The sequence below is a fragment of the Rhodococcus sp. FH8 genome, from assembly GCF_019266085.1.
In the GTDB taxonomy this organism is placed as follows: domain Bacteria; phylum Actinomycetota; class Actinomycetes; order Mycobacteriales; family Mycobacteriaceae; genus Rhodococcus_F; species Rhodococcus_F qingshengii.
In genome coordinates this window covers 516,489-573,021 of record NZ_LPNQ01000057.1, presented here as the reverse complement: position 1 = coordinate 573,021, position 56,533 = coordinate 516,489, and the positions used below count along the sequence as shown (strand labels likewise).

The window sequence follows — 56,533 nt, the reverse complement described above, 5'->3', positions numbered from 1 at the left end:
ACGCTCCGAGGGTTGCTGCCGCGAGCGCTGTACCGAACAGGCTGCGAGTACGGTCTGATCGACCGCCGCAGATGTCACTCCGATACAACACTTTCCCCTCCCCGGCCGCTGCGAACCCTCTCATCGGCATGTGCGTTTTCATACGATCACAGGTGATCTCGATATCGGAGTTTTGCCACCCACCGTTACGTAATCGTATGAATGTCTGGACCGTCGAGAGTTGGTACGCGACCGACGGAATTCTGTTACGAAACCGATGGAATCAGGCTCCTAGAGTGAGTCACGTCGGTGTTCACCGCTTGGGCGGAACGAGCTGATCCGCGTATCGAGGAGTGTGAGAGCAAATGCCTGAACTATTGCTGACCAACAAGACTCGGCGTCTGCGAGTGCTGCTCGCTGTTCTGACGATCGGGGTGGTGTGCGCGATGACAGGGTGTTCGAGTGATGACAACAGCGCTCCAGGAGACGAACCGACGACTACATCGGTGGTTGCGGCGTCTACGACCCCACCGCCGCTGACCGCAGCGACCACTACGGAGACAGTCGAAGGCTCGAACTCGGTGGGCGGCGGTACGGACGCATCCACCCCCGGAGTCCCGGCGGGCGGAGCAGCGCCGGCCTGGACCCCGGTCTCGACCAGCGCGGTTGCCCCTGCGGCCCCTGGTCCGGCCACCGAGTCGACCAAGTGCACCGATCAGATCAACTATGTGGGTGACCCTCGTTCGAATGCGGAGATCAACAGCATCGGAGAGCAGATGGGTTCATGCCCGGCGCCGCTCCCGCCCGATGCCGTCGAGCCCTCCGAGAAGTGCACCGACCAGATCAACTACGGCGCTGACCCTCGTTCCAACGCCGAGATCAACATCATCGGGGAACAAACCGGGATCTGCCCCGAGCCGATACGCCCCTAGCGACTTCAAAACCTGAGCAGTAGTCGGGAATTCGACCAAGAGCCGAAGCAGGGGGAGATCGGAATGACAAGCAGGGCAGGTGGACGTTCGATCGACAGTGTTGCCGACGATGCGTCCCGAGGGGATCGGGACGCGATTGCAGAACTCCTTCAACGCATCGTGCCTCTGGTGACGCGGCGCTGTCGTGCCGAACTGCGACCGCTCGACGCTGATCGTATTGCCGTCGGTATCTGCCGATCCGTCCTGTCCGACATTCGGCGACGTAGACGTGCCGGAGAAGCGTTCCTCGCGCATCTGTACGACGCGATCAGTCGCGAAATCGATTCGCTACCCGCCTCCAGTCGACTCACTCTGCCCTTCGGTGATCTGTCGGCCGCAGAACGCAACGTCTTGGTAGCTCGCATCGTTGTCGGCTTCGACGTGCGCGAGACGGCGCTGTCACTGAGAACGACAACGAGCGCCGTCGAACTCGCCCAACACCGCGCGCTGGCCAAGATCAGACGCGACAGCCTGAGCGGCGCCTGAATCAACGCTCGAAAGTCAACAGCTGCAACCCTTCGCAACTCCCGGCAACCTCACGCAACTCTTTCCCTTCGCCCGTGACCTGCACGACACTGCATGGCGACGAGTGATCGAGAACGAGGAGTGTGACTGTGGTTCAACGGACGGCGCAGAAGCCGACAACCCCAGGATCGAAAAAGACCGGCGCCAAGCCTCATTCGGGGCTGGACCGGGATGCATTGCTGAAGGCGTACGAGAAGATGTCGCGCATCCGTGCGTTCGAGGATCGACTGCACGAAGAGAATGCAACCGGTGACATCCCCGGCTTCATTCACCTCTACTCGGGCCAGGAAGCCATCGCGGTGGGAGTGTGCGAGAACCTGAGCGACGCCGATTACATCGGATCCACTCACCGCGGTCACGGGCACTGCATCGCCAAGGGCTGCGATCTGAACGGCATGATGGCCGAGATCTTCGGCAAGGACGACGGCCTGTGTCGCGGTAAGGGCGGCTCGATGCACATCGCCGACCTGTCGGTGGGAATGCTCGGCGCCAACGCGATTGTCGGCGGAGCCCCGTCGTTGGCGATCGGCGCTGCACTGAGTGGTAAGACGCTTCGAAACGGTGTCATCGCAGCGTCGTTCACGGGTGACGGTGGATCCAACCAGGGAACCGTCTTCGAGGCGATGAACATGGCTGTGGTGCTGGACCTTCCGATCGTCTTCGTGATCGAGAACAACGGATTCGGTGAGGCCACCGGAACCGACTACGCAGTTGGTGCACCCGACATTGCCGCGCGCGCCGCATCCTTCGGCATGCCTGCCGTCAAGGTGGACGGCACCGACTTCTTCGCGGTCTACGACGCAATGGCGGAAGCATCCGAGCGCGCCAGGATCGGCGGCGGCCCCACCACGATCGAGGCGGCGGCATTCCGTTGGCACGGCCACTTCGAGGGTGACGCGCAGCTGTACCGCACGGCGGAACAGGTTGCGCAACTACGGGAAACCAAGGATCCGCTCAAGAATTTCCGTAGCAGCGTGGATGTGAAGAAGGTCAGCACCGCTGATCTGGACGCGGTGGACGAGCAGTCGCGAGTGCTGGTGGACGAGGCGGTAGCGAAGGCGCGTGCCGCGGCGTATCCACCCGTCGAGAATCTGCTGACCGATGTCTACGTGTCGTACTGAGGAGCCCGAGATGACAAGCGTGGAAGCCGAGAACGTGTCGAAGAAGACCTACCGCGAGGCCGTCAAAGAGGCCATCGCCCAAGAAATGCAACGCGACCCGAGCGTCGTTCTCATCGGTGAGGACGTACGGGGTGGGCATGCCGGTACCAATCCCGATCTGGAGACGAAGAAGATCGAGGCATTTGGCGGTGTCCTGGGTGTCACCAAGGGATTGTGGACGGAGTTCGGATCGGAGCGTGTAATCGATACCCCGATCACCGAATCCGCGATCATCGGAATGGCTGCCGGAGCCGCACTGACCGGACTGAGGCCGGTCGCCGAGCTGATGTTCATGGACTTCTTCGGAGTCTCCTACGACGCGCTCTACAACCAGGCTGCCAAGTTCCGCTACATGTTCGGTGGCAAGGCCAGAACCCCGCTGGTGGTGCGAGGCATGATCGGCGCAGGGTTCTCTGCCGCTGCGCAGCACTCTCAGTCTCCGTACAACGTGTTCGCGGCGGTGCCTGGTCTGAAGGTAGTCGCTCCGTCCAATGCCTACGACGCCAAAGGCCTTCTCATCCAAGCCATCCGGGACGACGATCCCGTCGTCTTCTGTGAGCACAAGGTTCTCTACGACCTCAAGGACGAAGTGCCGGACGAGCCGTACGCGATTCCGTTCGGCGTCGCCAACTACACCAGGCAGGGCGACGACGTCACGATCATCGCGTTGTCCGCAATGGTGAACCGCGCCAACGACGTAGCAGACAAGCTGGCCGCCGAGGGTATTTCGGTCGAGGTTGTCGATCCTCGTACCGTCTCACCATTGGACGAGGACGGCATCCTCGAATCCGTCGCATCGACTGGAAGGGTCGTGATCGTCGACGAATCCGCCGCCCGCTGCGGTTTCGGGCACGACGTAGCCGCGCTGATCGCCACCAAGGGATTCAACTACCTGAAAGCGCCGATCGAACTGATCACGCCGCCGCACACGCCGGTTCCGTTCTCCCCGACCCTCGAAACTGCCTGGCTGCCTGACGCGGCGCGCATCGAAGAGTCGGTTCGCAAGCTGGTGAGAGCCTGATCATGGCTGACATCAAAGCTATCGACATCCCCAAATGGGGGCTCTCCATGGAGGAGGGGTTGGTCAACGCGTGGCTCATCGAGGAAGGTGACTCGTTCACCAAGGGCCAGTTGATCTGTGAGATCGAGACCAGCAAGATCACCAACGAGCTGGAGGCGCCGTTCGACGGTGTTCTCCGCAAGATCGTCGGCACACCGGGGCAGACTCTGCCCGTCGGCGCCGTGATCGGTGTGTCCGCCGATGCGTCCGCGACGGATGCGGAGATCGAGCAGTTCCTCGCCGCCCGCGGCGCAACCGCGCCGGCGGAAGAGCCGGCACCGTCACCAGCTGCTGCGCCGGCGGCTCCCGTGACACCTGCGGCTACACCGGCTGCGAAGGTGGTTGTTGCAGCGAAACCTGCACCAACCGGTTCCACCGTCGTACCGAGTGTTCTGCAGGGCACGACGCAGAGCGACGTGTTTGCGAGTCCTCGCGCACTCCGACGTGCCGAATCGCTCGGAATCGATCTCGCCGCCGTAGTGGGTACCGGTCCCCTCGGGCGGATCAGTGTCCGCGACATCGACGACGCGATTCGTGACGCCGGTGGCACTGTTGCGCCGGTAGTGCCGGCCGCGAGATCCGGCCTCCCGCTGCGATCGACCGCCGACGACAGTGCCGTGCCTGCCACCCCGGTCGCACGCAGAACTGCCCGATCACTGGGCGTCAACCTGCATGACTGTCGTCCGACGGGTTCGCGGGGGCGCGTCTGCGTCGCCGACGTGCACGACGCCGCTCGTTCAGCGCAGCTCCTGCCCGAGGCGGCGGCTGAGACCGAATCTGTTGCGGCCGAACCCGAGTACGACACAATTCCTTTCACCCCCATGCGATCGGCAATCGCCGGTAGGTTGCAGGCGTCCAAGCAGCAGGCACCCCATTTCCGGCTCACCGCAGACCTCGAGCTCGATGCGCTCCTCGCTCTGCGCAAGGAGATCAATTCGACCGTCCCGGCGGTCAAGCTGTCGGTCAACGACTTCATCGTGAAGGCTTGCGCCGCTGCACTGATGAAGGTGCCGGACGTGAACGTCCAGTTCGATGCCGCGAACGAATCGGTTCTTCGATACGCGTCGGCGGATGTCTCGGTGGCAGTTGCACTTCCGACCGGGCTGATCACGCCCATCGTGCGTAGCGCAAATACCAAGTCGTTGGCGGACATCTCGGGTGAGGTGCTCTCGTTGGCCACCAAGGCGAAGACCGGCAAACTTCGTCCCGAAGAATTCCAGGGCGGAACCTTCACGGTGTCCAACCTCGGCATGTTCGGGATCAAGGCATTCGACGCGATCATCAATCCGCCCCAGGGAGCGATCCTTGCCGTAGGTGCGGGGGAGAAGCGCGCGGTGGTGGTCGGTGACAGTGTTTCTGCCCGGACCGTGATGACCGTGACCCTCTCGTGCGATCACCGGGTTATCGACGGAGCCCTGGGTGCGACCTTCCTTCGGGAGCTCCAGCGCTTTGTCGCTTCTCCCGCGCTGATGTTGGTGTAAGGGGCTGTGGTGGAAAACAATACGTCGAATAAGTACGACGTTCTTGTCATCGGTGGCGGCCCCGGTGGTTACGTGGCGGCGATCCGGGCTGCCCAGTTGGGGTTGAACGTCGCGCTGGTAGAACGTGATCGCCTCGGAGGTATCTGCCTCAACTGGGGTTGTATCCCCACCAAGGCGATGCTGCACGGCGCGGACGTCGCGCATACCTTGAGTGAACTCGACACATACGGATTCAGTTCGGCGTCTGTCCAGTTCGACATCTCGAAGTTGGTGTCGTTCAGCCGAGGGGTTTCGGAGAGGTTGTCCGGCGGTGTTGCCTATCTGATGAAGAAGAACGGCGTCGACGTCATCTCAGGCGCCGCGAAGTTGGTGGACAAAGGCGTCGTATCCGTGGGAGGACAGACGTATCGAGCCGACCACGTGATCATTGCAACCGGTGCCCGGCCGCGTTCGATTCCCGGCGTTGCCCCCGACGGTGATCGGGTGTGGACCTACTTCGACGCGCTCGTCCCGAAGGAACTGCCGAAGTCGCTGCTCGTGATCGGGTCCGGCGCGATCGGAGTCGAATTCGCCAGCCTGTACCGCGATCTCGGAACCGAGGTGACCATCGTCGAGATGGCACCACACATCATGCCGGTCGAGGACGAAGAGATCTCGGCCTTCGTTCGCAAGCAGTTCGAGAAGCATGGCATCACGATTCACACCGGAGCCTCGGTGTCGGCGGTGACCGTCGGCGACGACGCCGTCCAGGTGAATGTGCAGACGAGCGACGGTGTCGAGTCGTTGACCGTGGACCGGGTGTTGGTGGCGGCCGGAATCACCGGCAACGTCGAGGATCTGGGGTTGGAGGCTCTGGGCGTCGAGATCGAGCGCGGTGCGATCGTCACCGACCAGTGGTGCCGTACCAGCGCTTTCGGGATCTATGCGATCGGTGACGTCGCGGGCGCTCCATGTCTGGCGCACAAGGCAAGTCACGAAGCTGTCTTGTGCGTCGAAAAGTTGGCAGGCGTGCCCGACGTTCATCCGCTCGATCGCGACTACGTTCCGGGATGCACGTATGCCCGCCCACAGGTGGCGAGCCTGGGTCTGACGGAGAAGCAGTGCGCCGGTACTGGTCGCGCGCTGCGGGTCGGACACTTCGACCTGCAGGCGAACGGCAAGGCACTGGCGATCGGCGAGGCCGAAGGCTTCGTCAAGACGATCTTCGACGCCGATACCGGGGAACTTCTCGGCGCGCACATGGTCGGTCCGGATGTGACCGAGCAGATTCAGGGTTTCGGTATCGCTCGATCCCTCGAAGCCACCGGCGAGGATCTCGCCGAGGTCGTGTTTGCTCATCCGACGCTCTCGGAGGCAATGCACGAGTCTGTGCTCTCGGCGCTGGGGAGACCCCTCAACGCGTGAGCACCGTTCGCGTGCGTGAACGCCGTCCTTTCGTTCACGCACGCGAACAACTCTGCAACCGGGTGCAACGCTCGCTTTCGATGACCCCGTCACATAGGACTGGAGTGTGATCGGCGAAACGAATCGACTCGAACCGGCCCTGGCCAGTGGTGAAGACCCGGCGCAGTACGCACGTGTTCTCGAATCCGTGTACGAAGCAACGATGTCGGGACGCAAGCCGCCTGCGCGTCCGCGCTCCGTCATCGCGAATTCGTGGTCGCGTTTGCGTGCGCTCGGACTCGATCCGGACCGGTGCTCGATCACCGAGACGGGCCGCGAATCCGAGATCGAAGAAGGCAGACGCGCAGCCGGCATGGCGGAGATCTTCGACGAGGCGGTGCACGGTCTGGCACCACTCGTCGGCCCGGACGACGCGAATCTGATCGTGGTGGCGGACCGCTACGGACGTATCCTCTGGCGACACGGGTCCAGTCGAATGTTGGATCGGGCCGGACGGCTCGGGATGATCGAGGGTGCGTCGTGGACCGAGGAAGCTGTTGGTACCAACGGGATCGGCACTTCCTTGGCATCAGGTTCGGCAGTGCAGGTGTTCTCGGCCGAGCACTACTCGCGCTCGCAGCATCCGTGGACCTGCTCCGGGGCGACGGTTCGAGATCCGCGTAGTCGCCGGGCCATCGCCGTCGTGAACGTCGCCGGCGCAGCAGACACGGTCCACCCGTCGACTCTCGCTCTGGTGGACAGTGTGGCCAGGCTGGCGGAATCCGCACTGCGGGAGAAGCATCGAATCGGATTGGATCAGCTCCGGATGATCTCGGCATCGACGCTGGCTCGTGCGAGTCAGCCGACAGTGGTCGTGGACCGCAGTGGCTGGGTCGCGGCGGTGGACTCGATGGCGCCGATCTACAGAATCGCACTGCCGAAAGTGATGAGCAGCGGCGAGCATTGGCTCCCGTCGCTCGGACTATGTATGTGCGAGCCGCTTCCGGGTGGTTGGCTCGTCCGCCCTCAAATGGATCCGGCGTCCGGAACGGTTTGTGCCGAAGTCGAATTGGATGTGCAAGATCCGAATGCGATGGAATTGCGGTACTCCTCGGCAATGGGGAGCTGGAGCATCGACCTCAGCCCGCGCCATTCGCAGATCCTCGTGGCTCTGACACAGGCGCCCGAGGGGCTCACGGCCGCGCAGCTCGCCTCACAGTTGTTCGGCGATCCGCGCAAGACGGTGACGGTCCGGGCCGAGATGTCGAGGTTGCGTAAGCGATTGGCCGGAATCCTGTTGGCTCAGCCCTATCGCTTCGACCCGGCGGTGAGGGTAAAAACCGTCCCTGCTGTGCGCCTTTATTAACCGCGGGGGGTTAATAAAGGCGCACAGCAGAGCGGCGCGAACGCCGCACCTGCGCGTACTCGTAGCCGTTCTGCCAGGTCACGGTGGCCACCAGCACCCAGATGATCCACGTGGCGCTCATGTGCGTGCCGACGATGCCCATGACGATGGGGACGGCGGTGCACGGGAGCGCCCAGCCGAGCAGCCACCGTCGGTCCGATCGCGCGAACAGCCCTGCCACCAGGCTGATTCCGAAATAGACTGCGATGCTTCCGCACAACAACCACCGCAGGTTCGCGGGCGTGTGCTCCGCACCGTGTTCGGTTGCCGCTCCGAGCCCCGCGACCAGAACCGCGATAGCGCCGGTGGTGAAACAGTGCAGCGCCATGTCGATGCGAGCGGGAAACTTCTCGGGCTGCAGGTGCGGAACACCGGCGTGGCCGTAGAGAAGCGAGAGTGCCCACATGCCCGAGAGCAGGACAAACGATCCGACTGCGAGGCTGACCACCGTCGAGTCCCAGGTGAGCTTCGAGGCCGCAGAAATCACGAGGATCACACCCTCGCCCAGCACGATGATGACGTACAGGCCCAAGCGCTCGGCAAGGTGAGCCCGATCGGAGTGCAGGGCTTCGAGTTCGGGCATCCGGTCGTCCTTGAACCCCCGAACCTTGATGATGCGGTCGAGCTTTTCCTGCGCGTCTTCCATGATCGCGCTGCCGGAGACGACGAACATGATCAGCAGGTCGATGGTCACACCGGCGGTCCAGAGCCAGAACCGAGTTTCGCCCTCGAACCAGAACGAGACGATCCACGGGATCACACCGAGAGACATCTGGGCGATCGGCCAGTCCACGACTATCTGGCCGTTGTGCCACACCCGACTCGCCAGCAGACGTACGGCCACGTATGCGACAGCGAAGGCCAGCGCATGGTTGTCGTGGATGCCGGCCACGGCCGCCATCATGACGGCCAGTCCGAACATGGCGATCAGCATGCTCGGAATTCGGACCCGGTCGCCGGCAACGTTGCCGTACATCGTGAACGTCGCCCACGCGGTCCAGAACGCGAGATAGAGCAACGCGTAGAGCGCGACATCCGACCACGACGGCGAACCGTGGAGCAGGTGAGCCAACTGACCGATACCGGCAACCACGACGAGGTCGAAGAACAATTCGATCCACGACGCGTGTCGCTCGAGCACCGCCTTCTGCTTCGAGTCTGGTTCATTTCCGAGTTCCGACATACAGCTCAGTATCGGCTATCGGCATCAACAGTGCTGGTAGGCGGCGAAGTTGTCCGTTTTTTCGAAGTAGTGTTTATGCTGTCCGCGCTCACGCGCGCGCCGTCAGGGAGGGGCATGCGAAGGCGCAAGTCGACGCCGTCGACCACATGACAAAGAAGTACGCCCAAGAGTTGGCAGACAAGGGCTGACATCGTGAATGTCCCACAGGGCAACCGGGCGTTGTGTTTTCGAGAAGCCATGGCGCACGTGTGCTCACCGAGACTGCCGGACGCTCCCATCTGGATCATGTGCACCGTGGACGGTGGTGATCACAAGATCGTGACAGGATCGGTGGACGAGGTCGAGCATCGCGAGTCGAATCCACTGACCTACCACCGGCGTGTATTCGGTACGCACGCACCGATGTCAGTGCTCTAGGAAGGAGAGCCATGTATGTACTGGTGGACGACGGCCGCGTCAGCATCCACGATGTGGACAACCTGAAGGACTTTCACGTCGAGGTGAGTGCCGACATCTCCGAAGCCGAACTGGACGAACTCTTGCGCCTTCAGGATTACGGATACGTCAGCGGTGGTAGTGCATTCATCTCGGTAGCCCGCGTTCGCGAGAGCACCACGGACGTCGAAGGTGTTGCCGCGATGGTCGACTACGCCCAGAGCAAAGGCTGGGTGGACGAGGACGGCGAAGCACTGCAGGCTCACGTCGTTCGCCAGAGGTAGCGGAACGGCTCAGACCATGTCGTTCTTCTGCAGCCATCGCAGCGTCGGCCAACCGCAGAACACAGGGAGCCAGCAGGTCAGCACTCGGTAGAGCAGGACCGACGGGACCGCGATGCTTGCCGGCAGTCCGAATGCGGACAGACCACCGATGAGGGCGGCCTCGACGGCTCCGACGCCACCCGGTGTCGGAGCCGCCGAGGCGAGCGTCCCACCGATCATCGTAACGATGGTGACGGTGATGAACGTCGTTCCGCCGCCGAATGCTTCGACGCTCGCCCACAGAGCCAGGGCGGCACCGAGAGTTGTTGCGGCGCTGCCGCCCACGATGATGAGGAAGCGGGTCGGGTTTCGCGCGAGTTGGCTCAGTTCACCCAACACCTCGGTGATCTGAGGACGCAGATCGTCGCGCAGCCACCCACGGAGTTTCGGAATGAACATGAATGCACCGAGAACTCCGAGCGCTACGCCGCCCGCCAGGTACAGAACAGTGGATCCCGGGATGAAGTGCGAGAGGTTCGTATCACGTCCGGCGACGATCGAGAAGAAGATCAGCAAGCCGACGTGGGTGACCACCTGAACCGTCTGTTGCAGCGCGACTGCGGCCGTTGCGCGGACGGTACCGAGCCCGCCCTTCTGCAGGAACCGCACGCTCAGCGCGAGCCCGCCGACTCCGGCCGGAGTTGTCGTCGCCGCAAAGGTGTTGGCCACCTGCATGATCAAGAGGTTGCGGTAACTGACCATCGACGACGCACAGGCCCACAGGGCCGCTGCCGCGCCGACGTACGTCAGTGCGGAGACGCCGAGGCCGAGCAGTGCCCACCACCAGTTGGCCGTCTTCAGTTCGGTGATGAACGCGGGGACCTGGCTGATGAAGGGGTAGGCGACGTAGACCAGACCGATGAGCAGAACGAGCTGGATCAGCTGGTTGCGACTGAATCGGGTGACCTGTGCGGGAGCGACCTTTTCGATCCCGTTCTTGGCACCGACCTCGTCTCGGATCTCGGTCATCAGTTTCGCGGAATCCGTGACCGTCCGCCGAATTCGGTTGGGTAATGCAGCGGTGGTCAATCGGCCGGAGGCGGCGAGAATCGTGTCTGCGCCTTGCGCTCGAATCGCGGCGTCCACCGCTGCATCGACCCCGAACAATGATGCGGTGGCGAAGAGAAGTTGTGCGTTGTCGGACTGCATCTGAACTTCGGTGGCGCCGAATTCGGAGTACGCGTACCCGCCGAAGAGGATGGTTCCGCCTTCGACACGAATTTCGGAAGCGCGCAGGTCGCCGTGCGCCATCTGGTGCACGTGAGCGGTATGCAGTGTTTGCCACAGCGCGTCGATCAGTTTGGTGGATTCTTCCTCGCCCGCCTGGTTCTCGACGGCGACGGCAAGGGGGATGCCACGAGGACTCGGGCGCGCGTACATCTCCCACCCGCGATCGAGTACCGAGATTGCGACGGCCTTGGAACTGGCCAGACCGATGTCGGCGAACGCGATACCCATGAGCGCTCGGTGTTCGACGGCGCGACGAAGTGATCCGTAGGGCGGCGGAGTTTCACGGTTCCGGAACGAGATCCAACGGAACGTCTGTCGAATTGCTCCGCTGCTTCGCTGGTTCTGTCCGTACAACTCGACGACGAGTTCGTCGAAAGGTTCGTCGTCCGGTGCTTGGTCGATGGCTGCGGACATGACAAGAGGCCCGATTCCCGAGGGACTCACGACGCGAAATGCGGTGACGCGGTAACCGCGCCGCGCGAGTACGCGTACTGCCGAGTCCAATGGCACTTCGAGGGCAGGGGTGCCGACGGCGAGAACGATCACCGCGCCGATCAGGTAACCGACGGCGAGACCCAGCATCGATCGTGCGGGAACGATCGAGCTGACGATCAGATGGATGGGAGCGAAGAGCAGAAGCAGCGTCCACCAGGCTCGTCGCCACTTCTTCGGAAGCCACGGGCCCGAGACGGTGAGCACCGCCGCGAGCATCGCGATCCATCGCGGATCGTCGAGGAATTGAGACAGGAAGGTGGCGTCGAGTCGGTCCGGCACGTCGAGGTGCCATTTCGGTGCCGCCAGGCCTGTTCCGGTGAAGGACAGCGCGACACCGGCGCACAGGCCGGCGGCGGCGTATCCGGCCAGCAACTTCCACCGGCGCCCGACGATCAGGCCGATCAGGATGGCGAACGGTAGCGCCAGAATTGCGATGCCGTAGAGCAGGTACACAGTGTCGGACAGGCTCGGCGAGAGAACACCGACGATGTTGGACACCGACGTTTCGAGGGCGTCCCACTGACTTCGAGTGATCAGAGATCCCGCGATCACGCCGCCGAGCAGCACAGCAGCGATCGCAACCCGCATGATGTCGCTCGTACGGCGGTGCAGTGGTGGCAGGAGGCTTCCCGTTACCGGGATCTCCCGTCCGTCTACTCGCATCTCGCCAGAACTCTCTTCTCTCGGGGTTACCGACCGTCTCAGTTACCTCGATCAAGGTACCGCGTGAGGGTTCGGCGACTGGGAAGCCGGACCTGTCGTTACCTCCTCGATGCCAAGCAACATTCTCTTCGGACCCGCGGGAGCGGGCTTCGGCGCGTAAAATTCACTTTCCGGACGTTCGTTCATTTCGACGACAGGGAGTGCGTATTCATGAGCCCCGACGCCAGCGGTGTGGACGGTCGGGTTCCTGACCTGCCGACCCCGTCGACCAGAATTTCCGTCACCGAGGATTACGCGGCCGAGATCGACGAGCTGTCGAGTCTCAAGCACAAGCTCGGCGTGCTGGAGCCTTCGGAGTTCGCGGATGCCTGGAAGCAGGGTTACCCCTACGAGAAGAAGATGTCGCGCCGCGAGTACGAGCGGAAGAAGCGGCGTCTGCAGATCGAGCTGCTCAAGCTGCAGTTGTGGGTCAAGGAAACCGGTCAGAAGGTGCTCATCATCTTCGAAGGTCGCGATGCTGCCGGTAAGGGCGGGTCGATCAAGAGATTCACCGAGCATCTCAATCCCCGTGGAGCCCGCGTGGTCGCGCTCGAGAAGCCCACCGACATCGAGCGGACGCAGTGGTATTTCCAACGCTATGTCGCACACCTACCCAGCGGCGGCGAGATAGTGATGATGGACCGGTCCTGGTACAACCGCGCCGGCGTCGAACGAGTGATGGGTTACTGCACGCCGACGCAGTATCTCGAGTTCATGAGAGAGACCCCGGACTTCGAGCGGATGCTCGTCAACTCCGGGATTCATCTGCACAAGCTGTGGTTCTCGGTCAGCCGCGAAGAGCAGTTGGCGCGGTTCGCGGCCCGCCGAACGGACCCGGTGCGTCAGTGGAAGCTCTCACCGACCGATCTGGCTTCGCTCGACAAGTGGGACGACTACACCCAGGCCAAGGAAGCCATGTTCTTCTACACCGATACCGGGGATGCGCCCTGGACGGTGATCAAGAGCAACGACAAGAAGCGCGCTCGCCTCGAGGCGATGCGTCACGTGCTCGCCAGCTTCGACTATCCCAACAAGGATCACCGGGCTGTCGGTACTCCGGATCCCTTGATCGTCGGGCCGGCGTCGGCGGTATTCGAAGAGGGCGAGCACGTGAACGTGGAGTTGCCTCAGCTCTAGCGCAGGTGATCGCTCAGATCGAACTGGCCTCTGCCCACAGATTGATGCCGCTGTCCTTGGCGTGCTGATCTATGGAGGCCAGTTCGGCTGCGCTGAATTCGAGATTGTCGAGCGCGCCGACGTTGGCTTCGAGTTGGGCGACACTGGACGCACCGATCAGTACCGAGGTGACCCGCGAATCGCGGAGTGCCCAGCTCAGTGCCAGCTGAGCCAGCGACTGGCCGCGGTCTGCCGCGATGTCGTTGAGCGCGCGGATGTGGGTGAGAGCGTCGTCGGTCAACCACGACGGATCCAGTGACTTACCTTGAGCTGCACGGGAATCCTCGGGGACGCCGTTCAGATAGCGATCGGTGAGCATGCCTTGAGCGAGTGGTGAGAACGCGATGACGCCGACGCCGAGATCATCGACAGCCGACAGCAGGTCCTGCTCTATCCAGCGGTTCAGCATCGAATAGCTCGGCTGGTGGATCAAGAGCGGAACCCCCGCAGCGGCGAGCAGTGCGGCGATTTCACGGGTGCGCTCCGGCGAGTACGAACTGATACCCGCGTACAGGGCCTTGCCCTGCTGGACAGCGCTGATCAGGGCGCCTGCGGTCTCGTCGATCGGAGTTTCGGCGTCAGGGCGATGGCTGTAGAAGATGTCGACATAGTCGACGCCGAGTCGTCCGAGCGACTGATCGAGGGACGACAGCAAATACTTGCGGGAACCACCGAATCCGTAGGGGCCGGGCCACATGTCCCAGCCGGCTTTGGACGAGATGACCAATTCCTCGCGGTACGAAGAGAAATCCTCACGCAGGATCCTGCCGAAGTTCGTCTCGGCGCTTCCGTACGGGGGACCGTAGTTGTTCGCAAGATCGAAGTGGGTGATTCCGAGATCGAATGCCCGCCGCAGAACTGCGCGCTGGTTCTCGATCGGTACGTCGTCGCCGAAGTTGTGCCAGAGGCCCAGCGAGATGGCCGGGAGTTTGAGACCGCTCCGACCGGTTCGGCGGTACGGCATGGCTTCGTAGCGGTCCTGCGCGGCGACGTACTGATCGGACATGGTGCCTGCCTTCACATCGTTGTGTTTGCGGTTGAGCGTTCACTCCCGACCATTATCGCCGACGGCGCTCAGGTGTGCCGGCCGCTGGAGGTGTGTCAGTCAAAATGCTTGCGGTTTAAAGCAATTCGATCGATCTTTTGGACCGATGTTCAGGTTCGAGTCACAGTGCCGGGCGACGGTGACGTCGACCACGTCTGGGCTCGCAGCTAAGGGAACGGTAAGGAATCGCGGTTACCATGGTCACAGTCGATCGGCGATACCGATCGCCGATTCGCTTCGAACATGTTGCCCAGCAGCCGGATCCGGGGTCCGGCGAGGAGATCTATGTCGACGCAGTCCGTAGTGCACGCACAATCATCCGCAGACGAGAGCGTCGTGGGGGATTCGTCTCCGCCGGGTGGTGGAAGCCGGCGATATCTCGAGCAACTGATCAGATACGACGTGCCGGCGTCGCTGGTCGTATTCCTGGTGGCGCTTCCCCTGTCATTGGGAATTGCGATCGCCTCCGGGGCGCCGATCATGGCAGGTCTGATCGCCGCAATCGTCGGCGGAGTGGTGGCCGGAGCTGTGGGAGGTTCACCGCTGCAAGTCAGTGGTCCCGCCGCCGGCCTGACCGTGGTGGTCGCCGAACTGATCGGCAAGTTCGGGTGGAAAGTCACCTGCCTGATCACCGTCGGCGCCGGAATTCTGCAGATCGTGTTCGGGCTCAGCCGAATTGCCCGTGCGGCGCTGGCTATTGCTCCAGTGGTGGTGCATGCGATGCTCGCCGGTATCGGCATCACCATTGCGCTACAACAGGTTCACGTGTTGTTGGGTGGAAGCTCGGCCAGCTCGGCGCTGGACAATCTACGGCAGTTGCCCGCACAGATCGGTGCCTTGCATGTCGAGGACCTGATGATCGGACTCGTCGTCATCGCCACCCTTCTCGGGTGGCGCTATCTCCCTGCCGGTGTCCGCAAGGTTCCGGCGGCGTTGGTGGGCATCGTATTGGCAACTCTCGCTTCGCTGGCGCTGCCGATCGACGTCGAGCGTATTGCTCTCGACGGATCTTTGCTGGACTCGATCGGACTCCCCGCTCTGCCCGACGGCCAGTGGCTCGGCGTCGCAACCGGCATCCTCACCATCGCCCTGATCGCCAGTGTGGAGAGTCTGCTCTCGGCCGTGGCCGTGGACAAGATGCACTCGGGCCCGCGGTCGAACTTCGATCGCGAGATGCTCGGCCAGGGCACCGCGAACATGGTGTCCGGGGCCATCGGCGGCCTTCCGGTCACCGGGGTGATCGTGCGCAGTGCGACCAATGTCGAGGCCGGGGCGAAGTCCCGCGCGTCGTCGATCATGCACGGCCTGTGGATTCTGCTGTTCTCGGCTGCGCTCGCCGGGTTGGTCCAGCAGATTCCGAAGTCTGCATTGGCCGGACTGTTGATTGTCATCGGTATTCAACTGGTCAAGCTGGCGCACATTCGGTTGGCGCGACGGACCGGTGATCTGTGGGTGTACGGCATCACGGTGGTCGGCGTCGTGTTCTTGAATCTGCTCGAGGGCGTCCTGATCGGGTTGGCGCTGGCCATCGCCCTCCTGGTGTGGCGTGTCATCCGCGCAACTGTCACCGCAGAAGAGTTGGGCGACAACGATTCCGGGAAGTGGCGCGTCCTGGTCGAAGGCTCGTGCACCTTCCTGGTGCTGCCCAAGCTGACGTCGGTTCTCGCCGGACTCCCACCGCGGTCGGACGTCACCGTCGAGCTGTCTGTCGACTTCCTCGACCATGCCGTCTTCGACGTCATCGAAGAGTGGGCGAGGCAGTACGAGTTGGCAGGTGGTTCGGTGATCATCGACGAAGTCGGCTCGGTGAGTATGGAGAGCGCGACCACCGGTCCGCCGAAGCGCGGCGCCGCAGTCACCGACCTGCGCGGCTTGCTCGCGCCGTGGGGCAGTTGGCAACCACAGGCTTCGGGGAGGAATCTGAGCAGCCCGCCGGCCTTGCGGCCCATTCTCGACGGGGTGTCCAACTATCATCGCCATCGCGCCGAAGCGATACGGCCGCACATGGATCAGTTGCGCGACGGGCAGAACCCCGACTCTCTTTTCCTTACCTGCGCAGATTCGCGAGTGGTGCCGAACATCATCACGAGCAGTGGCCCCGGCGACCTGTTCACCGTGCGCAATGTCGGAAACCTGGTTCCTGCCGGCGGCCGCGATACGTCGGTGGAAGCGGCACTGGCCTTCGGGATCGACGAGTTGGGTGTCAGCTCGGTGGTCGTGTGCGGACATTCGGGCTGCGGCGCGATGCAAGCACTCCTGACGAACGGTTCGTCGGAATCGGGAGTCGTCGGGGAATGGCTGCGGCATGCGGAGACGAGCTTGCAGGCCTATACGAGTGGCCATCCGGTCGCGCGTGCTGCGGCCGAGGCAGGTTTCTCGGAGGTCGATCAGCTCGGAATGGTCAATGTCGCAGTCCAATTGCAGACTCTCGAACGCCATCCTCTCGTCGGTCAGGCCCGTGTGGATGGTCGCCTGCGTATCGCCGGACTGTTCTTCGACATCGGCTCGGCTCGGGTCATCGAAGTGACAGCGTCAGGGATCGGCCAGTTGATCGAGACCTGAAGGGGCTATTCGGGTCCGGGCTGATCCCTGAGTTCGACCAGCAGGCGAGCCCCGCCGAGTGGACTGTCGTGAAATGTCGTCCGTCCGCCGTGCAGGGCCGCCTGCTGCGCCACCAGCGCCAGGCCCAAACCGGAGCCTGTCTTGCCTGCCGTCGATCCGCGAGTGAAGCGCTCGAACACGCTCGAGCGTTCCTCGGCCGGTATTCCGCAACCGTTGTCGTCGATCGTGATCGTGACGGTGTCCGGTGAATCGGCCGGGCGAGCGAGGGTGATGCGCACCGCGCTCGCGCCGCCGTGGCGGACTGCATTGGTGATCGCGTTGTCGAGGATCAACCGGATTCCGCCGGGAAGGGCCCGGATGCAATAGGGGAGTGGGGAATCCACCGTGACGACGCCGACGTCCAGCCCAGGATGATGTCGGCGTGCGTCGTCGGCAGCGATGTCGCAGACCTCGGTCAAATCGGTGTCCTTGAAATCCTCGGCCGTCGAGAGTTCACCCTTCGCCAGGCGCTCGAGGTCTCTCAGAGTTGACTCGACGCGGCCCTGCGCGCGGGCCAGATCTGTGAGGATCTCGCGTCTTTGTTCGTGATCGAGGTCGTGAATGGACAACACTTCGATGTCGGTTCGCATCGCTGTCAACGGAGTTCGGAGTTCGTGAGCCGAGGCGGACGCAAAATCTCGGGCGGCGGCAAGGGCGGAGTTGGTTGCGGCTTGCGCTCGAGCGACGTCGCTGAGCATCGATTCTGCTGCTGCGGCAAGCTCGTCCGCTTCACGGATTCCGGAAACCTCGGTGGCGAGATCGGGATCGCGCCTGGCGATCCGGCGGGTCAACTCCACGAGGGGGCGCACCGCCGGGCCACCGAACAACCATCCCAACGCAGCTGCGGCCGCTACGGCCCCGACGCCGAAGAATGCAACCTGTCGCTGTTGGTCGACTGTGATGTCTCGCGCTTCGGCATAGGGAACCGCCAGCGAGACAAGGGCATTGATCCCGTCGGCCTCGGCGGTGTATGCCCGGTACTTCGTACCGTCCACGTCGACGGTCGCCGAGCCGACCGGTAGTTCGGGCAGTCGCGTCGGGGTACTGGATTTGACGGTTCCGTCGGTGTCGGAGCGGATGGTCACGGAAAAGGCGCCGCCGTCTCCGAACGCGCCGAGAAAAGGTCCCGCTGTAGCCGCATTGGCCACGATGACCGTCGATGCCGTCTCCAATCGACGGTCCAACTGCGCCAAATTGTTTCGTGCGATAGCCAGTGCAACGACCACACCGAGAGCGATGACGATGAACGTCGCCCCCAGTGCCGCGGCCGCGGCAACGCGAGTTCGTAGTGAGAAGCGGCGACGCTTCACGGGTTCTCCCGAAGCACGAACCCGACGCCGCGAACGGTATGCAGCAGACGAGGTGAACCGCCGGATTCGAACTTTCGACGCAGATAGCCGATGAAGACGTCCACGACGTTCGTGTCGGCGACGAAGTCGTAGCCCCACACCAGTTCGAGGAGACGTTCGCGAGTGAGCACGATGCCGGAATTGTGTGCGAGCACTTCGAGTAGCTCGAATTCGCGTTTGGTGAGCGGTACTTCCTTGCCGTCGACACGAACCCGGCGACCGGAGAGATCGATGTCGAGGTTTCCGACCCGCAGGGTATTCGTACCCTCGGAGTGATCGCCGGCCGGAGTGTTGCTGCGACGGAGCATTGCGCGGATCCGGGCAACCAGTTCGGCAAGAACAAACGGTTTGACCATGTAGTCGTCCGCACCGGATTCGAGCCCGGCGATGCGATCGTCGACCGAGTTGCGCGCACTGAGCACGCAGATCGGGATTTCGTTGCCGGCGGCACGAAGTGCCGTCACCACACCGGTGCCGTCGAGCACCGGCATGTTGATGTCGAGGACTACCGCGTCCGGTCGCTTGTCGGAGATCACTCGGAGCGCGTCGGCGCCGTCCACCGCCGTCAGTACGGTGAATCCCGAGAGCCGCAATCCGCGTTCGAGTGAGGTCAGGACGTCTGCGTCGTCGTCGACTACGAGGATTTTCGGTATCTCGGTCACAGCCCCATTGTGCCTTGCCTGGTACGTCGGGTTTCGCCGATCAGACCGGCAAGTCGGTACCGTCCGGACGCAGACCGGCCATGAACACCGCGACCAACCGCGGGACCAGGTTCGGCATGGCCTCGTCGGACAACTCGATTTGCGGGCGCGTCAGTTTGGCCAGAGCCATGACGAATTCGAGCGGTTGCAGATCGGCGCGAACCAGTCCGGCGCTCTGAGCGGCGCCGATCGTCGCGGTCATCTTCGTTTTCGTCACCTCACGCACCGCCAGAACTTCGGGCGCCAGCTCGGTGAAACTGCGTTCCACCAGTGCAGGAATGAGCGCACCCAGGCGCAGTTCCACGAGGCGGTCCACCAGCGTGTGCCACGCGTTTGCCGGATCGGTGGACATTGCCGTGAGTGCGATGTCGGCAGCCTCGCGGACATCGGTCAGTGTTGCGACGGCGACGGCGGTCACGAGGTCCTCGCGCGTCGGAAAGTTTCGATACAGCGTGGCGATGCCCACTTTCGCGAGTTCTGCGACTGCATCGAGCGGCGCGTCGTGCCCGCGTTCGGTGAACACCGCTCGTGCGGCGTCGACTATTGCGTTTCTGCGTTCACGTGCATCGGCTCGCACATCCACCTCCGGTATTGACAGTTCATCATAACCGGAGGAATATCTTCCACAAATAGTGGAGGAAAAACTTCCACTTAGGGAGGGTAGTTATGAACGCCGAAGTTGAAGCACAGGACCGCAAGAAGTTGGTGGCTGTGGTGTTGGGCTTGTCCGCCGTGATCGGGCTGATGCTGCTTGCCTTCGTACTGCCCTCGGTCAACAGTGGCCCGCACGAACTGAAGTTGGGCATCGCCGGTCCAGTTGCGACAACCGAACAGATCAGCACCTCGCTCGAGGCGAGTAAGCAAGGCGCCTTCGATACTCGAGAATTCGCCGACGCCGACGCCCTGCGTGACGCGATTCGGAATCGCGACGTGGTCGGCGGAATCGCCGTTGATGCCAACGGTCCTCACGTGTTGATCGCGACTGCAGGCGGAACCCCGATCGCCCAGACCCTGACCGGGGTGGCCAACGGCCTCTCGGAGGCCTCGGGGGCAAAGGTTCCCGTCGAAGACGTTGTGCCGTTGACGGCGGACGACCCGACCGGTGCTGGGCTCACGGCATTGGCCTTGCCCTTGGTGTTCGGCGGAATCATGCCCGCTGTTGTTCTCGTGCAACTGTTTCCGCGCAGCATCGTCAAGCGAGTGTTGGGCGCTGCCGGCGTCGCGGTGGTCGCGGGTTTTGCACTGACTGCCATTCTGCAGTTCGGCACCAACAGTCTTGACGGAAACTACCTGCTCACCGCGCTCGCACTCACCATGGGCATGTCGGCCATCTCGCTTCCCATTTTGGGGCTCGAATCCCTGCTCGGGATGAAGGGGTTCGCGTTGGGCGCCGTCACGATGATGTTCATCGGAAACCCACTCTCGGGGATGGCGACAACTGCCGCGTGGTTGCCCGCAGGCTGGGGCGCATTGGGGCAGCTGCTCCCACCTGGCGCCGCAGGAGCATCCGTCCGTTCGATGGCGTTCTTCGACGGCCATGGCGCCACCACGCCACTTCTGGTGCTGGTGTGCTGGATTGCCGTCGGGATCGCGCTGTGCGTGGCTGCCGGCCGGAAGAAGGCGTCTGCGCCGGTTATCGAACCGGAGGCTGCGCTGGTCTAGCCGGCGCAGCTTGCGTACGGGGTCAGGTCGGGAATCGGCCAGACCCCGTCAACGCGTTCCACGGCCAGTTCGGCGACCACGGTGTCCTCGTCCATCGGTAGAGGTCGGAGGATTCGGGGCTTTTCCGCCTCCCATTCGACGTCGATGCCCGCGGAGGTCAGGGCGTCCTGATCGATGACGGCGACGACCAGCGGCAATGTGAGGTCGCCGAACACCAGATCGAGCACCGAAGCGAGTGCGTCCGGGGTCGTTGCGCGAATGAATCCTGCCTCGTCGTAACTGATTCCGCGCGTCGAGACCTCGTACTCACCGAAACGCTTGCATGCTTCCCAGTCGTCGGCGATGGCGACGTGGACGAGTCGTTGTCCGGTCATGCAGTGCTCCTGTAGTATTCGAATTAATGAAACGTCAACGTAGCATTAATTCACCGGCACGGTAACAGGGGACTTGATGGAGCAACCGCGCAGACGTGGGAGAACCAGTGACGCCGAGCGCGCCGAACGACGCAACGAGATTCTCGACGTCGCTGTCGACTCGTTTCGAGATGTCGGGTTCGCCCGAACTACCATCGAGGGCATTGCCACGGTGGCCGGCGTCGCCAAGCGCACCGTGTACAGCTACTTCGGCGACAAGTCTGCGGTCTTTGCAGCTGCGGTTGCGCGTCAGCACGCGTACGTCGACAATGCCGGCGAGGGCCAGTCCGACCTGCTCGCCGCTGCAGTGGACATCGTCATCGCCCTGCACAGCGACAACTCGATTGCGCTGCACCGCATGATGATCGGCGAGGCAGTGCAGTTCCCTGAATTGGCCGCAGCGTTCTACGAATCCGGCCCGGCCAAGTCGATTGCCTTTCTGGAGAAGATATTGATCGATCAGCACGGCCAGAAGGCTGCGCTGTGCGCGGATCAGTTGTACACCTTGCTGCTCGGGGAGGAGCACCGGTGGCGACTGCTCGGGCTCACCTCCGAGCCGACAGCCGAAAGAGCGGCGCAACTGGCGGCCCGCGCGGTGGGATGCGTTCTGAGATCTGATCGGTAGGCTCGACTGGGTGAGTAACTCTGTGATCTGGTTTCGACGCGATCTGAGGGTCGGTGATCTTCCGACTCTGACTGCAGCGGCGGATGCCGGCGGACAGACGTTGGGTTTGTTCGTCCTCGACGAGAAGTTGCTCGGACCGGCAGGCTCACCCCGCCAGAATCAACTGTTCGCCAACTTGTCGGCACTCGACAACCAGCTCGACGGACGATTGATGGTTGTTCGAGGTGATCCGGCAGACGTGGTGCCCCGCGTGGCGGAATCCGTTGGCGCCGAAGAAGTTCACATCAGTGGCGACTACGGGCCCTACGGCCGACGGCGCGACGCGGCCGTGGCCGAGAAGGTGGAGTTGATCGCCACCGGGTCACCATATGCCGTGGCGCCCGGACGCGTCACCAAGGCGGACGGTGATCCGTACAAGGTGTTCACGCCGTACTTCCGTCAGTGGATGGAACATGGTTGGCGGGGCCCCGCGTCGACCGATGCGGGGACGGTCCGTTGGTTCGATCCGAGCGAGAAGGACGGTGGCCCGCGCCGGGTGAGTATCCCCGCGCCGTCCGGCACCGTCAGCGATGTCGTCGGTGAGGCCGGTGCGCTCGAACAGTGGAAAGAATACTGCGAGAACGATCTTGACCGGTACGACGACGAACGAAATCGACCCGACCTCGACACCACGAGTCGGATGTCGATCCCGCTCAAGTACGGCACGATTCATCCGAGAACCATGTTGGCAGATCTCTCCAAGCGACTCGGAGACGGCGCTCAGGCGTACCGTCGCCAGCTTGCTTGGCGAGACTTCTACGCAGACATCCTGTTTCAGCGCCCCGACAGCGCGCGGAAGAACTACGACGACAAGTTCGACCGTTTACGTCACGACGGGGGAGTCGACGCAGACGCCGCCTTCACGGCCTGGTGTGAAGGCAAGACCGGCTTCCCGATCGTGGATGCCGGCATGCGGCAACTCGCCGCCGAGAACTGGATGCACAATCGGGTCCGAATGATCGTCGCGTCATTCCTGGTGAAGGACCTGCACATTCCGTGGTGGCGCGGCGCACGGTACTTCATGTCGCAACTGGTGGACGGTGACTTGGCCTCCAATCAGCACGGGTGGCAGTGGACTGCCGGGTCGGGTACGGATGCTTCGCCTTTCTTCCGCGTCTTCAACCCGATCACGCAAGGGGAGAAGTTCGATCCCGACGGCACATACGTCCGTCGGTGGGTCCCCGAACTTCGCGATGTTCCCGGGAAGGCCGTCCACTCGTTGAAGGCGATGCGCCCAGTCGACTACCCGGACCCGATAGTCGATCACGCGCACGAGCGTGAGGAGGCCTTGCGCCGGTACGGCGAGATCAAAGGCTGAGTGCTCAGTGATCTGCGGGCGCTACGCGGACGCGGTTTCCGTCCAGATCTGAAATGACAAACGTCAGACCGAAGACATCTTCGTTGGGTTCTTCGACGACCTCGACTCCCTTGGCCACCCACTCGTCGTGGATCGCCCGAATTTCGTTGCTCCCGCCGTCGACCAAGATGCCGACTTCGAAATTGCGCGGTGTCGCGGGATCGAGGTCGCGGGACTTGCCGCTCCACAGTGCAAGGACCACACCGCCGCCGAGGTCGAAGGTCATGTACCGAGGGCTGAGGACCTCAGGCTTCGCGTCGAACAATTCGCCGTAGAACGCTGCTGCGGAGGCGGCATCGCTGACGTAGATCAGAAACTGGTTGGGTAGTCGCACTGTGGTTTTCCCTCTCCCGTTGATGTTCGGGCCACCGGCAGCGGGGCGTGTGCCTGGTCGTGCGGGGCTGCGTTCAACAATCCCCGCGCGCCGGACGAATGTCCAAGAACAAGTGCGTCTGAGAGGCAGATGGATTACTTATGACGACTGCTGCAGTCACACCGCACTGAGGTGGTACCCGACGCTCAGGTTCGGGTAGTAGCCGTCGATGTAGCTCGAGATGAAGTAGTGATCAGGGTCGGTGGTGCGAGTTCCGTCGGTGTCGAACTGTGGATAGTCGTTGGCCATGAAGACTGCTTGTCCGCCGTCGGGAGTGGAATAGACGACGTCGACCGTCAGGCCGCGCGGGTCCTGGTTGTATGCCGTGACGATCTCGGTCTCGTGAGGCGCGAGCGACTGGCGTGGGCTCTGCATCCACTGTCCGTAGGGGTTGTCGGCGCCTTCGAGATGAATTGTCTGTTCGGTGTCGTTGCTGATCGTCATCGTGATGCTGTTGCCGGTTGTGGGAAGGGTTCCGGCACTGGCGATTCCGCTCAATCCCAACGTGAGGGCGCCGGCGGCCAGAGCTGTGATTGCGGCAACTACGTAGCGTGGGTTCGTCATCGTCGGTGTCCTTTGTCCGGGTGAGCGTTCGGTTGGCTCTCTCGAAGACAACTATGTCGGAGCAGATCGATGTCGTATGTCCACTCCCCGGACCCTGTGCAGGCGGAACGGTGTGTCCACCGATCGGGGGACACCTACTCCGACACCGAGACGGCTTCGACCTTTCGCTCGCCGGTGACCAGCAGTCCGATCAGTGCGGCCGCCGCGAGCACCATGACGAGTGCTCCGTAGCCACGCGTCGTATCCACCAATCCGACCTTGCCGACCAGGTAGCCGGCCAGCAAGGCGGGAAGACTGTTGGCCAGATATGCGATGACGTAGACGGTGGACAACAAACCCGCGCGTTCGTGGTTCTCGGCCAGCGGCATGACGGTGAGGATAGTTCCTTGGAATCCTGCTCCGAAGCCGATACCTGCAACAGCCGTACCGACCAGAATCAATACGGCAGAGGATGTTTCAGCACCGATGAGTGTGACGGCCACCCCGAGCACCAAGGCGGTGGTTCCGATCAGCATCACGGTCCGGCCGCCGAGTTTGCGGAAGGTGAGTACTGCTGCCGCTCCGAATCCTGTCAGTGTTGCAACCATGATGGCACCGATGAGGGAGCTGTGAACGTCAAGTGCGTTGCGCGCCAATGCAGGTCCGAGTGAGAGGTAGAAACCTCCCAGCGCCCAGACCGCGATCAGGCACGGTGCGGTCAGGGCAATCATCGTGCGCGCCTGACGAGGAACGGCCAGTGTGGGGCGCAGGGACTGCCAGGCTCCGGGGCGTCCGCCCGAAGTCTCGGGAGCGGCCCATACTCCGAAGATCTCGAGAATGACAAGCACGAGAAGGACCAGGTAGACAGTGCTGGTGGGCCGGGGCAGGTGCTCGCTGATGAGGCTCGAACCCACTGCTCCGACTGCAAGCCCCATCGTCGGAGCGACGCTGTTGATGATCGATCCTCGGCCCGGAGTGCGTTCGAGGTCGATCAATGCCGAACCCAGAGCACTGATTGCAGCGCCGGTGGCAACACCCTGTACGACCCGGGCGATGAGCAGGATGGTCAAACCGTCGGCCGAGGCGAACAGCGCGAGCGAGACTGCCTCGAGCGCGAGTGCTCCGAGCAGGACCGGGCGCCTGCCGATGTGATCGGACAGGGATCCGGCGGTCAGGAGCGTGGCGAGCAATGCGAGAGCGTAGATGCCGAACACGAGCGTCGACGCCAGCGAGGAGAATCCCCACAACTGTTGATAGTGCTCGTACAACGGTGTCGGGGTCGCGGATGCGCCCAGGAACGTGGCGATGATGACGGCGATGAGTGTGAAAGCGACGCCTCGCCCAAGGCGTGGGCGTGAAGTGCTCTCGGTCTGAGGTGAAACGGTCGTTGTCATTGTCGTAGCGCTTCCCGTGCGGGTGGTGAAGACTTCAAACGCAAATACTTTGCGTTTGGGACGCTACGCCTGGCCGTAGCCTAATGCAACATCTTTGCGTTAGTATTGGATTTATGAGTCCGTCCGCAGGTCCGCGCCCCGGTGGCCGTAGTGCGCGCATCCAACAGGCCGTGCATGCGTCGGCGCGCAAGTTGTTGGAACAGCGTGATCGAGCCGAGATCACGGTGCCGATGATCGCGACCGATGCGGGAGTGACCCCGTCGACCATCTATCGGCGGTGGGGTGACATCAACGAAGTCTTTGCCGACGTCTCGATCGAGAGATTGCGCCCGGACGCCGACCCGCGTGAAACGGGCTCGCTCCGAGGGGATCTGACGGTTTGGGCGCAGGAGTACCTCGAGGAGATGTCTGCGCCTGTCGGTCGTGCTTCGTTGCGTGACGTGTTGATGAGCGACGATCAGACGCATGCGCCGGATGGTACGAAGAAGTTCAAGTGCGCCTTTTTCTGTCGGACACAGATCGACGTGATACTAGCTCGTTGGCCGGAAGCTGCTGACGTGGATGGTGATTCGGTAGTGGACCACGTGGTGGCGCCGATCATCTACCGAATTCTGTTCGACCTCGAACCGGTCGTGCCGCAGCGAGTTGCGGAATTGGTGGATCAGACGCTTGCCCTCGCGGCGCGGGTCGGTGCCGAAGGCTGATCGCTACGTAGTCGGGCGTGGACATGCATGTCGTGCCAGCCGTCGGCGTGCCTGGCGGAGCTTCGTCGAACACCTTCTTCGCTGAACCCTGCTTTGGTGGCGACTCGGCACGATCGTGGGTTGTGGATCGAGTGCTCGAGTTCCAATCGATGAAACCCTGCTTCGCGGAATGCCCACTCGGACAGTGCGGTTACAGCCTGGGTGCACAGTCCGCGGCCGCGCGCCGCTGGGGTCACCCAATACGCGAGCTCGGCAGTGCCGTCCCACAAATTCACCCCCTTTGCTGCGATTCGGCCGAGGAGTTCATTTGTCTCGGGAGCGGCGATCGCCCAATGGCATTCGGATTCGCTTGCCCACCCGTCTCTCCACTGGGTGAGCCAACCCCGTGCTTCGTCGATCGAGTCGGCGCGGCGGATGTGCCAACGCTGAATCGACGGATCGCGAAAGGCTTCCATGACGGCCGGTGCGTCGTCGCGGGTCCAGGGTCGGAGAATCGCGAAAGTCCCGACGTGGATCGAAGGTTGGTCCATTCCCCGGAGATATCCAGCGGCGATAGCGGGCGTGGTCAACTTGGGCACGTGAAGCATCATCGCCTACCCGCCTGATGGCGGGCAATGGCGTGAGCTCTCCGGTCATTATCCCTGCCACTCTGCGTTCAGTCGGCGCGCAGATTCGAGAGTTGCGATGGCCTCTTCGGTGTCAACTCGTGCGAGTACCAATGCACTTACCGTGCAGGAGAGAAGGATTCGAGTGCGATCTGAGAGCGTGGCGTCTGTCTCGGTTGGAAACGCGGCGTGTAATCCACTGTTGATCGCGTCGGCGAGTTCTCGGCGGTACGCGCGGATCACTGCGGCCGCCGCATCGTCGTGCGCGCCGAGTCCGGCAGCCGTATTGAGAAGTAGGCAACCGCGCCGAGGCGAGTCGGCGGTCATGGTGCCGATCGCTTGCGCAAGCGAGGAAAGGTAGTCGTCGACTGCGTCTGCCCCGGGATTTGTCGTGAGGCTGCGCAGACGTGGCCGGATGACATGGTCGAGGTACATCTGCACGGCGGCGTCGAACAATCCGCGCTTGTTGGTGAACGAGTTGTAGAGACTTGACCGACTCAGCCCCGTCGCGGATTCGAGGTCGCCGAGTGAGGCACCTTCGTATCCGCGTGCCCAGAAAACGTCCAAAGCGGCAGCGACCACGGCTGTTGTGTCGAATTCTTGTGATCTGCCCATCAAAGCCTCGCTCTTTCTGTATCGTTCGGTCCAGTATATATTGGACCGAACGATACAGAATTCACTCGAAGCAACAGGAGCTCACCGATGAACGTCGCCGGCTACATCTTCGCGGGACTGGCCGCAGCAGTGCACGTGTACATTTTTGTCCTCGAATCGATTCTCTGGACGGCCCCGAAGACCCGCGCCACGTTCGGCGTGAAGTCCGAGGAAGAGGCGATCACCACGCAGCCGCTCGCCTTCAACCAGGGCTTTTACAACCTTTTCTTGGCGATCGTGTCGGCGGTCGGCATCGTGATTGCGGCGACCGGCTCCGCGTCGGTCGGAATTGCCCTCGTACTGGCAGGCACAGGATCGATGGTTGCCGCGGGATTGGTGCTGATTCTCTCGTCTCCCGACAAAGCCCGCGCAGCCGTCGTACAGATGCTTTTCCCAGCTATTGCCGTTGTTCTGCTAATAATCCACCTGCTTTGAGTGGTCTCTATCCGCCGCCGAGCACCAGTGATTCGATCAACGCAAAAGCCCCGTTGAGTGCTCCGCAATCGAAGGCTTCGGCCAGGGCGTAACCGATGACAAGTTCGTCGGTGCTCGGCGTGCTCGACCAGACTGCGTCGGTCTGTCTGGGATCGGATTCCTCGTTCTTGGAGAAGTGCCCGATCCGCAATCCGTCGCGGGTGAATGCACTGTTCGCGTCGTCGACTGGGGCGAAGTTCAAACTCACGCCGTCGACGAGTGCCGAGACAGAGTACGAGCGACGGGACAGAAACCCTTTGCCGACAGTGAGTTCGACTTCGTCGCCACCGACAGTGAAGAACAAGTCTGCGGCGGCGCGCGTTCCGATGGGTGTGCCTTCACGGCGCGGGGCATCGACTCGACGCGTCAACAGAGCGTGTGAGTTGCCGTTTCGGACGTCGACGACCCCCGTGTCGACATCGAACGAGATCTCGACTTTTCCGTGAATCGGGTCCATTACGGCGTATTTGACCGTCACTGTGCCTGCCCCCTGTAAGTGTGAACTCGGGTCCATAATACGTGGTGGGAGCGTTGTCCAGTATGCCCGAATCCAAAAAAATAGTGCCGAATGACGCGCGTTTGCGGCCAAATGCTTCTACGCTGGGTCTTGGGTTTGTTGCGCATCCCACAACGGTTTTTCCCACGCCAGACGAGGAGCGCCTATGAGGTTGTCGACTACTTGTTCTGTTGCTACGAAGGCTTGATCAAGCCGGAATTGCCTCTGCCGGATGGTGCTCGAGACCCATCCGGCAGAGGCAATTCTGCATCAGTTCGGGCCTTCAGCCGCCGGCGAATTTTTCCGAGGTGCCGAGATCGATCGGCAACGCGATGCCGGTGATCCCGCGCCCGGCCGGCCCCACCAGATAGAACACCGCATCCGCAATCACTTCGGGGTCGACCCACGGGTGGGGCAGCAGATTCAGCTTCGACATGATCGGAGCGGTATCGGCGAGGACAGGATTCTCCAAGTCTGGACGGAACGCACGAACCATCGGTTCGTTGTCGATCATCGTCGTACGCACATTGCCCGGGTGTACGGAGTTGACTCGGATGTCTGCCCAGCCGAGTTCGTTGGCCAGAGACTTCGCCAACCCCCGAACGGCGTGCTTGGACGCGGAGTAATGGGCAATCCCCGGCACGCCTCGAAGCCCGGCCATCGAGCTGATCAACACAATGGATCCACCTCGATTGCCGTTCATGATGTGCGGAATCGACACCTTGGTCGTCAACCAGACGCCGGTGACGTTGATGTCCATCAGCTCGCGGAACTCTTCGGCGCTCAGGTCCCAGGACAATTTCGCCGACGCCGCGATTCCCGCGTTGGCGATCACGATGTCCAGTCGGCCGAGTTTCTCGACTCCGGCGTCGACCGCTGATTTCAGGGCATCAAGGTCGCGAGTGTCCGCGACGGACGCGACGATGCGCCGGCCCTGAGCTTCGACCAGGGCGACGGTCTGGGCGAGGTCGGCTTCGGTGGCCATGTCGTACCCCGCCGTTGCGACCGGCGCGCAGAGATCCACCGCGATGATGTCCGCGCCCTCGGACGCGAGCTTGACGGCATGCGCGCGCCCTTGACCACGCGCCGCTCCGGTGATGAATGCGACCTGACCGTCCAAATTGCCCATCGAACTTCCCCTGCCCGTCTGAATCGTTGAAAACTGGAACGTGTTCATACTGCTACGTTCGGTGCGAGCCAGGCAGGGGAATTCTCTGAATCCTTATCCGCGAAGGAGTTTGGACAACTCGTCCAGTACGCTCGCGTCCTCGATGGTCGACGGGACCGTGTACTCCTCGTTGTCGGCGATCTGCCGCATGGTCTTGCGGAGGATCTTGCCGGAACGAGTCTTCGGTAGTGCGGCGACGACGGTGACGTCCCGGAACGTGGCGACGGCACCGATCTGGTCTCGCACCCGCGCGACCAGTTCCTGTCGGAGTGTTTCGGGATCGATGTCGACGCCGGACTTGAGCACGACATAACCGCTCGGCCGTTGCCCCTTGAGTTCGTCGTGAATGCCGATGACCGCGCATTCGGCGACAGCCGGGTGGCCGGCGACGACGGCCTCCATGCTTCCGGTCGAAAGGCGATGTCCGGCAACGTTGATCACGTCGTCACTTCGTCCGAGCACGAAGACGTAGTTGTCCTCGTCGATGTACCCGGAGTCGCCGGTGAGGTAATAGCCTTCGAAAGTCGACAGGTAGGACTTCACGTACCGGTCCTCGTCACGCCACAGTCCGGCGAGTGTTCCGGGAGGAAGCGGCAGGCCGATCACGATGTTGCCCTCGGTGCCCGGACCCACGAGTTCGCCCTTGCCGTCGACGATTTCGACGCGGTATCCGGGGCAGGCGACGGTGGGTGAGCCCGCTTTGATCTCCATGGGTTCGAGGCCGCGCAGATTCGCGCAGATGGCCCAACCGGTTTCTGTCTGCCACCAGTGATCGACCACCGGGCGATCGAGAATCCGAGTAGCCCACTCGTAGGTGTCGGGATCCAAGCGCTCGCCGGCCGCGAACAGTGTGTCGAGCGACGAGATGTCGTACTTGGCAAGCTCTTTTGCGTCCGGGTCGGCCTTGCGGACCGCGCGGATCGCTGTCGGAGCGGTGAAGAGTGCCGACACGTTGTATTCGGAAATGATGCGCCAGAACGCACCGGCGTCGGGGGTGCCGACGGGCTTGCCTTCGTACATGACCGTCGTAGCTCCGGCGAGCAACGGTCCGTAGACGATGTAGGAGTGGCCGACCACCCAGCCGACGTCGGAGGCGGTCCACCACACCTGTCCTGGGCTGATGTCGTACAGATTCTTCATGGTCCACGTCAGCGCAACGGCATGGCCACCGTTGTCCCGGACGACGCCCTTGGGCTTACCGGTCGTTCCCGAGGTGTAGAGGATGTAGAGCGGATCCGTCGCGGCGACCGACACCGGGTCGGCCGGGGTGGCGTCGGCGATCAGCTCGTCCCAGTCGAACCAGGCTGCGGCACTTGACTTGTAGTCGCAGGCTGCACCGGGAATCTGCTCGCGATTCTTCACGATCACGGTGTGCGCGGGAGTGGCGGACAGTTGCAGAGCCTTCTCGACCATCGGCAGGTACTCGATTGTTCGTCCGGGTTCGAGGCCGCCGGACGCCGTCACGAGCACCACTGGACCGGCGTCGTCGATACGGGTTGCGAGCTCCTTGGCCGCAAAGCCGCCGAACACCACCGAATGCACCGCGCCGATTCGCGCACACGCGAGCATCGCGATCGCAGCTTCGGGGATCATCGGCATGTAGATGATCACGCGGTCGCCCGCCACCACACCCTGATCTTTCAAGACGCCGGCGAAGAGTGAGACCTGCTCGAGCAATTCGGCGTAGGTGTAAGTGGCCTTGGTGGGGACCATCGCGGAGTCGAAGATCAACGCCGTCTGATCGCCGCGGCCGTCGCGGACGTGCCGATCGAGGGCATTGAAGCTGGTGTTGAGCGAAGCATCCGGGAACCAGCGATAGATCGGCGCGGCAGAATCGTCGAGAGCCTTCGTGGGGGCGACATCCCAGTCGACGGCCCGCGCAGCGTCGAGCCAGAACCTCTCCGGCTGATCCATGCTCTCGCGATATGCGTCGGCATACGTGGTGTGGGACGCCTGCTCGGAAGAGCTCATCGACGTGTGTCCTCTCGTGAACTTCGCTTACCGGTGACCTGAAACACCTTAGGTCACCGTCAGTGCGGTGCGCCTCAGTAGCGGTGCGGGTACCGTCCCTTTGCGCCGGGCGGGCCTGTCCCGTCGGCCAGTGGCGCGCAGGGGTGGGATAGGCCAGGGACTGAAAGGGGGGATCGATGTGACAGGTGCAGCGCAACGCGCAGGCTTCTGGGGAGTCCTCGCTCTGCGTGACTTCCGACTTCTGTGGACCGGCGACGCAGTCAGCGGTATCGGAAACGGTGTCACGACCGTCGTACTGCCGCTGATCGCGCTTCGCGAACTGGACGCCAGTAGCTTCCAGATCGGTGTGCTGGCATCAGCAGTGTGGTTGCCGTGGTTGATCGTCGGACTACCAGCCGGTGCCTGGATCGACCGGCTGCCTCGGCGCCCGATCATGATGATCGCGAACGCTGCGTGCGCGCTGTTCTTCGCGAGCCTCGCGATCGCCGGCTTCCTGGAGGCGATGACATACGGCCACCTGCTCCTGGTCGCGCTGCTCACCGGTACAGCCACCGTCTTCTTCCAGGCGGCCTATCACTCGTATCTCCCCACGGTGCTCGCCGAAGCGGATCTTGTCGAAGGGAACTCGAAGATTCAGGGCGCTGAGGCCGCAACTCGGGTGATCGGCCCAAGCGTCGGTGGGCTGGTGGTTGCAACTGTCGGGCTCGCGGCCGGTCTGGTTGTCGACGCGTTCACGTTCGCCTTCTGCTTCGTATGCATCTGGCTGATTCGTGTGCAGGAGACCGTCCATCGCGGACAGAATCAGCGAGAACCGTTGCGACGGCAGATTGCGCTCGGACTGCGATTCGTCGCCGGTGATCCGTATCTGCGGTCGATCGTCGTCTACGGCACTCTGCTCAATTTCGGTCTCACCGGGTACTCCACGATCCAGATCGTGTTCCTGGAAAAGACGGTTGGCGTGGGGGAGTTCGGACTCGGGCTTCTCCTGGCGATTGCCGGGGTGGGCGGAATTGTCGGATCGATGATCGCGCGCCCGCTCGGCCGCAGATTCGGCACTGCCCGAAGCGTTCTCATCTGTCAGTTGGTGACGGGACCGTTCATCCTGTTAGCACCTCTGACGACGTACGGTGCCGGCCTGTTCTGGTTCTGCATCGGCGGCATGGTGATGGTTGCGGGCGTCGTGTCGTGCAACGTGGTGCTCGGCAGTTTCCGTCAAAGTTACTGTCCGCCGGACCGCCTCGGACGAGTGGTGGCAACGAGTATGTTCCTGCTGCACAGCAGCATTCCGCTCGGTGCTCTGACGGCAGGCTACCTCGGCGACGCAGTGGGACCGCGCGGGACGATGTGGATCATGGCCTGCCTGATCGCGCCGTGCGGATTGGTCTTGCTCTTCAGCCCCCTCCGCGGAATCCGCGATCTACCGAGTCGGCCGGCGATCTCAGTGCGGTAGAGAATCGCTGCGGTAGGGGATTACTGCGGTAGAGCCGCGGCGGCCTCTTCGCTTCGAATCGCGATGCGAAGAGTCGCGAGCATGAACAGTGACACCGCGAATCCGAAAAGCGCGCCGAACTGGTCCTGTGTGAACAGATAAACCTGCGTCACCAGAAGGCTCACGATGAGGGATGCACGCAGGAGCCTCAAGGCTCGCAGGTACGGACCTCGGAAGAGGAACCACACTCCCAGAACCACAAGAACTCCGGTTGCGACGGTGGAGATCTGTACCACCAGGTCGGAGACGTCGTCGGCCTCGACGACGTTCTCGGACACCAATGCGTAGATCACCTGGACAATCGCCAGAAGAGCCTGCAGCACGAACAGGGTCAGTACCAGTCGGCGGACGACCCGGTGCCGGAGCACTTCCTCGGCACGGTGGAAGAACGCATTGCGGCCACGAGTGATCTTCGATTCGATACCGCCGGTCGGCGGAGTCCGTGAATGCAGGCCGGCCTTGATCGAATCGACGAGGTCGGTGAGGCTGCGGTCTTCGACGCCGTCGAGTACGCGGAGGGCGTGGTTGTACTGGATCTCGTCTAGCTGACCGAGAGCGAGGTCCGAGAGCGCTCGCGCCCCGATGGCGAGCCGATGACGATCATTCATTCCGCGCCGAATCACCACCTCGCGCGCGGCAAGATAGAAGAGAACGAAGACGACGTACATGATCGCGATGGCAGGCTGGTAGAAGTAATCGACGTCGGCGGTGACGAATTTTCCGACCTCGTCGATGAAGAGACCGAACCCGATTCCGCCGACGAGCGTGGCCAGGTCACGCGTGCGAGAGCCTTCGGTGATGGCGGTCGCCACGATGGCGACGGCCATCAGCAACCCGCCCCAGAGAACGTGTGCGATGTGGAGGGCGCCGCCCCCGATCTGGGGATAGCCCGTTGCCGCCAGATAAGCGCGGGTGATCAGCACGGTGGCGACGCCGGCGAACAGGAACAATTCGAAACGAGCGAGTGCCGCGCGGTCGTAACTGTGCGGCAGCGTCAGCGCATTCCGGTCCTTCGTCGTCATTGCGGAACTCCCAGGTTTCGATAGCGCGCGATACGGGAGGCCTGGCGATCGGTGTCCGACTCTTCGGCAAGCACGAAGAGTTCGTGCGCTATCGCAGCCCCTACCCTCTTGGAGAATTCCACGGGTTCGTCGGCCGCGTCAGGCGTTTCGGGAATGATCGCGTCGATCACGCCGTCTCGAAGCAGATCCAACGAACGAATGCCCTGCGCTGCCGCCATCTCCGGTGCGTGACTGATGTCGCGATGGACGATCGCGCTTGCGCCTTCCGGCGGCAGGGGAGCGAGCCACCCGTTCTGTGCCGCGAGTACCCGATCGGCGGGCAGCAGCGCGAGCGCCCCGCCGCCTGTTCCCTGACCGAGCAACACCGACACTGTCGGGGTCTTCAGCGTCACGAGGTCGGCGATGCAACGGGCGATCTCAGGGGCCAGTCCACGTTCTTCAGCTTCTTTGGACAGCGACGCGCCCAAAGTGTCGATCACGAGGACAAGCGGGAGTTGTAGTTCTTCGGCAAGTTTCATGCCACGTCGTGCTTCCCTGAGCGCGGCCGGTCCCATCGTGGTGAGCGCGGATTGGCCACTGCGGTCCTGGCCGAGCAGGATGCACGGAAAGCCTCGGAAGCGGGCGAGCGAGAGCAAGATCGTCTTGTCGGTTTCACCCTGCCCGGTGCCGCTGAGCGGTACCTGTTCGGTCGCTGCATGGCGGAGCAACTGCCGAATGCCTGGTCGATCGGCCCGGCGCGAGAGCATCACCGACTGCCAGGCCGGAACATCGGGAATCTCGGGTGAGGGAATCGGCTCCGTGGCCGCCGGAGCCGGGGGATCGGTGAGCACGCACAATGCTCGATTGACCAGCAGGCGGAGCCGGTCGACGGGGACGACGCCGTCGATCACGCCGTTGCGATACAGATTCTCGGACGTTTGGATTCCGTCGGGAAACTTTTCGCCGTACAGGGATTCGTAGACACGGGGTCCGAGGAAACCCACCAGAGCGCCTGGCTCCGCGACGGTGATGTGGCCGAGGGATCCCCATGAGGCAAAGACCCCGCCGGTGGTGGGATTGCGCAGGTATACCAGGTAGGGCAGGTGTGCCGCTTTGTGAACAGCCACTGCCGCAGCGATCTTCACCATCTGAACGAAGGCGACGGTGCCCTCCTGCATCCGCGTTCCGCCAGAGGTGGGCGAGGCGAGCAGCGGGAGTTGTTCTGCCGTAGCACGTTCGACGGCGGTCACGATCCGCTCGGCCGCGGCGACTCCGATGGAACCGGCGAGAAAGCTGAATTCACAGGCAATTACCGCGACCCGACGTCCCCGAACGGTACCGACACCGGTGACGACGGACTCGTCAACTCCGCTCTTCTCGCGGGCCTTCGCCAGGTCTTCTGCGTATTTCGGGCCAGGTCCGACGTCGACGGGCGGGGAGTCCCAAGAGACGAAGCTCTCGGGATCGAGTACCGCAGTGAGTAGTTCTTCGGCCGAGATTCGCACAACGTCCTCCAAGTAAGCAGCACCCCGTCCAGGATGAACCTACCTGGACGGGGTGCCGCCGGGATCGCGTGGCGCCAGTTGTGCGCTGGAGAATCAGCGTCCGAACGCCTCTTTCCATGACACGACCTTGCCGATACGAAGGATGGAGCGCTGGTAGATCTTTGCCGCGATCATCGACAACGCAGCGGTCACCACCAGCATCAGCAGAATCGTTCCCACGATCTGGAACGGAGAAGCAACACCGGCGGAAATACGCAGGGGCATGAGGATTGCCGAGAACGGCGGAATCCAACTCAACACGTTGCTCAGGGTTCCTTCTGGATTGCTCACCGAAACGAAAGCCACGCTGACCATCGCCATGACGAGCAGCGCGAGAGGCATCGCGGTGGCGTTGACGTCCTCCTGCCGCGAGACCATGGACCCGGCGGCGGCGTACAGCACGGCGAAGAAGAGGAAGCCGAGAATGAACCACCCGAGAGTGCCGAACAGAACGCCGATCGCGGTGCCCGTCACGGTCAGGACGCCCGTCGCCAGTCCGGTGGCGACGCCCGCGACGGCATAGGCAGCCATCTGCATCAGGCCGACAGCACCGATTCCGAGAACCTTGCCCCACAACAACTGCAGCGGACGAAGAGTGGAGAGCAGCAGCTCGACCACGCGACTGGACTTCTCCTCGACGACGCCCATCGCCACGTACGTTCCGAACAGCAGGATCTGCATGTAGAGGAGCACCACAGCAGCGATCGACATCGCTATGCGTTGGCCCTGTTCGGGATCCGGGGGATCGATGGCATCGATGGTGACCACTGCCGTGGACGTGGCTTCGGCGAGCTGAGCCGGATCGATCCCCGCAGCGGAAAGCGCATTCGATTGTGCCTGTTGTGCAACGGAACTCTCGATGACAGCGCGCAGATTCGTGGGCACTTCCTTCTTGGTCACGACAGTGACGCCGCCGCCCGATCCAGCGATCACGGCCACGTCGAGGTCGCCGTCCTTGACCTGGTTACGCGCGGTTCCGTCGTCGGAAACCTCCGTCACCGTCACCGGATTTCCGAGGGTGTCGCCGATGGACACCATCGTGGCACTGAGTGATTGGTTGCCGACCAAGCCGATCTTCGACTTGTCCTCGTCGCCGCCGGAGAAGAGTGAGAAGGCGATGATGCCGCCGACGATCGCGACCAGAATGATGACGTTGCTGATCACAAAACTCTTCTTCGAGATCTGCGTCATGAATTCGCGTCGGGCGACCAACCCGATGGCTCGACCTCCGCTCAACTGGTTGCTCATGCGGCTACTACCTCTCGGAACAGATCGGTCAGTGACGGACGTCGTAGCGTGAACTCGTGCACCGGTCCGGTTTTCAACGCTGCATGCAGGATCTGCTGATCGTCGGCGGTTCCGTCGACGCTCAGGAGCGTTCGACCGTCGAGGTGGCTCAGTGTGGTGACACCGATCAGATGGTGTGCCCAACCGACCGGCGCGTCAGGGGCGAAGACTTCGATTCGGCCGTCGCCCTTGTCTCGTAGTTCGTCGACGGTTCCGATCTCTCGCATGCTGCCGCGGCTGATGATGCCCACGCGATCGCACAGGCGCTCCACCAGATCCAACTGATGGCTGGAGAAGATTACGGGAACACCGGTGCGAGCCTTCTCGACCAACACGTCACTCATGACATCGACCGCTACGGGGTCAAGGCCCGAAAACGGTTCGTCCAGAACGAGTACCGCTGGATCGTGAACCAGCGCGGCCGCGAGCTGCACGCGTTGCTGATTACCGAGGGACAGGGAGTCGACGGTGTCCTTGACGCGTTCGGCGATACCCAGACGTTCGGTCCAGCGCTCTGTCGCCGCATGCGCATCGGCTTTCGAGAGTCCATGTAGCTCGGCCAGATAGGAAAGTTGCGCGCCCACCTTCATCTTGGGGTAGAGGCCGCGTTCCTCCGGCATGTATCCGATAGTGCGACGCACGTCGAGGTCGACAGCTTTGCCGCCGAGGCGAACTTCTCCCGAATCTGCTCCGAGCACACCCAGCGCAATGCGCATCGTGGTCGTCTTGCCGGCGCCGTTGCTGCCGACGAATCCGAAGATCTCGCCTGGGCGCACTTCGAAACTCAGGTTGTCGAGTGCGACGACGTCGCCGTAGCGTTTCGAGATGCCGTCGATCGTGAGGGTGGCTGACATGGGTCCTTCCCATCGGTCGAGTGGTGCGCTTCGGTAATACGGGTCAGAGATCGAACTCTTCCGAATCAATCGGATCCGGGTCTGGATTGGTCCACGAGAGAATCATCGCGGGCGTGCACGCGCCGATCAGCATTGCAGTCAGTGCCAATAAACCTCCCGTGTAAGGCAGCCTCTCTACATTCCACTGCACCGACGAGGTGAAAATGAGGAAAATGGCGACAATGAAGACCAACGTTTGGGTCACGCTGAGCCCGACGGAGCGAGCGTCGTTGCGTTGCTGGATCTCCCATTCGTCCAACGCCTGCCGCGGAGCATCCCCTTGCCGGCCCGACACGATTTGAAGTGAGGACCACGTCGGCAGGAACAGCAGGGTGAGGACCGGCCATGCCACGGCGAAGAGCGGATTGAACAGGCATGCTGTGCTGACGGCAACCATCGTGGTGAACAGGACCGCCAGGGCGACGACGAGTACGCGCCGACGTCGACGGGTTCGCCAATTCGGGAGCCAATGTCGGAACGTCTCCTCGTTCTGCAGGAACCGCCGAGTGCGGTGGGCCTGGTAGCGGTCGATCAGATTTGATTCAGGCACTTGGCTTTTCACTCCCCTCGGTAGTGCGGTCAGATCGGTAGACCTCCGTCGACGGTGCATTCCGGTAGACCTCCGTCGACAGCGGCCCGAACTCCGTCCGGGAGAACACCGCCTCCACCGGGAGGTCGAACACCCAGCAGATTCGGAATGCAAGATCCAGGCTGGGGTAGTGGTCACCGCGTTCGAGTGCCCCCACCGTCTGCGGATTCACGTCGACGAGTTGCGCAAGCTGTGCCCGGCTCATCTTCCGCTCGGCGCGAAGCACTCCGATGCGATTGAAGATGGGGAGCGCGTCTCCCCGCCGGACTGGGCTCATGCATCAAAGTGTTGTAAAAACCCAACAGTTTGTCAACACGAACCGCGATTGTTCCGCTTCTGGGGCGTGCCGGCGGATAAGGTTCGGGCAACGGAAGGGGCTTGGCATAGTGGTCGAACAGTTGGTGCTCGAAGAGTCCGGCCTGGTCGTGCAGGTGTGCGAGGATGGTAGCTACTGCGTGGGACCGCAAGGGTGCGAAGCGGTCTGGCGCGATCCGATGGAGAAGGGTGCAGTCATCGGTATCGGGCAGCACACTCCGGGGGATGTGGAAGGCGAATCGTGGTGGGTCGTGTACGGCCAGTCGGACATCGGGGCGGACGTCACCGTTCGACTCGAGGACGGGTCGCACGTGCCGGTTTCGCGCCTCGGTGAGATCTTCGCCAGTGAATGGGTGAGTACCCCGCAGCAGGCGTTGCTGTACCGGTCCGATCGCCCGGTGGAGTCGCAGCCCACTAAACTGTCTGTGCTGTTCGCCAGGCCGAAGTTCATGCCCAAGGCGGCGTTTCCGGAGAATGATCGCTTGTAGTTGAAGCGAGCTGCCGTCGGGAGGCTGGCAGCCATTTTCTCGAAACATTACGGTACGTACTGTACTGTTTTGGAATGACAACTTGGCCGAACGACCTCGCAGTAGTGCAAGTGCGCGTAGCGCGACCCACCGACAGGCTCGACGATGTGATTGCGTTCTATCGCGACTGTCTGGGATTGCCAGAGCTCTACCGGTTCTCCGGTCATGCCGGGTACGACGGAATCATGCTGGGTCTGCCGGATTCGAACTATCACCTCGAATTCACGACCCACGAAGACGGAAGCCCGTGCCCGGCGCCGACGCAGGACAACCTGTTGGTGCTCTACTTCGCCGGCGAGTCGGCGATGTACGAGGTAGTTCAGAGGTTGGGGGAAGCAGGGCACGAACCCGTTGGCGCCGAGAATCCGTACTGGGAGGAGAATGCGGGGATGACTTTCGAAGATCCCGACGGCTGGCGTCTGGTGCTCATGCCGCGGCCGGTGCTGTAGATGGTGCGCGCCCGCGACGAGCGGATCGACGACGCCGTTCTGGCGGCAACCCTGGAGTTGTTGGGGGAGAACGGATATGCGGAGCTGTCGATCGGTTCGGTGGCGACGAGAGCGGGCGTGCATCGACCCGCCATCTACCGGAGATGGCCGTCGAAGCGGCATCTGGTGGTGGACGTCGTCGTGGCGCACATCGGCACTGATCCAACGCCGGACACCGGCGATCTCAGGGCAGACCTGGTCGCCGGCATCACGACATTGGTTGTGGGGCTGAGCGAAACGGTAGTCGGGCGGATCCTGCCCGCGTTGGTCGCGGATCTGGCGGCGGACCCGGAATTGGCGCGGGATTTCCAGTCGGCATTCTTTCAGCCTCGACGCGATTCCACTGCGGCAGTGCTGGAATCGGCGCGCCTACGCGGCGACATACGGAGCAACTTCGACCTGGACTTCGTCCTGGACGCGCTGGCGTCGCCGATCTATTACCGAGCGTTGTTCCGTCACTTACCGCTGGACGCGCTCCTGGCCGAGCAGTCCGTCGATTCTGTGCTGCTGACGTTGACTCCCCGCGAAAATTCTTGAAGCCGTTTCGATTCAGTTCAATTCGACTGGATCAGGCCCGACACGGCTGTCGGTGTTCAGCGCTGCGATGGCCGCTGACTCGTCGGCATCGAGTGCGAAGTCGAAGATTGCGGCGTTGTCGCGCATGCGTGCAGGCGTGACCGACTTCGACAGAACGGTGTGACCCTGTTCGAGATGCCAGCGCAGAATTATCTGTGCCGGGCTCTTGCCTTGTGCTGCAGCAATTTTCCCGATGGCCGGGTCGTCGAGGATGGTTCCTTGTCCCAATGGGCTCCAAGCCTCGATTTCGATGCCGCGACTTCGCGCGTACTCCCGTGACGCGTGCTGTTGCAGTCTGGGGTGCAATTCGATCTGGTTGACGGCCGGGGTGATCGAGCTGTGCTCGGCCAGCAGTTCGAGGTGCTCGGGCAGGAAGTTGGACACACCGATCGCCCGGGTGCGGCCGGAGGCGAGAATTTGCTCGAATGCCGCCCAGGTCTCGACGAACAGGCCCTTTGCCGGCGCGGGCCAGTGAATCAGATAGAGGTCGACGTAGTCGAGTCCGAGCTTGTCGAGGCTGGTGTCGAAAGCGGCGAGTGTTCGGTCGTGGCCCTGATCGTCATTCCACAGCTTGGTGGTGACGAACAGCTCTGACCTAGGGATATCCGAACCTGCGATGGCGCGGCCGACCCCGGCTTCATTTCCGTAGATCGCGGCCGTGTCGATGTGGCGGTAGCCGATCTCGAGAGCTGCGGCAGTGACCTCTTCGGTCTGTGCGTCCGGTACCTGGAAAACGCCGTACCCGAGTTGCGGGATGGTGATCGGCTCGCCGGTGGTTCCGTGAGTCAGTGTGCGGTCGGGGATCGACAACATTGAAGAGTGCCTTTCGGGACTGGGATGTGGCAGCTCGACGGGGGATCATGTCATCCGCGGGCCAACTATGCCGCGCATGCAACTATTGCGTGCGCCTGATAAATAGTTGCACACGCGGGTTGTTTGCGCAAGCAGAGTCGATCGGCTACTCCTCGAAGAGCTGTCCGTTCTCCATTCTCCACCGGCGCGTGCTTCGGGTGGACTGCAGCATGCGTCGATCGTGAGTGACCAGAAGGAGGGTTCCCTCGAACGACTCCATTGCCTGCTCGAGCTGTTCGATCGCCGGAAGGTCGAGATGGTTCGTCGGCTCGTCCAGTACCAGTAGGTTCACGCCGCGAGCCTGGAGCAAAGCAAGTGCAGCCCTTGTTCTCTCGCCGGGGGACAGGGAAGCGGCAGATCTGAGTACGTGGTGTCCGCGCAGGCCGAACTTGGCGAGGAGAGTGCGGACATCGGCATCGGGCCAGTCCGGAACCTGCGCACCGAAGGCCTCCACGACTGGTTGATCACCTTCGAACAATCCACGCGCCTGATCGATCTCACCGATCGCGACACCGGAACCCAGCGACGCGATGCCCTCGTCCGGGACGAGTTTGCCGAGCAGGACGTTGAGGAGGGTGGTCTTGCCTGCCCCGTTCGCGCCCGTGACGAGAATTCGATCGCCCCAGTCGATCTGCGTCGTGACCGGACCGAAGGTGAACTGACCGCGAGTTACCTTGGCGCCGTTCGTGGTCGCGACAACGGATCCGGACCGCGGCGCCGCCGCGATCTCCATACGAAGTTCCCACTCCTTGCGCGGTTCCTCGACCACTTCGAGTCGCTCGATGCGGCGTTGAGTCTGGCGGGCCTTCGCGGCTTGCTTCTCCGTCGACTCGGTCCGCAATCCGCGTCCGATCTTGTCGTTGTCCTTGGCTTTACGACGCGCGTTGCGGACGCCGTGTTCCATCCAGTTGCGCTGCATCTGTGCGCGATCTTCGAGATCGGAGCGGGTGCCTGCATATTCCTCGAACGCCTCGCGTGCGTGCTGGCGGGCGATCTCGCGTTCGGCGAGGTACGACTCGTAGCCGCCGTCGTACACGGCGATGTCCTGTTGTGCCAGATCGAGTTCCACGATTCCGGTGACGGTGCGCGAGAGGAACTCGCGATCATGGCTCACGACAACCAGTGCTGCGCGCGTCTCGGCGACAAATCGCTCCAACTGCTCGAGACCGCGTAGGTCGAGATCGTTGGTGGGCTCGTCCAACAAGAGAATGTCGTAGCGCGAAAGCAACAGTGACGCGAGGCCGGCGCGCGCGGCCTGACCGCCGGACAATGCCGTCATGTGAGCATCGAGTGGAACTCCGAGACCGAGTTCTTCGACCACCTTCTCGGCGCGCTCGAGCAGGTCGGCGCCGCCGAGAGCGAGCCAGCGTTCGAGAGCCGGGGAGTACAGATCCTCTTCGGCTTCGGCCAGGGTTTCGGCTGCGGCGTTCATGACTTCCTCGGCGTGGGCGACGCCGGTGCGGCGGCCGAGGAACTCGAGGACGGTCTCACCCTCGATGCGATCGGGTTCCTGCGCGAGGTAACCGACCGCAGCATCCGGCGGGCTGAGGATGATCGAACCTTCGACGTCGGCAGTTCCGATTCCGGCCAGTGCGGTGAGAAGCGTCGACTTGCCGGCGCCGTTCGCGCCGACGAGGCCGATGACGTCGCCGGGGGCAACGGTGAGGTCGAGGTCGGAGAACAGGGTGCGTTCTCCCCGGGAAGCAGAGAGGCCGCTGATGCGCAGTGTTGCAGTCACCTGAGAAGTATCCCCGGTGCTGTGCGCCTTTATTAACCGCGGGCGGTTAATAAAGGCGCACAGCAGTCAGCCACGGACCAGGTGATACCAGCACGGATGTGCCGCACGGACCGGAAGTGGCGATTCACTCACGTCCGCGGCCATGCTCGAGGCCATCGACCAACCGTCGAATGCTCGCATGACGTCCTCCTCCGAGACGCCGTGTGGCATCGGCCAACGGTGCCCCGGTCCGAATGCGAACATCACCATGGACGCCCCGGGTGCGGTGATCGCGTTTACGGATCTCCCGTAGTCCCGCCGTTGATGATCGGTGAGCCCGTGAAAACAGCCGATGTCGAGCACCAGCATGTGCCCGCCGTCGACGGCAATGTGCAGGTCTGCCGCGTCCTCGTGGAGGAACCGGACGTCGACGTGTGCTTCACGCGCGTGTATGCGCGCTTTGTCCAGCGGTTCCTGTTCGGCGTCGACGCCGGTGACGTGCCAACCGCGTTGCGCCAGCTCGATGGAATGGCGTCCGGTGCCGCAACCGATATCGAGTGCACGGCCACCTTCCGGGACGGGAATCGCATCCAGAAGGCCGGACAGTTGAGCGTCGAACCCGTGCCCGGTGTGCTCCCACGGAGTGACGCCGACCTTGTAGGCGAGACGATATGAAAGATTCATCGCTCTCTCTTTTCTCGAGGCGATTCCAATACTTGTCTTCCAAGGTAGACCGGCATTTCGGGCGGTACAAGGGCACTGCCCGGAGGTTCGGCGGGGAATGCCTCCCGGCCCTCGCGCGTTGGATCCATATATGACCGAGACCAACGATGTGACCTCTGTACCGACCATTGTTCTGAACGACGGTAAGACGATCCCCGCACTCGGATTCGGTGTGTTCCAGGTTCCGGACGACGAGACGCAGGAAGCCGTCTCCACAGCCCTGAAGACCGGCTACCGCAGTATCGACACCGCCAAGATCTACGGCAACGAGGTGGGCGTCGGCCGCGCGATCGCCGAATCCGGCATCGCCCGCGAAGACCTTTACATCACGACAAAACTGTGGAACGACGATCAGGGCTACGACTCGACGCTTGCGGCATTCGACGCCAGCCTCGACAAGTTGGGTCTCGAGTACCTCGACCTGTACCTGATCCACTGGCCGGTTCCGTCCAAGGACCTGTACGTCGAGACGTTCAAGGCATTCCAGAAGCTCAAGGCCGACGGACGGGTTCGATCCATCGGCGTCTCCAACTTCACCATCGAGAACCTCGAGCGCGTCATCGGCGAAACCGGTGAGGTGCCGGTCCTCAATCAGATCGAGCTTCACCCCAAGTTCAACCAAGCCGAACTGCGCGCCTTCCACACCGGCAAGGGAATCGCGACGGAAGCGTGGAGCCCGCTCGGACAGGGAACCGTTCTCGGCGACCCCGTCATCACCGCTATCGCCGACGCTCATGGCGTCACCGCGGCTCAGGTGATCATTCGCTGGCACCTGCAGATCGGAAACGTGGTGATTCCGAAGTCGGTGACCCCCGAACGTATCGCCGCCAACTTCGATGTCTTCGGATTCGAACTGACACCGGAACAGATCAACGCGATCGGTGCTCTCGACGACCCGGCCGGCCGCATCGGCCCCGACCCGGTCACGCTCGGCAGCTAGTACTTCCGGCAGACCCACAAACGGCACTCCCACAATTGCGGGAGTGCCGTTTTGTCGTGCGAGGTCAGTTCAGGTGTGTGCGATGTTCTGCGGTGAATGCGATGTGCTCGTCCGCGCGTCCGGTGCGGAGCTTCTCGACCCACTCGGGATCGGCGAGCAGCGCGCGCCCGATGGCAACCATGTCGAATTCACCCCTCTCGTACTGAGCTTCGAGACGCTCCAGTCCGGTGACAGCAGATGCAGCTTCGCCGGTGAATGCCGTCGTGAACACGGAATCGAGTCCGACCGAACCGACGGTGATGGTCGGCAACCCGGTCAGCTTCTTCGTCCAACCGGCGAGGCCGAGTGTGCCGTCTTCACCGTCGAGTTCAGCGAATGCCGGTTCCCAATGACGCCTCGTGGACGGATGCAGAACGTCGACGCCGGCGTCGACCAGGGGAGTGAGGATGCGGCCGAGTTCTGCCGGGCTCTGGGCGATACGAGCGTCGTAATGGCCGGACTTCCACTGCGAGAATCGGTAGACGATCGCGAACTCGTCCCCGACGGCCTCTCGGATTGCGGCGACGACCTCGGCCGGGAAACGGGTGCGGGCCTCGAGTGATCCGCCGTATCCGTCGGTTCGGACATTGGTTCCCGCCCAGAGAAATTCGTCGAGCAGGTAGCCATGTGCTCCGTGCAACTCGAGACCGTCGAAGCCGGTGTTCTTCGCGTTGAGTGCGGCGTCGACCCACGACTGCTTCAAGTCGTCGAGGTCAGAGGTGGTGAATTCTCGTCCCAGGCGGGTGCCGTCCAGTGCCAGGCCGGAGGGGCTGACGGTTTCGACCTCGGGGTTCAGGCGCGAGTTCTCGCCGCGTTCGACTCCGAGGTGCCACAGCTGAGGAATGATCGATCCGCCTTCGGCGTGGACGGCGTCGACAACCGACTTCCAGCCACCCAGGCTCGAATCGCCGTAGATGCGCGGTACGCGGGTGTGCGGGCCGGCTGCCGGGTCCGGGATGTACGTGCCTTCGGTGATGATCAAGCCGACACCACCTGCTGCGCGACGACGGTAGTACTCGGCTACGTCGGCGCCGGGGATTCCGTCCGGCGAGAAGGCGCGCGTCATCGGGGCCATGGCGAAACGGTTACGCAACGAGAGTGATTTGACCTCGAAAGGCTCGAAGAGGCCGCGCAACGCGGAGGCCTCGGGTGCTGTCGATGTGTCGGGAAGAGTCACGGGTTTGTTCAACGCGGCGGACCCTCGACCTATTCCGCCGCCTGACTTTATCTCACCGAAATCTGCAAAAGGTTGCGTACGTTCGGTTTTCGATAGATGCTCACGTCGACCACACTTAGTTTGTGCATTAACTATTAACATGCGATATGGTCGTGCGGAAAGTTCTTGAGGCGGTATCGAGCACGAAAGAGGACGCGCGAGCATGACGACAACGGTGCCGGACGAGCGGACCGGAGAGTTGGAGCCGATTCCGGAGCGGCCGTACCCGAAGCGCCGTGATCCCAAGGGGTCGTGGATGTTCGACATGATCAAGACCACCGATCACAAGAAGATCGGGATCATGTACATGATCACGGCTTTCGTGTTCTTCCTGATCGGCGGCCTGATGGCCCTGTTCATGCGTGCGGAACTGGCTGTCCCCGGGATGCAGTTCCTCTCGAACGAGCAGTTCAACCAGTTGTTCACCATGCACGGCACGATCATGTTGCTGCTGTACGCGACGCCCGTCGTTTTCGGCTTCGCGAACTACATACTTCCGCTGCAGATCGGTGCCCCGGACGTGGCGTTCCCGCGTCTGAACGCATTCGGGTTCTGGCTCTTCACTTTTGGTGGTCTCATCGTTCTCGGCGGATTCCTCACGCCGGGCGGCGCTGCCGACTTCGGTTGGACCGCGTACACCCCGTTGTCGGGTGCGGTGCACAGTCCCGGCGTCGGCGCCGACCTGTGGGTCTTCGGTCTGACGGTCGGTGGCCTCGGCACCATTCTCGGTGCGGTCAACATGATCACCACCGTGATCTGCCTGCGCGCACCAGGCATGACGATGTTTCGGATGTCCATCTTCACGTGGAACATCTTCATCACCAGCATTCTGATCTTGATGGCGTTCCCGTTGCTGACCGCTGCGTTCATGGGTCTGTTCGTCGACCGTCACCTCGGTGGACACATCTTCGACCCTGCGTCGGGTGGAGTTCTGTTGTGGCAGCACCTGTTCTGGTTCTTCGGTCACCCCGAGGTGTACATCATCGCGCTGCCGTTCTTCGGTATCGTCTCGGAGATCTTCCCGGTCTTCAGCCGTAAGCCGATCTTCGGGTACACCGGATTGGTCTATGCGACACTGGCGATTTCAGCTCTGTCGATCGCGGTGTGGGCTCACCACATGTACGCGACGGGTGCTGTTCTCCTGCCGTACTTCTCGTTCATGACGTTCCTGATCGCCGTGCCGACAGGTGTGAAGATCTTCAACTGGATCGGCACGATGTGGAAGGGGCAGTTGACCTTCGAGTCGCCGATGCTGTTCTCGGTCGGCTTCTTGATCACCTTCCTGTTCGGTGGTCTGTCGGGTGTCATTCTCGCGAGCCCGCCGATCGACTTCCATGTCACCGACACGTATTTTGTCGTCGCCCACTTCCATTACGTGGTCTTCGGTACGGTCGTGTTCGCCACGTACGCCGGTATCTACTTCTGGTTCCCGAAGATGACCGGTCGCATGATGGACGAGCGCCTCGGCAAGTGGCACTTCTGGACCACGTTCGTCGGTTTCCACGGCACGTTCCTCGTTCAGCACTGGCTCGGCGGCGAGGGGATGCCGCGTCGCTATGCCGACTACCTGCCCTCGGACGGGTTCACGGTTCTGAACTCGGTGTCCACGATCTTTGCCTTCGTACTCGGTGCCTCGACGCTTCCGTTCATCTGGAACGTCTTCAAGAGCTACCGCTACGGCGAGGTGGTCACCGTCGACGATCCGTGGGGTTACGGAAACTCGCTGGAGTGGGCAACCACCTGCCCGCCGCCGCGTCACAACTTCACCGAGTTACCGCGCATCCGCAGTGAGCGTCCGGCGTTCGAGCTGCACTACCCGCACATGGTGGAGCGAATGAGGGCGGAAGCGCACGTGGGTCTCACCGGGCAACCCACGTCGACGTTGGAGAAGAGTGACGATCGTCGCCAGATTGATTAGTGCAATAATAGTTGCTGCACTAATTAATCTGATAATATCGGAGTCATGACGACGAAGGCTCCGCAGACGCAGATGGATGATCCGCTGGCTCTCGACCGGCAGGTGTGCTTTGCACTTGCGGTCGCGAACCGGGCGGTGCTGTCCGTCTACCGGCCACTGCTCGAGCCGATGGGCCTCACGCATCCCCAGTACCTGGTGATGCTGGCACTGTGGGGAAAGTCGCCGATGGCGGTCAAGGAAATCGGGCAGGCACTGCAACTCGATTCGCCGACGCTGTCGCCGCTCCTCAAGCGACTCGAGGCGTCCGGGCTGATCACGCGAACCCGTAGCCGCGCCGACGAACGGCAACTGGACGTGGACCTCACCGAAGCCGGTGTGGCACTGCGCGCGGAGGCGGAGAAGATCCCGCCGGCGGTTGTCGCGAAGCTCGGCGTCAGCCTCGCCGAACTCGAAGAACTCCACAACGTTCTGACGCGGGTCAACGAGGCCGCGCTCCGCGCCGGAGCCTTGGACCAATGAGAGAAATGTGATGACTGCATCCGAAAGAAACGTGATGACTGCGTCAGTACCGTCGATGCGTACCGAACAGGTGACTTCCGTGACTTCCAAAAAGCAACGTACGAGCCCGAATCCTCTTCAGTGGTTGGGTTATTCAGTGGGGCGCAAACTGCCCGATTCGATGCAGGACTGGGTACGAAACGACCTGATCGGTGACTGGGCCGTGCCGCGTCACCTGATCCGAAGCATGGTGCCGTTCATTCCAGTGTTCGCGGCCTTCATGCTCTTCCCCGGACCGTGGGCCCTGCGGGCATCGATGGTGCTGCTCGGAGTGCTTCTGGCACTGTTCTATTCGGTCTCCTACATGGCTCAGAACAGGTCGCGCCGCCTCGAGCGTCACGGTTTGCCTTCCGACCTCGAGAACCCGAAGAAGATCTCGCGCCACGACGCCGAGAAGGCCGCCTACGAGAAGTTGCACGGCGGCCCCGCGACGTAGACGCCTCGGTCACAAGCCGTGGAGGGCGCTGCCGCCGTTCAACTCGCAGACGCGTTGCTCCACTGTCGCCGAGAAGCCCCCTTCCGGCTCGGTCGAACGAAGAGCCGATTCGACATCTTGCTCGACCAGATATCCGTTGATCGCGATTGCCGCGGTCGAACCTGCCGCCGCAGCATTGATTACCTGGGCGCGAGGGTCGACGACGTTGCCGGCGCCCCAGATACCAGGAACACTGGTGGCGCCGGAACGATCGACAGCCACGAATCCCGTGGGGCTGGTTTTGCAGCCGAGTCGCGTCAGATGTGCGTCGTTCGGAACGAAACGCGGCGCAACGAACAGTGCTGAGCGCGCAACAAGTTGGCCGTTGTCGAGTTCGACGGCCCTCAGTTCGCCTCTCTCGCCGATCAATCCAGATACCGATCCGTCGGCAACCGTCACTCCTCGGGCAGCCAGTCGCGCGCGTTCGTCGGGGGTGAGCGAGATCTTGTCGGGGAAGAACGTCACATCCGACGACCACTGTCGGAGTAGAAACGCCTGGTGAAGTGACATCTCGCGAGCGTCGCCGCCGAGAACGCCGATCGGTTGGTCGCTGATCTCGTACGCATGGCAGTACGGGCAATGGAGCACGCTTTGCCCCCAAAGCTCCTGGATGCCTGGTATTTTCGGGAGTGAATCCCGTAGGCCGGTGGCAACCAGCACAGTACGAGTTTCGAGCGTCGTGCCTCCTGAAAGTTCGACGACAAAGCCGGGTTCGATACCGCACCAGGAGATGTCGACTACGTCATCTTGTGTCAATTCCACTCCGTACGTCTGCAATTCGCTGCGTCCGACGGCGAGCAACTCACGTGGCGCCATGCCGTCGCGCGAGAGGAAGCCGTGCATGTGTGCTGCCGGTGCGTTGCGCGGTTTGCTGGAATCGATGACGGCGACCGAGCGCCGAGCACGACCCAACACCAGGGCTGCGCTGAGTCCGGCGGCGCCACCGCCGACGATCACGGCGTCGAGGATCTCAGTTTCAGTGTGTGTTCGCATGAGCACAGATTGCTCGCAGAGGAGGTTCATCAGCAACTAATGTTGCCATTTCTGGGAATCGTCGTCAGACTCGGCACCATGAATGTCAACGGTCCGCACATCGATGCCGCCATCTCGCAGATCGGCGCGCGCCTCAAACGCATTCGTACACAGAGGAACGTCACACTCACAGCGCTGTCCGAGTCCACCGGTATTTCGAAGAGCACCCTGTCGAGGCTCGAAGCGGGGGAGCGTCGCCCGAGCTTGGAGTTGCTGCTTCCGATCGCGCTTGCCCACCAAGTGCCGTTGGACCAACTGGTGGCGGCACCGCAGGTCGCCGATCCACGCATCCAGAGTGCGCCTCGAAGCGTCAGTGGGCGAACGGTATTGCCGCTGACTCGGCAACCGGGTGGGTTGCAGGCATTCAAGATGACCATCCCGGCAAGCCAGACGGAACCGGATCCCCAAGTGCACGACGGCTACGAATGGCTGTACGTGTTGTCGGGGAGGTTGCGGTTGGTGTTGGCCGATCACGACATCGTGATGGGTACGGGTGAAGCTGCTGAATTCGACACCCGAAACCCGCATTGGTTCGGCAGTGACGGGCGCGGCCCGGTCGAGGTACTGAGTCTGTTCGGCCCCCAAGGAGAACGCATCCACGTTCGGGCCAGGCCTTCGGCGAAGTGACGGACAGTCATACTTTCATTCGATGCTGCCGGAAGCGAAGAGGATAGTGAGGGTCTGTGCGAATCGAAATTGACGACCTGAGTCGGGATGCGGTCCGTGCTCTACTCACCGAACATCTCGCCGACATGCACGCGACCTCGCCCTCGGACAGCGTTCACGCGCTGGACGTCACGGGGCTGATGGATATCTCTGTGACCATGTGGACGCTGTGGAGCGAAGGTGACGAGCTACTCGGTTGCGTCGCACTCAAGGAACGGTCGTCGGCGGGCGGCGAGATCAAGTCGATGCGAACGTCATCGGCAGCAAGGGGGCGTGGCGTGGGAACGCGACTTCTTCAACACGTCGTGGACGAGTCGAGACAACGAGGTTACCGGCAACTCGAATTGGAGACCGGTACGCAAGAGTTCTTCGATCCAGCTCGCCGGTTGTACGCGAAATTCGGGTTCGTGCCTTGTCCACCGTTCGGGAACTACCGCGAAGACCCGAACAGCGCATTCTTCGTTCTCACCTTGTGAGCAGCTCGCACGCTACAGCATCTTGGCTGTGATGCGTCGTACTGCACTGTCGGAGTCCATGATTGCGGTGTCGAGCACCAGCCGTTCCGTAGTCCACGGCTCGTAGTCTCGATCCAGAATTTCCTGCCACGTCGGTAGTACGAGATCCGGGATGTCGACGACTCGCCGTTCAGCGCGTCTGCGATGCTCGTCGGGATCCGAACAGATGACCTCGACACCGAGCAGGCGCGCCGAATTATGTTGTGCGGTAGCGGACCAGGCGTTTCGTGTCGCCTCGACGGGGTTGACGCATTCGACCACGACCGAAAGTCCCAGTCGCAATTGTTCGGCGGCGAGCGCGTACCCGGTGATGTATCCGGCGGTCCCGGACCCGTCAGCGATACCGCTGCGGATCAGCGCCTGTTCGATGGTATCGATCCGCACGAAGGGGATTTGGTGACGCTGCGCAAGCGCCCGCGCGATCGTCGACTTGCCGGTGGCCGGCAAACCACCGATCACGACCAGCGTTGCGCGAGTCGATGGCTGGGGGTTGTGTCCGGCATCCACCATCCCCGAAATGTACGGGGCGTTGTCGATTTACGTGAACTCGCCCCGTACTCTGCTCAGTTCGAGATCGCGAACTCTCGTGCTTCGAACGCCAGATCGTCGGCGGCGGATTCCATTCGTGCCGTCGCGCGGTTGGGTGCTGTCAGCACTGCGACAATCGGAACTGCCAACGCCAGCAGGCCGAGAACGAAGACAGGGAAGAGGAACGAGAACACTTCGAGTCCCTGTGGCGCCGGGGCTGCCGCGTCGTGAACAACCTCGACAGCGGCCATTCCGGTGTAGTGCATACCGACGACAGCGATGCCCATGATGATTCCGGCGACAAAACGCAGAATCGTGGACTCGAGCACCATGGTGAACCACAGTGCAGCGGTTCCGGCGACGACTGCGATGAGAACCGACAGTGCAACGAAGAGCAGGTCGTAGTGGATCTCGCCCTGAAAGCGCAAGGCGCGCATACCCGTGTAATGCATGATGTTCACGGCGAGACCGGTTACCACGCCCCCGATCAGAAGCCGCGTCCAGCGAAATTCGGTCCCGATGATCAGCAGGCCGACAAACACGGCCCCTACTGAGATGATCGCGGAGATCACGGTCCATCCGAGGTTGTATCGAATGGGACTGCCGGGGACCGCGAAGCCGAGCATGGCGATGAAATGCATGAGCCAGATGGCGACGCCACCGATCGACAAGGCAGCCATGGCGAGCCATCGCATGCGTGTGGCGGTTGTCGTCGCCGACGCTGAATGCCTGGTGCACGCCAGGCCGACTACCGACCCGACCACGGACACGACGTAGGCGAGTCCGAGCAGCCAGATTCCCATCGAGAAATGGTGCATTTCATCCGACATGCCAGTTCCTTTCGGCGGCGATTCGCATCTGGTGATTCATCTAGACGACTGCTTCAGCTGCAAGTCGTTCGAGGGAGTATTCGGTGACGGCGATCAGCGCGCGTTTGGCTGATTCGCGGTTTCGGGCGTCGATCTCGATCATGGGAACCCGGTTGGGTAGAGCCAACGCCTGGCGGAGATCGCTCGCCGAATGGATTGGTGCGCCGTCGAAACGGTTGACCGCCACGATGAACGGGAGGCCTCGCGCCTCGAAGAAGTCGACTGCGGCGAAGCTGTCTTCCAGGCGACGCGTGTCGACCAGAATGACCGCACCGATCGCACCGGTGATCAGGTCGTCCCACATGAACCAGAAGCGGCGCTGTCCCGGGGTTCCGAACAGATAGAGGACCAGGTCGTCGGCGAGAGTGATGCGCCCGAAGTCCATCGCGACGGTCGTGGTGCTCTTGTCGGGAGTGGATCCGAGATTGTCGATACCGTCGCTGGCGTCGGTGACCATGGCCTCCGTGCGAAGGGGGACGATTTCGGAGACGGTCCCCACAAGTGTTGTCTTGCCAACACCGAAACCCCCGGCGATCACGATTTTTGTCGATTTCACGCGAGACGATGAGTCAGAGTGCCCGAAGTCCACTGAGGGTCCTTTCGATCAGTTCGCGTCGCTCGACTCGAGATGCGTCGCTTCGCAGAGTGGCATGTATTTCCAGTGATCCGGCTACTACGAGGTCGGCGACCAGTACCCGCACGACTCCGATCGGAACACCCAGGTGGGCAGCGATCTCGGCAACCGAGATCCGCTGCTCGCAGAGTGCGACGATCGATGCACGAATATCCTGCGGTGCAAGATTGTTCGAGACCGCGTCTTCGATCGTCGCGATGATCGCTTCGAGTGGGAGGTCGATGGACGGCAGGGTCCGACCTTCGGTGAGCGCGTACGGCCGGACCAAGCTCGGTTCGGCGTCGTCGTACTCGGATTGATGGTGAGGCATCGAACTCAAATACCCTGCGATGTTCTCGGGGCAATGTCCATGGTGGTGCCGACGCGATCGACGAGAGTCGCCATTTCGTAACCGATCTGGCCGATGTCGCATCCGGCGACAGCGAGAGCAGCAAGGTAAGCGCCACTACCGACGCCCATGAGAAGCAGGTAGCCGTTCTCCATCTCGACGACGGACTGCATGACGGCTCCACCGTCGAAGAGGCGTGACGCCCCCGCGGACAGGCTGGCGAGTCCGGAAGTGACAGCGGCTAATTGATCGGCCCGGTCGAGCGGAAGATGCGTGCTCGAGGCCGTCAACAACCCGTCGGCTGAGACGATGATCGCGTGACTCACACCCGGCACGTCTCGGGCAAAAGCCGATACCAGCCAGTCGAGTGCGCGGGGAGTCTCTTGGGCTCCGACAGTGTTCACTGTTCTCCTTCATCGTTGTGCAACATCGTGGACGCTTCGAAAGACTGTCCGCCATCGGGCTGATGGTCGGCAGCGCGCCGACGCCCTCGTTGTACTCCGGATTGGTAACTGCTCCAACCACGTTGGACGTCCGCCGGATTGGATGCATGGCGCTGTGTCGTTCCACCTCTCCCGACTGCGCCGGGAACCAGGCGGGCTCCGCGGTCTCGAATGGGAAGTCCGGAATCGGCGATCTTGGTGACCGGCATCTCGAACGAGGTCCGAGCGGCCAGCCAGCCTTGATCCGCGTCGGTGGTCCACGCACTGCCGGTGGAAGCAGCTGACGTCTCCGCCGTCGGGTCCACGAGCCACTCGGACACCATCCGGGCGAAAATCGGCATCGTGGTCGGGGCAGCGAGTACGCCGTTCGAGTTGCCCTCTCCCGCGCCGTCAGCGCGCGCCGATGCGCGAGCAGAGAGCCCGTCACGGGTGCGCGAGGAGAAGAACGCCGCAGTATTTGTCGGCGTCGGGGCTGAGAGCCGGTGCCGTGGCGGCGGGGTTGTCGACGGGTGTGGACCCACCGGGATCTCGGGACCCTGTGCCGGCGAGGTGAATTCCGGCGAAGGAGTACGCACGGGAAGGGACGTCGATGCGCTTGTGCCTTCGGGATCGGGCAGAGGAGCGAAGGACGACACGGAGGTGGCGGGTGCAGCAGTGGTCGGAGTCGAGGTACTGACCGCCGGTACTCCACTTGTGCCCGGAGTGCGACGTGGCAACCCCGAAGGCGCTGTTGTCGTGGGAATGGATTGCGGTGTGATCGGGGCGAACGTCTCAGTCCGGTCGGTGCTGTTGCTGGGCGTTCGACGCGGGAGATCTGCGAAACTTCTGGTCGCAGGCTGCGGGGGTGCCAATTCGGTCGGGACGGGCTGTGACCAGGACGGTTCAGACGGTGCGGGCGGCGGAGTCCGATCGAGCGTGGGCACGGGTCCGGTTCGCGGCGTGCGGATCTCGGGTCCCCGAGAAGAATCGAGTATCGACGTCGGTAGGAGCACCGTTGCGGTGATGCCGCTGTGCGTCGACGACGTTGCCGTCGGGCGCAGGCGCACAGAGATGTTGTAGCGACGACTGATTCGGCTCACGACGAACAAACCCATGCGACGCGCTGTATCCGCGCTCATCTCGCCGCCGGCGGCGAGGCGCTCGTTGGCATCGAGGATATCGGCAGGCGACATGCCGATACCGAGATCTGCGATCTCGACGATCATGGAGCCGTCGATGGTGCGGGCAGCGTTGATGGAGACGGTGGTCTCCGGCGGGGAGTACCGCAGAGAATTGTCGAGCAGTTCAGCGATGAGGTGAACGACGTCCGGGGCAGCATGACCGGTGACGACTCCGGGCGGTATCTGCCCGAGTTCGACGCGTCGATATTCCTCGACGCCTGATACCGCCGCACGAAGGATATCGCCGAGAGCGACGGGGGCGGTTCTGGCGCGGCGTACATCGGTTCCGGCGAGAACCAACAAGTTGTCGCCGTTTCTACGCATTCTCGCGGCGATGTGGTCGAGCCGGAACAGATTCTCGAGGCGACGAGGGTCGTCTTCGTCCTGCTCCAACTGTTCGATCAAACCGAGTTGCTGGTCGACGAGGGACTTGTTACGCCTCGACAGCGTTTCGAACATGTCGTTGACCTGGCGCCGCAGGGTGGCCTGCTCGCCGGCCAGCGTGATGGCCTGACCGTGCATGTCGTCCACCGCGCGTGCAAGCTCGCCGATTTCCTCGTGGGTGCGGATCGGTACACGGGCGAAGTCGACGTCGTCGATACTGGCACCTGCGCGAATTCGTTCGATCGCGTCGGGGAGTCCGCGTCGTGCTGCTTGCAATGCGGCAAATCGCAGCCGACGGATCGGATCGATGAGCGATCGGCTGATGACGAGGGCGATGGCCAGTGCCAGCAGGACCGCGCCGAGCACGATTGCAGTGTCACGAAGTGCTGCGGTTCGTGCTGCATTGGATTCAGCGGTGACGGTATCGCCGAACTCGGTGACGGTGGTGTCGGTCAGGCTGTTGTACTGGTCGTTTCCGGATTTCAGATCGGTACCGACGCGGCTCCCCAGAGGAGAGGTCGACGGGGTTGATCCGAGTGAATTGATCCGGTTCTGAGCGGAGTTGCTGAGGGTCCGGACGGTGTCGTTGCTCCCGTCGATGGCGAGAATGTTGTTCAGAGCGACCAGTTCGGCACCGGCGGCACTGACCATCGAGGTACGAGCCTGCTGGTCCGGATCACCTGAGCCGAAGAGGATTCGTTGTTCGGCCAGTGCTCGTCGCGCATCCCAGAGTGCTGAGAGTCGGCCACCCTCTTCGCGCAGCGCCGGACGCTGAGAATGCTCGACGACGCTGGTGAAGGTGCTCGAGAGTGCGCGAGAGACTTCGCCGACCCGCGAAACCAAGCGTGCGGGAGCCACCGCGCCGGCGGCGACCTCTTCCATGATGGAACGGCTCTCTGCGAGCGCCGAAGTCACTTGGTCGTTGAGGTCGTCGTCGGACTGGAACGCGCGCGCGGCGTCGACCAGTTGATCCATTGCGTCCGAAACCGCTTGTGTGGCGGGGCCGGTGTCAGTGCGTGCCGATGCAGCTTCGGCGAGCTCGTACAGCGCGGATTCGAGATTGATCGCGGCGGGCACAGCGAGGGCGCGCTCGGACGAGGAACTCAGCTGTGCGGCTTCTTCGAGTTCCGTCTGAACGCGAAGGG

59 protein-coding genes (2 of these 59 only partly in view) are annotated in these 56,533 nt (G+C 62.5%); 26 read left to right on the top strand and 33 right to left on the bottom strand.

The annotated features are described in order from the left end of the window. Positions 1-91, bottom strand: partial view of a hypothetical protein gene (locus ATN38_RS05375; RefSeq protein WP_003939689.1) — the 5' portion only. 566 nt of this gene lie to the left of the window's left edge; 91 of the gene's 657 nt are visible here — the first part of the coding sequence; it begins with the start codon at positions 89-91; the stop codon falls past the left edge of the window. 253 nt (positions 92-344) lie between these two features. On the opposite strand from ATN38_RS05375, the gene ATN38_RS05370 reads away from it, so the two are divergent. The 7 genes from ATN38_RS05370 (at position 345) to ATN38_RS05340 (ending at position 7,925) form a co-directional block, all read left to right on the top strand. Continuing rightward, a complete protein-coding gene (locus ATN38_RS05370; protein WP_218747695.1) occupies positions 345-911 on the top strand; it encodes a hypothetical protein in 567 nt (188 codons plus the stop codon). A gap of 63 nt (positions 912-974) precedes the next feature. Then, entirely contained in the window at positions 975-1,436 is a 462-nt protein-coding gene (locus tag ATN38_RS05365; protein ID WP_007733468.1) for an RNA polymerase sigma factor SigD, read from the top strand. A gap of 236 nt (positions 1,437-1,672) precedes the next feature. Then, entirely contained in the window at positions 1,673-2,596 is a 924-nt protein-coding gene (locus tag ATN38_RS05360; protein WP_042451488.1) for a thiamine pyrophosphate-dependent dehydrogenase E1 component subunit alpha, read from the top strand. Positions 2,597-2,606: 10 nt separating this feature from the next. Further along, positions 2,607-3,656 (top strand): alpha-ketoacid dehydrogenase subunit beta, encoded by a 1,050-nt coding sequence (locus ATN38_RS05355; RefSeq protein ID WP_007733466.1) that lies wholly within the window; start codon positions 2,607-2,609, stop codon positions 3,654-3,656. 2 nt (positions 3,657-3,658) lie between these two features. After that, positions 3,659-5,176: a 2-oxo acid dehydrogenase subunit E2 gene (locus ATN38_RS05350; RefSeq protein ID WP_054825289.1), complete on the top strand. Its 1,518-nt coding sequence runs from the start codon at positions 3,659-3,661 to the stop codon at positions 5,174-5,176. 6 nt (positions 5,177-5,182) lie between these two features. Beyond that, a complete protein-coding gene (lpdA, locus tag ATN38_RS05345) occupies positions 5,183-6,580 on the top strand; it encodes a dihydrolipoyl dehydrogenase (RefSeq protein WP_218747693.1) in 1,398 nt (465 codons plus the stop codon). Between the two features lie 106 nt (positions 6,581-6,686). After that, the gene (locus ATN38_RS05340; protein ID WP_218747691.1) at positions 6,687-7,925 is read left to right on the top strand and encodes a helix-turn-helix domain-containing protein; all 1,239 of its coding nucleotides are present in this window, start codon (positions 6,687-6,689) and stop codon (positions 7,923-7,925) included. Positions 7,926-7,935: 10 nt separating this feature from the next. Here the strand turns inward: ATN38_RS05340 and ATN38_RS05335 are convergent, their stop codons facing one another. Next, positions 7,936-9,147, bottom strand: a complete 1,212-nt coding sequence (locus tag ATN38_RS05335) for a low temperature requirement protein A (protein WP_030535378.1) — start codon at positions 9,145-9,147, stop codon at positions 7,936-7,938. 192 nt (positions 9,148-9,339) lie between these two features. On the opposite strand from ATN38_RS05335, the gene ATN38_RS05330 reads away from it, so the two are divergent. Together ATN38_RS05330 and ATN38_RS05325 are read left to right on the top strand one after the other, a co-directional pair. Continuing rightward, positions 9,340-9,564 (top strand): flavin reductase, encoded by a 225-nt coding sequence (locus tag ATN38_RS05330; protein WP_228401253.1) that lies wholly within the window; start codon positions 9,340-9,342, stop codon positions 9,562-9,564. 11 nt (positions 9,565-9,575) lie between these two features. Continuing rightward, positions 9,576-9,866 (top strand): hypothetical protein, encoded by a 291-nt coding sequence (locus ATN38_RS05325; protein ID WP_116057988.1) that lies wholly within the window; start codon positions 9,576-9,578, stop codon positions 9,864-9,866. 9 nt (positions 9,867-9,875) lie between these two features. Here the strand turns inward: ATN38_RS05325 and ATN38_RS05320 are convergent, their stop codons facing one another. Next, entirely contained in the window at positions 9,876-12,293 is a 2,418-nt protein-coding gene (locus ATN38_RS05320) for a lysylphosphatidylglycerol synthase transmembrane domain-containing protein (RefSeq protein ID WP_007733454.1), read from the bottom strand. Between the two features lie 210 nt (positions 12,294-12,503). Here ATN38_RS05320 and ppk2 point away from each other — a divergent pair, with 210 nt between their 5' ends. Further along, positions 12,504-13,469, top strand: a complete 966-nt coding sequence (gene ppk2 / locus ATN38_RS05315) for a polyphosphate kinase 2 (RefSeq protein ID WP_003940295.1) — start codon at positions 12,504-12,506, stop codon at positions 13,467-13,469. A 13-nt stretch (positions 13,470-13,482) separates the two neighbouring features. Here ppk2 and mgrA read toward each other — a convergent pair whose 3' ends face one another. Beyond that, a complete protein-coding gene (mgrA, locus tag ATN38_RS05310) occupies positions 13,483-14,514 on the bottom strand; it encodes an L-glyceraldehyde 3-phosphate reductase (protein WP_007733451.1) in 1,032 nt (343 codons plus the stop codon). Positions 14,515-14,838: 324 nt separating this feature from the next. Here mgrA and ATN38_RS05305 point away from each other — a divergent pair, with 324 nt between their 5' ends. Beyond that, positions 14,839-17,115, top strand: a complete 2,277-nt coding sequence (locus ATN38_RS05305; RefSeq protein ID WP_210377599.1) for a bifunctional SulP family inorganic anion transporter/carbonic anhydrase — start codon at positions 14,839-14,841, stop codon at positions 17,113-17,115. 5 nt (positions 17,116-17,120) lie between these two features. Here the strand turns inward: ATN38_RS05305 and ATN38_RS05300 are convergent, their stop codons facing one another. The 3 genes from ATN38_RS05300 to ATN38_RS05290 are packed head-to-tail and all read right to left on the bottom strand — an operon-like array spanning position 17,121 to position 19,781. Beyond that, complete coding sequence (locus ATN38_RS05300) at positions 17,121-18,464, bottom strand: sensor histidine kinase KdpD (protein WP_003939972.1); 1,344 nt, start codon at positions 18,462-18,464, stop codon at positions 17,121-17,123. Further along, positions 18,461-19,165 carry a response regulator transcription factor gene (locus ATN38_RS05295; protein WP_003939853.1) on the bottom strand — a complete coding sequence of 235 codons (705 nt, stop codon included), beginning with the start codon at positions 19,163-19,165 and terminating at the stop codon, positions 18,461-18,463. Before ATN38_RS05295 ends, ATN38_RS05300 begins: the two co-directional genes overlap by 4 nt. Before the next feature lie 40 nt (positions 19,166-19,205). After that, positions 19,206-19,781, bottom strand: coding sequence for a TetR/AcrR family transcriptional regulator (locus ATN38_RS05290; RefSeq protein ID WP_003939888.1), 576 nt, complete (start codon positions 19,779-19,781; stop codon positions 19,206-19,208). An 89-nt stretch (positions 19,782-19,870) separates the two neighbouring features. Between ATN38_RS05290 and ATN38_RS05285 the strand changes: the two genes are divergently transcribed. After that, positions 19,871-20,866 carry a hypothetical protein gene (locus ATN38_RS05285; protein ID WP_058037831.1) on the top strand — a complete coding sequence of 332 codons (996 nt, stop codon included), beginning with the start codon at positions 19,871-19,873 and terminating at the stop codon, positions 20,864-20,866. Here ATN38_RS05285 and ATN38_RS05280 read toward each other — a convergent pair. Beyond that, positions 20,863-21,240 (bottom strand): DUF952 domain-containing protein, encoded by a 378-nt coding sequence (locus ATN38_RS05280; RefSeq protein ID WP_003939721.1) that lies wholly within the window; start codon positions 21,238-21,240, stop codon positions 20,863-20,865. The two genes, ATN38_RS05285 and ATN38_RS05280, sit on opposite strands and share 4 nt — an antisense overlap. A gap of 76 nt (positions 21,241-21,316) precedes the next feature. Here ATN38_RS05280 and ATN38_RS05275 point away from each other — a divergent pair, with 76 nt between their 5' ends. Together ATN38_RS05275 and ATN38_RS05270 are read left to right on the top strand one after the other, a co-directional pair. Continuing rightward, on the top strand, positions 21,317-21,904 hold the full coding sequence (locus ATN38_RS05275; RefSeq protein ID WP_218747689.1) for a TetR/AcrR family transcriptional regulator: 588 nt from the start codon (positions 21,317-21,319) through the stop codon (positions 21,902-21,904). A gap of 10 nt (positions 21,905-21,914) precedes the next feature. Beyond that, a complete protein-coding gene (locus ATN38_RS05270; RefSeq protein WP_064113356.1) occupies positions 21,915-23,261 on the top strand; it encodes a deoxyribodipyrimidine photo-lyase in 1,347 nt (448 codons plus the stop codon). Between the two features lie 4 nt (positions 23,262-23,265). Here the strand turns inward: ATN38_RS05270 and ATN38_RS05265 are convergent, their stop codons facing one another. The 3 genes from ATN38_RS05265 to ATN38_RS05255 all read right to left on the bottom strand — a co-directional run bounded on the left by ATN38_RS05265 (position 23,266) and on the right by ATN38_RS05255 (position 25,610). Beyond that, positions 23,266-23,634: a VOC family protein gene (locus ATN38_RS05265; protein ID WP_003939994.1), complete on the bottom strand. Its 369-nt coding sequence runs from the start codon at positions 23,632-23,634 to the stop codon at positions 23,266-23,268. 156 nt (positions 23,635-23,790) lie between these two features. Beyond that, positions 23,791-24,237: a hypothetical protein gene (locus ATN38_RS05260; protein ID WP_003939681.1), complete on the bottom strand. Its 447-nt coding sequence runs from the start codon at positions 24,235-24,237 to the stop codon at positions 23,791-23,793. 134 nt (positions 24,238-24,371) lie between these two features. After that, positions 24,372-25,610 (bottom strand): MFS transporter, encoded by a 1,239-nt coding sequence (locus ATN38_RS05255; RefSeq protein WP_003940229.1) that lies wholly within the window; start codon positions 25,608-25,610, stop codon positions 24,372-24,374. A 113-nt stretch (positions 25,611-25,723) separates the two neighbouring features. On the opposite strand from ATN38_RS05255, the gene ATN38_RS05250 reads away from it, so the two are divergent. Further along, positions 25,724-26,314: a TetR/AcrR family transcriptional regulator gene (locus ATN38_RS05250; RefSeq protein WP_081558280.1), complete on the top strand. Its 591-nt coding sequence runs from the start codon at positions 25,724-25,726 to the stop codon at positions 26,312-26,314. Here ATN38_RS05250 and ATN38_RS05245 read toward each other — a convergent pair. Both ATN38_RS05245 and ATN38_RS05240 read right to left on the bottom strand, forming a co-directional pair. Further along, the gene (locus ATN38_RS05245) at positions 26,272-26,892 is read right to left on the bottom strand and encodes a GNAT family N-acetyltransferase (RefSeq protein ID WP_308255852.1); all 621 of its coding nucleotides are present in this window, start codon (positions 26,890-26,892) and stop codon (positions 26,272-26,274) included. The genes ATN38_RS05250 and ATN38_RS05245 overlap by 43 nt on opposite strands. 57 nt (positions 26,893-26,949) lie before the next feature. Beyond that, complete coding sequence (locus ATN38_RS05240) at positions 26,950-27,534, bottom strand: TetR/AcrR family transcriptional regulator (RefSeq protein WP_030535389.1); 585 nt, start codon at positions 27,532-27,534, stop codon at positions 26,950-26,952. An 87-nt stretch (positions 27,535-27,621) separates the two neighbouring features. On the opposite strand from ATN38_RS05240, the gene ATN38_RS05235 reads away from it, so the two are divergent. Then, on the top strand, positions 27,622-28,008 hold the full coding sequence (locus ATN38_RS05235; protein ID WP_218747687.1) for a DUF1304 domain-containing protein: 387 nt from the start codon (positions 27,622-27,624) through the stop codon (positions 28,006-28,008). Between the two features lie 7 nt (positions 28,009-28,015). Here the strand turns inward: ATN38_RS05235 and ATN38_RS05230 are convergent, their stop codons facing one another. From ATN38_RS05230 to ATN38_RS05220, 3 genes are all read right to left on the bottom strand, one after another. After that, positions 28,016-28,525, bottom strand: coding sequence for a hypothetical protein (locus tag ATN38_RS05230; protein WP_223304422.1), 510 nt, complete (start codon positions 28,523-28,525; stop codon positions 28,016-28,018). Positions 28,526-28,826: 301 nt separating this feature from the next. Then, positions 28,827-29,672, bottom strand: a complete 846-nt coding sequence (locus tag ATN38_RS05225; RefSeq protein WP_020970454.1) for a mycofactocin-coupled SDR family oxidoreductase — start codon at positions 29,670-29,672, stop codon at positions 28,827-28,829. A gap of 93 nt (positions 29,673-29,765) precedes the next feature. Further along, positions 29,766-31,682 (bottom strand): propionyl-CoA synthetase, encoded by a 1,917-nt coding sequence (locus tag ATN38_RS05220; RefSeq protein ID WP_218747685.1) that lies wholly within the window; start codon positions 31,680-31,682, stop codon positions 29,766-29,768. Between the two features lie 178 nt (positions 31,683-31,860). On the opposite strand from ATN38_RS05220, the gene ATN38_RS05215 reads away from it, so the two are divergent. Beyond that, positions 31,861-33,132: an MFS transporter gene (locus ATN38_RS05215; protein ID WP_064443860.1), complete on the top strand. Its 1,272-nt coding sequence runs from the start codon at positions 31,861-31,863 to the stop codon at positions 33,130-33,132. A gap of 20 nt (positions 33,133-33,152) precedes the next feature. On the opposite strand, the gene ATN38_RS05210 is transcribed toward ATN38_RS05215, so the two are convergent. The 6 genes from ATN38_RS05210 to ATN38_RS05185 form a co-directional block, all read right to left on the bottom strand. Continuing rightward, positions 33,153-34,193, bottom strand: coding sequence for a hypothetical protein (locus tag ATN38_RS05210; protein WP_081558278.1), 1,041 nt, complete (start codon positions 34,191-34,193; stop codon positions 33,153-33,155). Next, the gene (locus ATN38_RS05205) at positions 34,190-35,677 is read right to left on the bottom strand and encodes a carboxyl transferase domain-containing protein (protein ID WP_081558277.1); all 1,488 of its coding nucleotides are present in this window, start codon (positions 35,675-35,677) and stop codon (positions 34,190-34,192) included. Before ATN38_RS05205 ends, ATN38_RS05210 begins: the two co-directional genes overlap by 4 nt. A gap of 93 nt (positions 35,678-35,770) precedes the next feature. Then, positions 35,771-36,964 carry an ABC transporter permease gene (locus ATN38_RS05200; protein ID WP_019744870.1) on the bottom strand — a complete coding sequence of 398 codons (1,194 nt, stop codon included), beginning with the start codon at positions 36,962-36,964 and terminating at the stop codon, positions 35,771-35,773. Next, the gene (locus ATN38_RS05195) at positions 36,961-37,857 is read right to left on the bottom strand and encodes an ABC transporter ATP-binding protein (protein WP_218747683.1); all 897 of its coding nucleotides are present in this window, start codon (positions 37,855-37,857) and stop codon (positions 36,961-36,963) included. Before ATN38_RS05195 ends, ATN38_RS05200 begins: the two co-directional genes overlap by 4 nt. A 43-nt stretch (positions 37,858-37,900) precedes the next feature. Then, positions 37,901-38,446, bottom strand: coding sequence for a hypothetical protein (locus tag ATN38_RS05190; RefSeq protein ID WP_003939943.1), 546 nt, complete (start codon positions 38,444-38,446; stop codon positions 37,901-37,903). Continuing rightward, entirely contained in the window at positions 38,439-38,762 is a 324-nt protein-coding gene (locus ATN38_RS05185) for a helix-turn-helix transcriptional regulator (RefSeq protein WP_003940147.1), read from the bottom strand. Before ATN38_RS05185 ends, ATN38_RS05190 begins: the two co-directional genes overlap by 8 nt. Before the next feature lie 109 nt (positions 38,763-38,871). Between ATN38_RS05185 and ATN38_RS05180 the strand changes: the two genes are divergently transcribed. The 3 genes from ATN38_RS05180 (at position 38,872) to ATN38_RS05170 (ending at position 40,352) form a co-directional block, all read left to right on the top strand. Then, positions 38,872-39,288 carry a hypothetical protein gene (locus tag ATN38_RS05180; RefSeq protein WP_308255848.1) on the top strand — a complete coding sequence of 139 codons (417 nt, stop codon included), beginning with the start codon at positions 38,872-38,874 and terminating at the stop codon, positions 39,286-39,288. Positions 39,289-39,362: 74 nt separating this feature from the next. After that, complete coding sequence (locus tag ATN38_RS05175) at positions 39,363-39,776, top strand: VOC family protein (RefSeq protein ID WP_021332241.1); 414 nt, start codon at positions 39,363-39,365, stop codon at positions 39,774-39,776. Continuing rightward, complete coding sequence (locus tag ATN38_RS05170) at positions 39,777-40,352, top strand: TetR/AcrR family transcriptional regulator (protein ID WP_218747682.1); 576 nt, start codon at positions 39,777-39,779, stop codon at positions 40,350-40,352. It abuts the gene before it with no gap. A gap of 12 nt (positions 40,353-40,364) precedes the next feature. Here the strand turns inward: ATN38_RS05170 and ATN38_RS05165 are convergent, their stop codons facing one another. The 3 genes from ATN38_RS05165 to ATN38_RS05155 form a co-directional block, all read right to left on the bottom strand. Continuing rightward, positions 40,365-41,204: an aldo/keto reductase gene (locus ATN38_RS05165; RefSeq protein ID WP_064073993.1), complete on the bottom strand. Its 840-nt coding sequence runs from the start codon at positions 41,202-41,204 to the stop codon at positions 40,365-40,367. Positions 41,205-41,349: 145 nt separating this feature from the next. Beyond that, a complete protein-coding gene (locus ATN38_RS05160; protein ID WP_030535395.1) occupies positions 41,350-42,981 on the bottom strand; it encodes an ABC-F family ATP-binding cassette domain-containing protein in 1,632 nt (543 codons plus the stop codon). 66 nt (positions 42,982-43,047) lie between these two features. Further along, positions 43,048-43,644: a class I SAM-dependent methyltransferase gene (locus tag ATN38_RS05155; protein ID WP_030535396.1), complete on the bottom strand. Its 597-nt coding sequence runs from the start codon at positions 43,642-43,644 to the stop codon at positions 43,048-43,050. Positions 43,645-43,774: 130 nt separating this feature from the next. Between ATN38_RS05155 and ATN38_RS05150 the strand changes: the two genes are divergently transcribed. After that, on the top strand, positions 43,775-44,623 hold the full coding sequence (locus ATN38_RS05150; RefSeq protein ID WP_037128502.1) for an aldo/keto reductase: 849 nt from the start codon (positions 43,775-43,777) through the stop codon (positions 44,621-44,623). Positions 44,624-44,687: 64 nt separating this feature from the next. Here the strand turns inward: ATN38_RS05150 and ATN38_RS05145 are convergent, their stop codons facing one another. Next, positions 44,688-45,839, bottom strand: a complete 1,152-nt coding sequence (locus ATN38_RS05145) for an NADH:flavin oxidoreductase (protein WP_007733403.1) — start codon at positions 45,837-45,839, stop codon at positions 44,688-44,690. 202 nt (positions 45,840-46,041) lie between these two features. Between ATN38_RS05145 and ctaD the strand changes: the two genes are divergently transcribed. From ctaD to ATN38_RS05130, 3 genes are read left to right on the top strand one after another with little or no spacing between them, the layout of a single operon-like run. Next, entirely contained in the window at positions 46,042-47,796 is a 1,755-nt protein-coding gene (gene ctaD, locus ATN38_RS05140; RefSeq protein ID WP_046379038.1) for a cytochrome c oxidase subunit I, read from the top strand. Positions 47,797-47,841: 45 nt separating this feature from the next. Further along, a complete protein-coding gene (locus ATN38_RS05135; RefSeq protein WP_003939892.1) occupies positions 47,842-48,315 on the top strand; it encodes a MarR family winged helix-turn-helix transcriptional regulator in 474 nt (157 codons plus the stop codon). Positions 48,316-48,370: 55 nt separating this feature from the next. Beyond that, a complete protein-coding gene (locus ATN38_RS05130) occupies positions 48,371-48,790 on the top strand; it encodes a DUF5313 family protein (protein ID WP_042451127.1) in 420 nt (139 codons plus the stop codon). A 9-nt stretch (positions 48,791-48,799) separates the two neighbouring features. Here ATN38_RS05130 and ATN38_RS05125 read toward each other — a convergent pair whose 3' ends face one another. Then, complete coding sequence (locus ATN38_RS05125) at positions 48,800-49,828, bottom strand: NAD(P)/FAD-dependent oxidoreductase (RefSeq protein ID WP_217018920.1); 1,029 nt, start codon at positions 49,826-49,828, stop codon at positions 48,800-48,802. A 33-nt stretch (positions 49,829-49,861) separates the two neighbouring features. On the opposite strand from ATN38_RS05125, the gene ATN38_RS05120 reads away from it, so the two are divergent. Continuing rightward, the gene (locus ATN38_RS05120) at positions 49,862-50,488 is read left to right on the top strand and encodes a helix-turn-helix domain-containing protein (protein ID WP_007727793.1); all 627 of its coding nucleotides are present in this window, start codon (positions 49,862-49,864) and stop codon (positions 50,486-50,488) included. Between the two features lie 56 nt (positions 50,489-50,544). Continuing rightward, entirely contained in the window at positions 50,545-51,003 is a 459-nt protein-coding gene (locus tag ATN38_RS05115) for a GNAT family N-acetyltransferase (protein ID WP_007727787.1), read from the top strand. Between the two features lie 12 nt (positions 51,004-51,015). Here ATN38_RS05115 and ATN38_RS05110 read toward each other — a convergent pair whose 3' ends face one another. The 6 genes in view from ATN38_RS05110 to ATN38_RS05085 are tightly spaced (at most 53 nt apart) and all read right to left on the bottom strand, a layout consistent with a single transcriptional unit that may run on beyond the window. Then, positions 51,016-51,552: an AAA family ATPase gene (locus ATN38_RS05110; protein WP_050654689.1), complete on the bottom strand. Its 537-nt coding sequence runs from the start codon at positions 51,550-51,552 to the stop codon at positions 51,016-51,018. Positions 51,553-51,605: 53 nt separating this feature from the next. Continuing rightward, positions 51,606-52,400 (bottom strand): MHYT domain-containing protein, encoded by a 795-nt coding sequence (locus tag ATN38_RS05105; protein ID WP_003939865.1) that lies wholly within the window; start codon positions 52,398-52,400, stop codon positions 51,606-51,608. A gap of 40 nt (positions 52,401-52,440) precedes the next feature. Further along, positions 52,441-53,028: an ATP/GTP-binding protein gene (locus ATN38_RS05100; protein WP_003940118.1), complete on the bottom strand. Its 588-nt coding sequence runs from the start codon at positions 53,026-53,028 to the stop codon at positions 52,441-52,443. Further along, complete coding sequence (locus ATN38_RS05095; protein ID WP_007727785.1) at positions 53,009-53,383, bottom strand: DUF742 domain-containing protein; 375 nt, start codon at positions 53,381-53,383, stop codon at positions 53,009-53,011. Before ATN38_RS05095 ends, ATN38_RS05100 begins: the two co-directional genes overlap by 20 nt. A gap of 5 nt (positions 53,384-53,388) precedes the next feature. Further along, complete coding sequence (locus tag ATN38_RS05090) at positions 53,389-53,805, bottom strand: roadblock/LC7 domain-containing protein (RefSeq protein WP_003940329.1); 417 nt, start codon at positions 53,803-53,805, stop codon at positions 53,389-53,391. Next, a protein-coding gene (locus ATN38_RS05085; RefSeq protein ID WP_256931572.1) for an ATP-binding protein crosses the window boundary here: on the bottom strand, positions 53,802-56,533 show its 3' portion. It continues 115 nt past the right edge of the window; the window shows 2,732 of its 2,847 coding nt (coding positions 116-2,847); the start codon falls outside the window, past its right edge; its stop codon occupies positions 53,802-53,804. Before ATN38_RS05085 ends, ATN38_RS05090 begins: the two co-directional genes overlap by 4 nt.

Coding starts and splice junctions, on each gene's coding strand:
- ATN38_RS05350 (WP_054825289.1), top strand. CDS start 3,659: ATGGCTGACATCAAAGCTATCGACATCCCCAAATGGGGGCTCTCCATG.
- ATN38_RS05130 (WP_042451127.1), top strand. CDS start 48,371: ATGCGTACCGAACAGGTGACTTCCGTGACTTCCAAAAAGCAACGTACG.
- ATN38_RS05095 (WP_007727785.1), bottom strand. CDS start 53,383: ATGCCTCACCATCAATCCGAGTACGACGACGCCGAACCGAGCTTGGTC.
- ATN38_RS05235 (WP_218747687.1), top strand. CDS start 27,622: ATGAACGTCGCCGGCTACATCTTCGCGGGACTGGCCGCAGCAGTGCAC.
- ATN38_RS05110 (WP_050654689.1), bottom strand. CDS start 51,552: ATGGTGGATGCCGGACACAACCCCCAGCCATCGACTCGCGCAACGCTG.
- ATN38_RS05220 (WP_218747685.1), bottom strand. CDS start 31,682: ATGAGCTCTTCCGAGCAGGCGTCCCACACCACGTATGCCGACGCATAT.
- ATN38_RS05175 (WP_021332241.1), top strand. CDS start 39,363: ATGACAACTTGGCCGAACGACCTCGCAGTAGTGCAAGTGCGCGTAGCG.
- ppk2 (WP_003940295.1), top strand. CDS start 12,504: ATGAGCCCCGACGCCAGCGGTGTGGACGGTCGGGTTCCTGACCTGCCG.
- ATN38_RS05185 (WP_003940147.1), bottom strand. CDS start 38,762: ATGAGCCCAGTCCGGCGGGGAGACGCGCTCCCCATCTTCAATCGCATC.
- ATN38_RS05250 (WP_081558280.1), top strand. CDS start 25,724: ATGAGTCCGTCCGCAGGTCCGCGCCCCGGTGGCCGTAGTGCGCGCATC.
- ATN38_RS05155 (WP_030535396.1), bottom strand. CDS start 43,644: ATGAATCTTTCATATCGTCTCGCCTACAAGGTCGGCGTCACTCCGTGG.
- ATN38_RS05320 (WP_007733454.1), bottom strand. CDS start 12,293: ATGCGAGTAGACGGACGGGAGATCCCGGTAACGGGAAGCCTCCTGCCA.
- ATN38_RS05275 (WP_218747689.1), top strand. CDS start 21,317: ATGGAGCAACCGCGCAGACGTGGGAGAACCAGTGACGCCGAGCGCGCC.
- ATN38_RS05325 (WP_116057988.1), top strand. CDS start 9,576: ATGTATGTACTGGTGGACGACGGCCGCGTCAGCATCCACGATGTGGAC.
- ATN38_RS05365 (WP_007733468.1), top strand. CDS start 975: ATGACAAGCAGGGCAGGTGGACGTTCGATCGACAGTGTTGCCGACGAT.
- ctaD (WP_046379038.1), top strand. CDS start 46,042: ATGACGACAACGGTGCCGGACGAGCGGACCGGAGAGTTGGAGCCGATT.
- ATN38_RS05135 (WP_003939892.1), top strand. CDS start 47,842: ATGACGACGAAGGCTCCGCAGACGCAGATGGATGATCCGCTGGCTCTC.
- ATN38_RS05210 (WP_081558278.1), bottom strand. CDS start 34,193: ATGACGACGAAGGACCGGAATGCGCTGACGCTGCCGCACAGTTACGAC.
- ATN38_RS05195 (WP_218747683.1), bottom strand. CDS start 37,857: ATGTCAGCCACCCTCACGATCGACGGCATCTCGAAACGCTACGGCGAC.
- mgrA (WP_007733451.1), bottom strand. CDS start 14,514: ATGTCCGATCAGTACGTCGCCGCGCAGGACCGCTACGAAGCCATGCCG.
- ATN38_RS05165 (WP_064073993.1), bottom strand. CDS start 41,204: ATGTTGTCGATCCCCGACCGCACACTGACTCACGGAACCACCGGCGAG.
- ATN38_RS05225 (WP_020970454.1), bottom strand. CDS start 29,672: ATGGGCAATTTGGACGGTCAGGTCGCATTCATCACCGGAGCGGCGCGT.
- ATN38_RS05255 (WP_003940229.1), bottom strand. CDS start 25,610: ATGACAACGACCGTTTCACCTCAGACCGAGAGCACTTCACGCCCACGC.
- ATN38_RS05150 (WP_037128502.1), top strand. CDS start 43,775: ATGACCGAGACCAACGATGTGACCTCTGTACCGACCATTGTTCTGAAC.
- ATN38_RS05280 (WP_003939721.1), bottom strand. CDS start 21,240: ATGACCGGACAACGACTCGTCCACGTCGCCATCGCCGACGACTGGGAA.
- ATN38_RS05355 (WP_007733466.1), top strand. CDS start 2,607: ATGACAAGCGTGGAAGCCGAGAACGTGTCGAAGAAGACCTACCGCGAG.
- ATN38_RS05285 (WP_058037831.1), top strand. CDS start 19,871: ATGAACGCCGAAGTTGAAGCACAGGACCGCAAGAAGTTGGTGGCTGTG.
- ATN38_RS05370 (WP_218747695.1), top strand. CDS start 345: ATGCCTGAACTATTGCTGACCAACAAGACTCGGCGTCTGCGAGTGCTG.
- ATN38_RS05200 (WP_019744870.1), bottom strand. CDS start 36,964: ATGAGCAACCAGTTGAGCGGAGGTCGAGCCATCGGGTTGGTCGCCCGA.
- ATN38_RS05360 (WP_042451488.1), top strand. CDS start 1,673: ATGTCGCGCATCCGTGCGTTCGAGGATCGACTGCACGAAGAGAATGCA.
- ATN38_RS05120 (WP_007727793.1), top strand. CDS start 49,862: ATGTTGCCATTTCTGGGAATCGTCGTCAGACTCGGCACCATGAATGTC.
- ATN38_RS05305 (WP_210377599.1), top strand. CDS start 14,839: ATGTCGACGCAGTCCGTAGTGCACGCACAATCATCCGCAGACGAGAGC.
- ATN38_RS05240 (WP_030535389.1), bottom strand. CDS start 27,534: ATGGGCAGATCACAAGAATTCGACACAACAGCCGTGGTCGCTGCCGCT.
- ATN38_RS05335 (WP_030535378.1), bottom strand. CDS start 9,147: ATGTCGGAACTCGGAAATGAACCAGACTCGAAGCAGAAGGCGGTGCTC.
- ATN38_RS05260 (WP_003939681.1), bottom strand. CDS start 24,237: ATGACGAACCCACGCTACGTAGTTGCCGCAATCACAGCTCTGGCCGCC.
- ATN38_RS05170 (WP_218747682.1), top strand. CDS start 39,777: ATGGTGCGCGCCCGCGACGAGCGGATCGACGACGCCGTTCTGGCGGCA.
- ATN38_RS05105 (WP_003939865.1), bottom strand. CDS start 52,400: ATGTCGGATGAAATGCACCATTTCTCGATGGGAATCTGGCTGCTCGGA.